This window comes from Microbulbifer sp. NBRC 101763 (assembly GCF_040371615.1).
Lineage (GTDB): Bacteria > Pseudomonadota > Gammaproteobacteria > Pseudomonadales > Cellvibrionaceae > Microbulbifer > Microbulbifer variabilis.
Map to the genome: position 1 here is coordinate 115,343 of NZ_BAABQV010000009.1, position 57,671 is coordinate 173,013.

The 57,671-nt window shown below is 52.5% G+C and carries 49 protein-coding genes and 1 pseudogene (2 of these 50 running past the window's edge); 20 read left to right on the forward strand and 30 right to left on the reverse strand.

What is annotated here, in order from left to right; genetic code table 11:
* From ABWV76_RS20280 to ppc, 4 genes are all read left to right on the forward strand, one after another.
* On the forward strand, positions 1-33 hold the end of the coding sequence (locus ABWV76_RS20280) for an aspartate/glutamate racemase family protein (RefSeq protein ID WP_353377096.1). The gene continues 663 nt to the left of window position 1, outside the view; only the last 33 of its 696 coding nucleotides appear in the window; its start codon lies beyond the left edge, outside the window; the stop codon is at positions 31-33.
* A gap of 380 nt (positions 34-413) precedes the next feature.
* The gene (locus ABWV76_RS20285) at positions 414-1,787 is read left to right on the forward strand and encodes a response regulator (protein ID WP_282951816.1); all 1,374 of its coding nucleotides are present in this window, start codon (positions 414-416) and stop codon (positions 1,785-1,787) included.
* Positions 1,788-1,922: 135 nt separating this feature from the next.
* Positions 1,923-2,276 (forward strand): DUF4870 family protein, encoded by a 354-nt coding sequence (locus tag ABWV76_RS20290; RefSeq protein ID WP_282951817.1) that lies wholly within the window; start codon positions 1,923-1,925, stop codon positions 2,274-2,276.
* A 425-nt stretch (positions 2,277-2,701) separates the two neighbouring features.
* Complete coding sequence (ppc, locus tag ABWV76_RS20295) at positions 2,702-5,362, forward strand: phosphoenolpyruvate carboxylase (protein WP_353377097.1); 2,661 nt, start codon at positions 2,702-2,704, stop codon at positions 5,360-5,362.
* Positions 5,363-5,472: 110 nt separating this feature from the next.
* On the opposite strand, the gene ABWV76_RS20300 is transcribed toward ppc, so the two are convergent.
* The 4 genes and pseudogenes from ABWV76_RS20300 to ABWV76_RS20315 all read right to left on the reverse strand — a co-directional run bounded on the left by ABWV76_RS20300 (position 5,473) and on the right by ABWV76_RS20315 (position 9,091).
* On the reverse strand, positions 5,473-6,720 hold the full coding sequence (locus tag ABWV76_RS20300) for a DUF945 family protein (protein ID WP_282951819.1): 1,248 nt from the start codon (positions 6,718-6,720) through the stop codon (positions 5,473-5,475).
* Positions 6,721-7,374: 654 nt separating this feature from the next.
* Positions 7,375-8,218: pseudogene (locus tag ABWV76_RS20305) on the reverse strand (AraC family transcriptional regulator).
* 80 nt (positions 8,219-8,298) lie between these two features.
* Entirely contained in the window at positions 8,299-8,601 is a 303-nt protein-coding gene (locus ABWV76_RS20310; protein ID WP_020411580.1) for a DUF1330 domain-containing protein, read from the reverse strand.
* Between the two features lie 58 nt (positions 8,602-8,659).
* Positions 8,660-9,091: a DUF4345 domain-containing protein gene (locus ABWV76_RS20315; RefSeq protein WP_353377098.1), complete on the reverse strand. Its 432-nt coding sequence runs from the start codon at positions 9,089-9,091 to the stop codon at positions 8,660-8,662.
* A 209-nt stretch (positions 9,092-9,300) separates the two neighbouring features.
* On the opposite strand from ABWV76_RS20315, the gene ABWV76_RS20320 reads away from it, so the two are divergent.
* The 3 genes from ABWV76_RS20320 (at position 9,301) to ABWV76_RS20330 (ending at position 13,058) form a co-directional block, all read left to right on the forward strand.
* Positions 9,301-10,215, forward strand: coding sequence for an SDR family NAD(P)-dependent oxidoreductase (locus ABWV76_RS20320; RefSeq protein ID WP_353377099.1), 915 nt, complete (start codon positions 9,301-9,303; stop codon positions 10,213-10,215).
* Between the two features lie 119 nt (positions 10,216-10,334).
* Positions 10,335-12,251 carry a multicopper oxidase family protein gene (locus ABWV76_RS20325; protein ID WP_353377100.1) on the forward strand — a complete coding sequence of 639 codons (1,917 nt, stop codon included), beginning with the start codon at positions 10,335-10,337 and terminating at the stop codon, positions 12,249-12,251.
* Between the two features lie 384 nt (positions 12,252-12,635).
* Positions 12,636-13,058, forward strand: a complete 423-nt coding sequence (locus tag ABWV76_RS20330; RefSeq protein WP_353377101.1) for a hypothetical protein — start codon at positions 12,636-12,638, stop codon at positions 13,056-13,058.
* 60 nt (positions 13,059-13,118) lie between these two features.
* Here ABWV76_RS20330 and ABWV76_RS20335 read toward each other — a convergent pair whose 3' ends face one another.
* The 7 genes from ABWV76_RS20335 to ABWV76_RS20365 all read right to left on the reverse strand — a co-directional run bounded on the left by ABWV76_RS20335 (position 13,119) and on the right by ABWV76_RS20365 (position 21,551).
* Positions 13,119-14,018 carry a hydroxymethylglutaryl-CoA lyase gene (locus tag ABWV76_RS20335; protein WP_020411585.1) on the reverse strand — a complete coding sequence of 300 codons (900 nt, stop codon included), beginning with the start codon at positions 14,016-14,018 and terminating at the stop codon, positions 13,119-13,121.
* On the reverse strand, positions 14,018-16,018 hold the full coding sequence (locus ABWV76_RS20340; RefSeq protein ID WP_026304902.1) for an acetyl/propionyl/methylcrotonyl-CoA carboxylase subunit alpha: 2,001 nt from the start codon (positions 16,016-16,018) through the stop codon (positions 14,018-14,020). Before ABWV76_RS20340 ends, ABWV76_RS20335 begins: the two co-directional genes overlap by 1 nt.
* Positions 16,019-16,022: 4 nt before the next feature.
* A complete protein-coding gene (locus ABWV76_RS20345) occupies positions 16,023-16,820 on the reverse strand; it encodes an enoyl-CoA hydratase/isomerase family protein (RefSeq protein ID WP_282953633.1) in 798 nt (265 codons plus the stop codon).
* A 72-nt stretch (positions 16,821-16,892) separates the two neighbouring features.
* A complete protein-coding gene (locus ABWV76_RS20350; RefSeq protein ID WP_282951826.1) occupies positions 16,893-18,500 on the reverse strand; it encodes a carboxyl transferase domain-containing protein in 1,608 nt (535 codons plus the stop codon).
* A gap of 118 nt (positions 18,501-18,618) precedes the next feature.
* Entirely contained in the window at positions 18,619-19,788 is a 1,170-nt protein-coding gene (locus tag ABWV76_RS20355; RefSeq protein WP_353377102.1) for an isovaleryl-CoA dehydrogenase, read from the reverse strand.
* A gap of 134 nt (positions 19,789-19,922) precedes the next feature.
* Positions 19,923-20,339, reverse strand: a complete 417-nt coding sequence (locus tag ABWV76_RS20360) for a MerR family transcriptional regulator (RefSeq protein ID WP_020411590.1) — start codon at positions 20,337-20,339, stop codon at positions 19,923-19,925.
* A 129-nt stretch (positions 20,340-20,468) separates the two neighbouring features.
* Positions 20,469-21,551, reverse strand: a complete 1,083-nt coding sequence (locus tag ABWV76_RS20365) for a hypothetical protein (RefSeq protein WP_040628081.1) — start codon at positions 21,549-21,551, stop codon at positions 20,469-20,471.
* A gap of 362 nt (positions 21,552-21,913) precedes the next feature.
* Between ABWV76_RS20365 and serB the strand changes: the two genes are divergently transcribed.
* Positions 21,914-23,029, forward strand: coding sequence for a phosphoserine phosphatase SerB (serB, locus tag ABWV76_RS20370; RefSeq protein ID WP_353377103.1), 1,116 nt, complete (start codon positions 21,914-21,916; stop codon positions 23,027-23,029).
* Positions 23,030-23,543: 514 nt separating this feature from the next.
* Here the strand turns inward: serB and ABWV76_RS20375 are convergent.
* A complete protein-coding gene (locus ABWV76_RS20375; protein WP_020411593.1) occupies positions 23,544-25,487 on the reverse strand; it encodes a M1 family metallopeptidase in 1,944 nt (647 codons plus the stop codon).
* Between the two features lie 311 nt (positions 25,488-25,798).
* On the opposite strand from ABWV76_RS20375, the gene ABWV76_RS20380 reads away from it, so the two are divergent.
* Positions 25,799-27,460: an alkaline phosphatase D family protein gene (locus ABWV76_RS20380; RefSeq protein WP_020411594.1), complete on the forward strand. Its 1,662-nt coding sequence runs from the start codon at positions 25,799-25,801 to the stop codon at positions 27,458-27,460.
* A gap of 82 nt (positions 27,461-27,542) precedes the next feature.
* On the opposite strand, the gene ABWV76_RS20385 is transcribed toward ABWV76_RS20380, so the two are convergent.
* Both ABWV76_RS20385 and epmB read right to left on the reverse strand, forming a co-directional pair.
* Positions 27,543-29,630, reverse strand: a complete 2,088-nt coding sequence (locus ABWV76_RS20385; protein ID WP_020411595.1) for an EAL domain-containing response regulator — start codon at positions 29,628-29,630, stop codon at positions 27,543-27,545.
* A gap of 342 nt (positions 29,631-29,972) precedes the next feature.
* A complete protein-coding gene (gene epmB, locus ABWV76_RS20390) occupies positions 29,973-31,013 on the reverse strand; it encodes an EF-P beta-lysylation protein EpmB (protein WP_020411596.1) in 1,041 nt (346 codons plus the stop codon).
* A gap of 676 nt (positions 31,014-31,689) precedes the next feature.
* Between epmB and ABWV76_RS20395 the strand changes: the two genes are divergently transcribed.
* From ABWV76_RS20395 to epmA, 4 genes are all read left to right on the forward strand, one after another.
* Positions 31,690-32,400 (forward strand): iron-containing redox enzyme family protein, encoded by a 711-nt coding sequence (locus tag ABWV76_RS20395; protein WP_020411598.1) that lies wholly within the window; start codon positions 31,690-31,692, stop codon positions 32,398-32,400.
* 167 nt (positions 32,401-32,567) lie between these two features.
* Positions 32,568-33,362, forward strand: coding sequence for an aldolase (locus ABWV76_RS20400; RefSeq protein WP_020411599.1), 795 nt, complete (start codon positions 32,568-32,570; stop codon positions 33,360-33,362).
* Between the two features lie 282 nt (positions 33,363-33,644).
* Complete coding sequence (efp, locus tag ABWV76_RS20405; protein ID WP_020411600.1) at positions 33,645-34,217, forward strand: elongation factor P; 573 nt, start codon at positions 33,645-33,647, stop codon at positions 34,215-34,217.
* 53 nt (positions 34,218-34,270) lie between these two features.
* Positions 34,271-35,224 carry an EF-P lysine aminoacylase EpmA gene (epmA, locus tag ABWV76_RS20410; protein ID WP_020411601.1) on the forward strand — a complete coding sequence of 318 codons (954 nt, stop codon included), beginning with the start codon at positions 34,271-34,273 and terminating at the stop codon, positions 35,222-35,224.
* 37 nt (positions 35,225-35,261) lie between these two features.
* On the opposite strand, the gene ABWV76_RS20415 is transcribed toward epmA, so the two are convergent.
* The 11 genes from ABWV76_RS20415 to ABWV76_RS20465 form a co-directional block, all read right to left on the reverse strand.
* The gene (locus tag ABWV76_RS20415) at positions 35,262-36,062 is read right to left on the reverse strand and encodes a GNAT family N-acetyltransferase (RefSeq protein ID WP_020411602.1); all 801 of its coding nucleotides are present in this window, start codon (positions 36,060-36,062) and stop codon (positions 35,262-35,264) included.
* An 81-nt stretch (positions 36,063-36,143) separates the two neighbouring features.
* Positions 36,144-36,971 carry a serine O-acetyltransferase gene (gene cysE, locus ABWV76_RS20420; protein WP_245556646.1) on the reverse strand — a complete coding sequence of 276 codons (828 nt, stop codon included), beginning with the start codon at positions 36,969-36,971 and terminating at the stop codon, positions 36,144-36,146.
* Position 36,972: 1 nt separating this feature from the next.
* On the reverse strand, positions 36,973-37,959 hold the full coding sequence (locus ABWV76_RS20425) for a serine/threonine protein kinase (RefSeq protein WP_020411604.1): 987 nt from the start codon (positions 37,957-37,959) through the stop codon (positions 36,973-36,975).
* Positions 37,960-38,119: 160 nt separating this feature from the next.
* On the reverse strand, positions 38,120-38,590 hold the full coding sequence (locus ABWV76_RS20430) for an ankyrin repeat domain-containing protein (RefSeq protein ID WP_353377104.1): 471 nt from the start codon (positions 38,588-38,590) through the stop codon (positions 38,120-38,122).
* Positions 38,591-38,644: 54 nt separating this feature from the next.
* Positions 38,645-40,144 carry a catalase gene (locus ABWV76_RS20435; protein WP_020411606.1) on the reverse strand — a complete coding sequence of 500 codons (1,500 nt, stop codon included), beginning with the start codon at positions 40,142-40,144 and terminating at the stop codon, positions 38,645-38,647.
* A 156-nt stretch (positions 40,145-40,300) separates the two neighbouring features.
* A complete protein-coding gene (locus ABWV76_RS20440) occupies positions 40,301-40,684 on the reverse strand; it encodes a DUF6632 domain-containing protein (protein ID WP_020411607.1) in 384 nt (127 codons plus the stop codon).
* A 40-nt stretch (positions 40,685-40,724) separates the two neighbouring features.
* On the reverse strand, positions 40,725-41,102 hold the full coding sequence (locus tag ABWV76_RS20445; RefSeq protein ID WP_020411608.1) for a VOC family protein: 378 nt from the start codon (positions 41,100-41,102) through the stop codon (positions 40,725-40,727).
* Between the two features lie 231 nt (positions 41,103-41,333).
* Positions 41,334-41,750: a RipA family octameric membrane protein gene (locus tag ABWV76_RS20450; protein ID WP_020411609.1), complete on the reverse strand. Its 417-nt coding sequence runs from the start codon at positions 41,748-41,750 to the stop codon at positions 41,334-41,336.
* A gap of 194 nt (positions 41,751-41,944) precedes the next feature.
* On the reverse strand, positions 41,945-43,882 hold the full coding sequence (acs, locus tag ABWV76_RS20455) for an acetate--CoA ligase (protein WP_020411610.1): 1,938 nt from the start codon (positions 43,880-43,882) through the stop codon (positions 41,945-41,947).
* A gap of 243 nt (positions 43,883-44,125) precedes the next feature.
* On the reverse strand, positions 44,126-44,491 hold the full coding sequence (locus ABWV76_RS20460; protein ID WP_282951838.1) for a cupin domain-containing protein: 366 nt from the start codon (positions 44,489-44,491) through the stop codon (positions 44,126-44,128).
* A 57-nt stretch (positions 44,492-44,548) separates the two neighbouring features.
* On the reverse strand, positions 44,549-45,034 hold the full coding sequence (locus ABWV76_RS20465; protein WP_353377105.1) for a 2-thiouracil desulfurase family protein: 486 nt from the start codon (positions 45,032-45,034) through the stop codon (positions 44,549-44,551).
* 180 nt (positions 45,035-45,214) lie between these two features.
* On the opposite strand from ABWV76_RS20465, the gene ABWV76_RS20470 reads away from it, so the two are divergent.
* Positions 45,215-46,132 carry a polysaccharide deacetylase family protein gene (locus tag ABWV76_RS20470; RefSeq protein WP_353377106.1) on the forward strand — a complete coding sequence of 306 codons (918 nt, stop codon included), beginning with the start codon at positions 45,215-45,217 and terminating at the stop codon, positions 46,130-46,132.
* Between the two features lie 44 nt (positions 46,133-46,176).
* Here the strand turns inward: ABWV76_RS20470 and panD are convergent, their stop codons facing one another.
* Positions 46,177-46,563 carry an aspartate 1-decarboxylase gene (panD, locus tag ABWV76_RS20475; RefSeq protein ID WP_020411614.1) on the reverse strand — a complete coding sequence of 129 codons (387 nt, stop codon included), beginning with the start codon at positions 46,561-46,563 and terminating at the stop codon, positions 46,177-46,179.
* Positions 46,564-46,577: 14 nt separating this feature from the next.
* Positions 46,578-47,426, reverse strand: coding sequence for a pantoate--beta-alanine ligase (gene panC / locus ABWV76_RS20480; protein WP_353377107.1), 849 nt, complete (start codon positions 47,424-47,426; stop codon positions 46,578-46,580).
* Between the two features lie 294 nt (positions 47,427-47,720).
* Here panC and ABWV76_RS20485 point away from each other — a divergent pair, with 294 nt between their 5' ends.
* From ABWV76_RS20485 to ABWV76_RS20510, 6 genes are all read left to right on the forward strand, one after another.
* On the forward strand, positions 47,721-48,422 hold the full coding sequence (locus ABWV76_RS20485) for a DUF6515 family protein (protein ID WP_020411616.1): 702 nt from the start codon (positions 47,721-47,723) through the stop codon (positions 48,420-48,422).
* Positions 48,423-48,663: 241 nt separating this feature from the next.
* Positions 48,664-50,586, forward strand: coding sequence for a biosynthetic arginine decarboxylase (speA, locus tag ABWV76_RS20490; RefSeq protein ID WP_353377108.1), 1,923 nt, complete (start codon positions 48,664-48,666; stop codon positions 50,584-50,586).
* A gap of 57 nt (positions 50,587-50,643) precedes the next feature.
* Positions 50,644-51,837 (forward strand): saccharopine dehydrogenase family protein, encoded by a 1,194-nt coding sequence (locus ABWV76_RS20495; protein WP_020411618.1) that lies wholly within the window; start codon positions 50,644-50,646, stop codon positions 51,835-51,837.
* Positions 51,838-51,911: 74 nt separating this feature from the next.
* Positions 51,912-53,105, forward strand: coding sequence for a carboxynorspermidine decarboxylase (gene nspC / locus ABWV76_RS20500; RefSeq protein WP_353377118.1), 1,194 nt, complete (start codon positions 51,912-51,914; stop codon positions 53,103-53,105).
* A 74-nt stretch (positions 53,106-53,179) separates the two neighbouring features.
* Positions 53,180-54,049: an agmatinase gene (speB, locus tag ABWV76_RS20505; RefSeq protein ID WP_020411620.1), complete on the forward strand. Its 870-nt coding sequence runs from the start codon at positions 53,180-53,182 to the stop codon at positions 54,047-54,049.
* A 108-nt stretch (positions 54,050-54,157) separates the two neighbouring features.
* Entirely contained in the window at positions 54,158-54,826 is a 669-nt protein-coding gene (locus ABWV76_RS20510; RefSeq protein ID WP_353377109.1) for a DUF6515 family protein, read from the forward strand.
* Here ABWV76_RS20510 and ABWV76_RS20515 read toward each other — a convergent pair.
* From ABWV76_RS20515 to rplI, 3 genes are all read right to left on the reverse strand, one after another.
* Positions 54,816-55,907 carry a winged helix-turn-helix domain-containing protein gene (locus ABWV76_RS20515; RefSeq protein WP_353377110.1) on the reverse strand — a complete coding sequence of 364 codons (1,092 nt, stop codon included), beginning with the start codon at positions 55,905-55,907 and terminating at the stop codon, positions 54,816-54,818. The two genes, ABWV76_RS20510 and ABWV76_RS20515, sit on opposite strands and share 11 nt — an antisense overlap.
* Before the next feature lie 54 nt (positions 55,908-55,961).
* Positions 55,962-57,404 carry a replicative DNA helicase gene (gene dnaB, locus ABWV76_RS20520; RefSeq protein WP_020411623.1) on the reverse strand — a complete coding sequence of 481 codons (1,443 nt, stop codon included), beginning with the start codon at positions 57,402-57,404 and terminating at the stop codon, positions 55,962-55,964.
* A 108-nt stretch (positions 57,405-57,512) separates the two neighbouring features.
* Positions 57,513-57,671: the 3' end of a 50S ribosomal protein L9 gene (rplI, locus tag ABWV76_RS20525; RefSeq protein WP_020411624.1), read on the reverse strand. 288 nt of this gene lie beyond the right edge of the window; the window shows 159 of its 447 coding nt (coding positions 289-447); the start codon falls outside the window, past its right edge; the stop codon is at positions 57,513-57,515.

Genomic DNA, 57,671 nt, shown 5'->3' on the forward strand with positions numbered 1-57,671 from the left:
CTACTGCAGGAGCGTTTACCCCAGGCCGCCTAATTGCCTCAGGGTGTTATTCACAGGGAATCGCGCCGTTTAGCCTGAGTTGTGAACTCGCCAAACCTCGTACGCGTCCTGTAAAAAAGTCTGTCCTCCCAGCCTTTGTAATAGGCTGCAATTCCTACCTATTAACCCCTACAAAAAAACCGCCAATGCCTGATTGGCGCGATATTACTTGGATAGTAGAGAAAGCATTCATACATATGACTGTTTTCTCCTCCTGCATAGGGCCTTCATCCAAAAAATATCTCTTGTGCCCTGTGCAATATTGCAGTATCAAACGGTCTGAAGTATTCGGGAGTATCTATAGAAACCCACCGTAAAAAACAGAATGCGGACTGCAGGATTTAGTCCGCCCCAACAAAAAAATGGTTACAAGGATGATAAAAACCATATCTTCTGGGAGGGTACCCTCTCGTCGTGTTTCATTACACGCCCTGCTGATCGGCTCAATAGTATGTGGCTCTGTGTTTATCTCCAGTATCGCACAGGCTTACGAGCTGCCCACTCTCGATCAACAGCTGCCAATTATCTGGCTCGTCTTAACGGTCATTGCGTTTTTGATAGTTTGTGCTTTTGCACTGAATAGACAGTTGAGTCTAAGCAAATTAAAACGGGAAACTGACCGACGCATTGATAGTCTGGGCGCGGAAAATACCAGTCTGTTTCAGCAAGTGCACAGCCGCAATAGCGAATTTAATGCTATGGGAAAGCAACTGGAAGAAACTCGCGAAAGCCTGGAACTTTTACGACAAGAAAAATCTGATCTACTCACTATCGCCCGTCACCAGTTACACCATCCACTAGATACTTTACTCGGCACCCTTAATTTACTGGCACGTAGTGAAGACAATAACATCAAGGCCCTGGTGGAAATCGGCAAGCGCCAACTTAATGCGGTACTTAAATCCCTGGATGACCTTCGCCAGGTTGGAAAAGTGGAAATGGTGGAACTGAAGTTGCCAAAGGAAGTTATTGGAAATAACGGTACTCGCCTTTCAGTGTTATTAGTAGAAAATAATAAACACGAATCCCTCCAGTCAGTCCTGGAATCCATGGGACACCATGTGCAACGGGAATGTAATGGTATTGACGGCAGTAGTGCCGCGCTGCAAAAAACATTTGATTTGATTCTCACGGACACTCATCTACCACTAATGGATGGTGTTGAAGCAGTACGTGAAATTCGCCGTGAACGCGGCGCTGAACTCCCAATTTTTGCCCTGCTGCAAAATACTAATACTGGAGACAAAGAGCGCTACCAGGCCCGCGGTTTTACCGGGGTGCTTACTCACCCTGTCGCCGACCGCCAAATAATGCAATTAATGAGCTGGGCCGGGCGACGCAGCCAGGACGCCAATATCCAACAAAAACCGCGGCCAGCAAAACTTCTCAATACCAACACTTTGTTTCGCCAGCGGGACACTCTCGATCACCTGACTTTCGCCGAACTCCTCAGTGATCGCAGTGCCACCTTGCCCAAACGGATAACCACCCTGACCAGTGCCCTGACTGGACGCCACTGGCGGGATGCGGAAAAACAGGCACAAAATATATCCAGAGCTGCATCAGAGGTTGGGCTAGACAGTGTCGCCGCACGCCTGCGCAGCCTCGCAGCCAATCTATCGATCGACAGCGAGCGGGAGCACTGCAGGCAACAGCGCACGGAGCTGCTGCAACTTATGCGTGAATCCGTTCGCCAACTAAAAGCCTGGCGTGAACGCAATGTACACACAGAGTGGGCCTTGAAATAAAAGGGGTAGCTCCATATCGTCAAAGGCGGCGACCACATCCGATTGTCGCAAATAACTGCCATTCCAACTCACCTAAGTTGAATTGAATCGCTCAGGCCACACTATATTTTACTGAACCCTTAAGAGAATAAAGTTATGTCTGAGCAGTACCCCGTGCGGTCCCAGGAAGCCCGAGAGCAAAGCGGACGCGACCTGGCCATCATGGTTTATTTAATCCAGGCCATCAGCCTGTTTACTGCTGTTCCAATGTTTATTGGTGTGCTGATCAACTACTTTAAACGCAGCGATGTGCGCGGCACCCTGGCAGAATCCCATTTTCGCTGGCAGATTCGTACCTTCTGGTTCTGGCTGCTGTGGACCATCGTAGGCATCTGCACCGTATGGATTTTTGGCCTTGGCTATATCGTTCTCGCCATTAACTGGATCTGGGTTTTCTACCGTGTCATCCGCGGCTGGCTGGTACTCGTAGATCGTCGCCCAGCCTACTGACTTTGCAAAAGTTAATAAATTCAAAATATGCGTTTTACCTGCGCAACATATTGCGCAGGTTTTACATTCTCTTTAATTTTTGTAAGCCTTCCTAAAGCCAATATTTTCCTTTTAATCACTACTGCTAAGAACACACACCCAGTGACAAAAGAAACAAAGATTCTGCTCGATTATTCGAAGTAAAATGTTTTTGCCTCTCTAAATTCACTAATTCCACTAGAAAAAGCCTCCTCCCCTAATTTGTGTAAATTTATGACAAATAACTACCAACCAGCTATTAATTAGTTGAATACTTACTAATTTAAATTTCTTATTGTTCGGATTATTCGCCCTGATTTTCAATATGGCTAGAAGTCCAATCCCCCAGCAGGTGAAATTATGCGAAGATAATCGCCTCGTTGCCTTTGCTAGGGAGAATAGGATTCGTGAGTCAGGATCAAAATACCCCACTGAGGGAAGATGTGCGTCTGCTTGGCGAGGAGCTGGGTTCGGTATTGCGTGAGCAGGCTGGCGAGCAGCTATTCGATACCGTCGAAACGATACGCCAGGCCGCTGTAGAGAGCCGCAGCACTGGAGAGATGCAGGTAGATCGCCTGCGTCATCTACTTGATCCCCTCGATGATGAGACCCTGCTCGAGGTAGCGCGCGCCTTTAGCCAATTCCTGAACTTGGCGAATATTGCTGAGCAACGCCATCGCGAACGCCTGCACCGGCAGCACCAGCGCTTCTCCGGCGACCCAGACACCGATCGCGGCCTACGCCAGGTGCTGGAGGAGCTGAAACGGGCCAAGATACCCTCGGATGAAATTCACAAGGTTTTGCAGAACCTGTCAGTAGAGCTGGTCCTTACCGCCCACCCTACAGAGGTTACCCGCCGCACCTTGATCCGCAAGTACGACCGAGTTGCTGACCTGCTCGCTAAGCTGGACCGGCCAGACCTCACTGTAGAGGAAAGCCAGGAGCTACGGCGACATTTACATGAACAGATTCTCTCTGCCTGGAACACCGATGAAATTCGGCGCGAAAGACCGACACCGGTCGACGAGGCCAGGTGGGGCTTCGCCACTATCGAACAATCTCTGTGGCAGGCAGTTCCCCAAAGCATGCGCGCCATTGAGAAAGAGCTTGATCTGGCGGAGTTACCGCCTCTGCCGGAAGACTGGGTGCCTATCCGCTTTGCCTCCTGGATGGGGGGCGATCGCGATGGCAACCCCAATGTCACTGCCTCGGTAACCCGTAGGGTGTTGCTACTTGCGCGCTGGATGGCTGCCGATCTCTACTTGCGGGATGTGGAAAATCTGCTTGCAGACTTATCGATGCACAAAGCCAGCGAAGAGTTATTAGCGCATACCGGACCCAGCCACGAGCCTTATCGCCTGGTGCTGCGCCAGATCCGCAACCGTTTGCGCAACACTCGCGCGCAGATAGAAGCGTGCATCAATAACCAACCGAAGCCCAAGGGCGAAACCTTCACCAGCGGACAACTGTCCGAACAACTGCGCCTAATCGACCGCTCCCTCCGCTCGATGGGCCTCTCCGCAATTGCCGATGCCCAGCTTAAAGATACCCTGCGCCGTCTCAATTGTTTCGGCATTACCTTGCTACGTCTCGACATTCGCCAGGAATCCACTCGCCATGCAGATGCTCTCGATGCCATCACTCGCTATCTCGGTATTGGCAACTACGCCACCTGGGATGAGAAGCGCAAACTGGAGTTCCTACTGGCAGAGCTGGACAACCGCCGGCCATTGATCAACGCAGATTTTTACCAAACAGATTTCTGCGATGAAGATGTGCGCGAAGTGCTGGAAACTTGCAAGGTAGTCGCTGAGCAGGGCACCGAAGGTCTCGGTGCCTATGTGATTTCCATGGCGAAAAAATCCTCCGATGTCCTGGCGGTAATGCTGCTGCAAAAAATTGCCGGCGTTCAACAACCAATGCGCGTAGTACCACTGTTTGAAACCCTCGACGATCTGAACAATGCTGCCACCACCATGAGCACCTTGCTCAATATTTCCCAATACAAGCAACGTGTGCTGGATGGCCAGGAGGTAATGATTGGTTATTCAGATTCCGCCAAGGATGCCGGCTTCCTCGGTGCCGCCTGGGCGCAATTTCGCACCCAGGAAGCACTCACCGATATCTTTCGCAACCACGGTATTCCACTGACTTTATTCCATGGTCGCGGAGGCTCCATTTCCCGTGGCGGTTCCCCCACGCGGATGGCTCTGCTCTCTCAGCCGCCAGGTTCTGTTGCCGGTCGCATCCGGGTTACCGAGCAGGGAGAAATGATCCGCTTTAAATACGGCCGTCCGGCAGTTGCTGCCTATAACCTGGAGCAGTACGTGGCTGCAACACTTGAGGCCACCCTAATGCCACCCGCGCAACCACGACCTGAGTGGCGCAACCAAATGGAGCGCCTTACGGATATCTCTGTCGATAGCTACCGGGAGGTTGTTCGCGACGACCCCGCGCTGGTCGCTTACTTACGCACCGTCACTCCCGAAACGGAGTTGAGCCGGCTCGCTCTGGGAAGCCGCCCTGCAAGACGAAAGCCCGGTGGCGGCGTGGAAACATTGCGTGCCATTCCCTGGGTATTCGCATGGACCCAGATTCGCTTAATGTTACCCGCTTGGCTGGGTACCGGTACCGCCTTGGAGCAGGCCTTAAAGCACGCTGACGAGGCCGATACTCTGCGCGATATGAACCACCAGTGGCCCTTTTTCCAAGGCGTGGTGGATATGCTGGAAATGGTATTGGCCAAGTCCGATACACGGGTCGCCTCCTGGTATGAGGAGCGACTGACCGACGATCAGGAATTGATTGCCCTTGGTGAGAACCTCCGAGAGCGCCTCAGCCACACAGTGAGTGCACTGCAGCGGCTCACCGGGCGGGAAAGTCTGTTGGATAATAATCCGGTAATGCGTTGGTCGATACGCGTACGTGACCCCTATACAGATCCACTTCACTTGCTCCAGGCAGAGCTGATGGCGCGTTTGCGGGAGAGGGAGGCCGACACGGTATTGGAAAGTGCCTTAATGGTTACCATCGCCGGAATTGCAGCCGGTATGCGCAATACTGGTTGAGGGTAGTGGGAAACCTGTTCCAAGATAAGTGCAGCACAGCTGTGTGATCAAATCGAGGCCACTCGATAGTATGCGGGGAGCGGACGGGCCGCTCCCCTATTTAGTTCCGATCAAAACCGCCCGGTAAGCGCCATGATAAATAGGTCCGGTGGCAAATCCTGGCCATTCACTTCCAACCGTCCCCGTTTTACTTCAAGGTGCATTTGCAGCTCACCATCTTTTTCCAGTAGCAGCCCATATTCTCGTAACATCATTGCTTGAGCTACTAATGGTGACTGCAATAGGGCTGACTCCGCCGCGCTCAATGTCATGGTGCCCACCAGTGGTTTCAACCATTGATTCAGTGGGCTGCCCCCACGGTGACGAGGTGGACGTTGTAACCCTTTCCAGTCAATATCCGCATCCACTAACACCGGACCATTATGTGACTCCACTACCAGTTGCTGTTGAAGACGCAAAGGTGGGCGCATCTCACGGGCCCAGTTGCGCTCAGGATTGGGCAACAACACACGCAGGTAGTGGCCCAAGTCTGCAGCGGTGATTTCGGGCAAGGTCATCTGTTGACGAGCGGAGATGATCGGAGTTGCAGACTCTACATTGGGCAACTGCAAATCACTTACAATTTTTAAAGTCTGTGCAGCAAGCATTTCCAAATCCAGGTCGAGAGTAATATTTCGCAGTTGTACAGGTCCCGAATCAGACTCAGCACGTAACAACGATAATTGCAGCTGCGCCTTACCACCGCGCCCGGGCTCTACTTGAAACTCACCCTTGAGGGGCTCAGTAAATAATACCTCCACCCCGTCCCGTATCTGTCGCAGGCTACCCAAATCAATAACGCCATCTAACATGGCTCCGCTATAATCCGTTTTTACTGTGATTTCACCGCCATCAAATTCCAGCTGGCCATAGGTACCGGTATTTTTGAAGGGCTCAAAACGCAGTGTGTTCAGTACGCGGTTATCAGCTGTTACAAGAGTTTCCAGTACCAATGGGCTATCCTGTAAACGGCCATATATGCCCTCAAGCCGTGCGCGTAATTCAGGGGTTAACTGCTCCAATTCCAAGCGTGTTTCACTATAGATAACCCCTAATCTCGGCCCTTGGGAAGTAAACAGTACAGGGCCATGGTGAATTTCAGTATGCAGCTCGGTAGTACCATTTTGCAGTCCAACCTCAGTATTAGTCTCAGCACCAAACCAGCCACGCTGGTAACTCGTGGAATTACCCCCTTGTAACCTACCGACCTGCTGTTTCCAGACCTCCTCCACCTTGGGGCCAATGAAACCCGGCGCCGCAAGGGCGGAAATCACCAATAAGACAAGCACAATAAGCAGGAGCCAACGTAATAGTTTCATAGGGATTGATCTAACAACAGGATTTACGCCGATGTTAGCAGATTATGCAGAAACTAGTACGATCGAAATACCAAGATAGAAACCAGCAAGGTTTATAGTTGCTACTCTTTAGAACCACTCTAAAAATAAACCACTGGGCATAGCGCCTTATCCACTTTGGCAACCATTATCTAGAGAAGCCAAGAAAACCAAGATATAGAGTAAGGGAGTTCTGCTTAAGAAATTAAAAATTATTCTTCTTTTTGAAGGGCAGAACAATTCTCACAATTTAAAGTAAAAGAGGCCATTCTCCTATAGCACCATAGTGATCAGCTTTGCCGTTTCCCATGTACGACTCGATGAAACGTTTTCCTTTATTGGCAATTTATCAATCAAAAAATCCGAAATAAGAAAGATAGCCATTGACTCAGTTGAGGAGCGTGGCTATTTTTTCCCTATCCTACAACCAGATTTCACCAGGAAAAATTCCAGAATTTATCTTTCCACCCAATAAGCTTGCCTTCTTTCGCGAACACCTGCAGAGAGTACTTCCCTCCAATATAAAATTTATTACATAAAAATTTCGATCGAAGAAGCAATCTGCAAAATCGGTATGGCACAGATCAAGTAGCCAAAAATGTTGAATAGTGATAAATCTGCGTTATTGTTAAACGATCATTGTCTCTCTTTAACGGGGATATGGAGGTACATTTCGGCTGTCGGGCTGGCAACCTGATACCTGGGCGGATAGAGCTCAAAGTCTGGTTTCTCGATATAGTCATAATTAGACTTTGGCAGCCAGCTCCCCCAGATATACTTCAATGTCTGCTCCAGGGTGGTAATAGATCCGCGGTGAACAAATTTTGCCCGGTAGTTCCCGCGCCACCATTCCCTCGGGTACCTGAGTCAGGTCGGCAACCGGCGCACAGCAGACATACTTAAACTGAATTTCATCACCCGCTTCCTCATAACACTCATAGATGCCAAACGATTCATCGTTGATACGATTGGGGATTTTATCCCTGTAAGGTCGAAATGCAGACCAGAGCTTTGGCAAGCTGAGATTTTCATGATCGTATTCCTGCGCTATCCCCACCAATTGCATCGCTGGGCGCGAAATAATTTGTGGCTCCATGGACAGCTCATTTTTCAAGAAGTGCAGCATATGGGGGCTAAATTGATCTTTATATAGCAACCGGAAAGGGTCCTGCTGCTTTCGATACTGCGCCGGGGTTACATTAAATAAAGCTTTAAACGCGCGAGTAAACGCTTCTTGGGAATCAAATTGGCACTCCATGGCAAGCTCAAGAATACCAATATCTTCACTCAACAACCTCTTTGCAGCGACGGTCAATCGGCGCTTACGCAAATACTCTTTCGGTGAGTCCCCCACTAATGCCTTAAAAATACGGCTGAAGTGGTAGGTGGAGTAATGAGAGGCAGCGGCAATTTCGTGAACAGAAATTTTGTCGTATAGATGCTGCTCTACGAAGTTGATACTTTTAAAAAATCGCTGCATGAGAGGCTCCTTTACTGCCTATTTACGTTGGGACGGTGAGATTTTTGAGGAATACCTTCCCGGTTTAGCATGCCTTTAAATCAAATTCGTTCACTAGTGATAAAAAAGCGTAAATGGGCAAATGCCTTGTCCCTCAAAGGAATGATCGCCTGGTAGGCTGGATCATTGAAGAATGCATAGATCGCCTCCCGATCCGGAAAAGATACCACAACAAATGCCTTTGGTGACCGACCTCCGTCCAGGGCTTCTTCCACATCATAAGAGGCGATAGGCACCCCCCCATACTGTTGCATTAATTGCGGAGCCAAACCTATATACTGCTGAAGAGCCTGCGATTCCTGTAGGTTTGGTGAAGACTCTATATGTAAAAATACTGGTAACAAAGCAATAACCTCTTAAGCATAAAAAATTTTAAGTTGCTTGACTAAGAGCTTCTAATGACTAACTTTGAGAGGCCACTCGCCTATGCCAAAAAACCAGAAGTGGAACTATCGCAAGCTCAATAATTGTAGGCGGTAAGACCTGGTCATCCACCAATCCAAATTCCAGAATATTGCTTAAGCGACCCAGACCGCCAATGAAGAGGGATAAAGCCACGAAGTAAAACAATGCTTTATGTTTTTCGATATTGCTCAGGAAATACAGTAGAACCAACCCCTGGGCAAAGAAAACACCAAAGGCAAATCGATATTGATTATCCCCAAATCCTCTCAAGGGGCTATCCGGGCCGAAAAGCATAGCACCACCACTCAGGGCAGCACTGCCATTCAGCCCCCCAAATGCACTGATCCCGCCAGGAACAAAACAGATCACTGCCAGTGCTACCACTAACAATTGGAAAATTTTTCTTTCTATAGAACTCGCCTGATTCACAGTGTCACCTTAGTTTGCCGTATTTGAAGAGATGACCTAATCATATTGGTCGGTAAGGCCCAATTTTTGATATTTCTTGCGGTCTTGGTATCCCATGAGGACAGCAAGAAATATCAAAACCCGAGGCGCTTAACCGCTTATCTTTCCCTCCAACAGCCGGGTATATCCATATCCGGGCACCAGTTCCCAATATCCACAGAGACAGAAAGATGATTAAGAGTGTATTGATTACCGGAGCGAATGCAGGCTTAGGCAGGGAGTGCGCCAAGCAACTGGCGGAGTACCAGCAGATTAACAAGATCTATCTCGGCTGCCGCAATCTGCAGAGAGTCAAAGAAGCCCAGGCCGAGCTGATGTCGGAAACAGGCAGGAATATCTTCGAAGTATTGCTGATCGATGTCGCAGATCAACAATCCGTGAAAGAGGCGGTTCAAACCTTAGACTCCCCAATTGATGCACTGGTTATGAATGCTGGCGGCACTGGAGGTAAAGAGTTTTATAAGAAAACCCCTGAGGGAGTCACACAAATTTTCGCCGTCAACCTGCTCGGGCATGCACTACTGACTAACGAGTTGCTGAAAGCCAATAAATTAACCCAGGCTGCTATCTACGCCGGCTCCGAGGCCGCCCGCGGCGTAAAAGAGATGGGTATGAAGCAACCAGACCTGAAAAGCGCCTCTGTGGAGGAATTTATGCAGATCTGTGAAGGAGAGCTCTATGCCAGTACCAAAGACGCTACGGTGCCCTATGGTCCGATAAAGTATATGGGCGCCCTATGGATGTCTTCCATGGCACGGGAATTCCCCCATATCCGCTTCGTAACCATGAGTCCGGGGGCTACTGTAGGCACAGAGGGCTTCAATACACTGTCGTTATTCAAGCAATATATGATGAAGGGCATGATGCGGATTATGCTGCTATTGGGCAAAGCCCACAAAGTCGAAATAGGCGCCAAGCGCTATATCGATGCCCTGCTGGATACAACATCCTTCCGCACAGGTATTTTTTACGGCAGTGAACGCGGATTGACAGGACCTCTAGGTGAACAGCGGAAGCTTTTCCCGGACCTGGACAACCCTACCTATCAGGACAATGCCAAAACGGCGATCAATCGCTTTATCTAGTGAAGGGTCGCATCAGGTAAGGGCCCTGTGCGCCTTTGTCTGCACTTAAGGTCTCTCCGATCTGACAGTACTCCCTTACCTATACTTGGCTGTTAAATACGAACCACCATGAGCAGCCAATGCTTCGGATATTCTTCTGCCTATTGTTATCACTTCCTGTTTCCCTAATTGCTAGCGAGGAAAAAATTTCCGTCGTCAAGGCACCTCCCCTGACCCTCCTGGATCCAACAACTGTGGATAAATTCGTTAACGAGCTGCCAATACCTGTAGAGATCCGACCCAAGAGCTCAGCTCCACTCAAACTGCCAGCAAGGCCCACCCAGGTTTGGATGGGGCTACGGGATAAGGAAGGCAAACGTTTAATGACAAAGGCCTGGGGTTTTGAGTATGCAGGTCGCATCCACTCTCCCGGCCCTACTATTCGCGCCCGGGAAGGCCAACCGGTATTTGTACACTGGGCCAATGAGCTACCGGGGCCGCATCTATTTCCGGTGGATCGATCCATTCACCTCGCCGATGTAAAAGATCCCAAAGCTGTACCCATGGTTATTCATCTTCACGGCGGGCATACAGAATGGAAAAGTGACGGCAATCCCCTCGCTTGGTACACACGAAATTATCACGAGACGGGCCCGTTATTTGAAAAAAAGATTTACGAATACGACAACTCCCAGGATGCCACCACTATCTGGTATCACGATCACACCCTGGGAATGACCCGACTTAATGTTTATGCAGGATTATTCGGTTTTTACTTGGTCGGCGACGACAATGAAGATCGCCTGATACAGGAAAAACTACTTCCCACAGAAGAGCGTACCTTGGTTGCCGCTATTACAGACAGCCTGTTTAGCTCAGATGGGCAGCTCTATTTTCCTGGTTGGAGGGACCAGCCTCCATCACCGGTTTCCCACAAGGCAGTGAAGGCCAATTGGCCCAACCCTTCTCACCTGGACGAATTTTTTGGCAATTTTATGTTGGTAAACGGCATGGCTTGGCCCAAAGTCAACGTCACACCGCACGTTTATCGACTGCGATTACTCAATGCGTCCGATACACGCACACTGATACTCAGGATCGACGAAGGTACCCCCTTTGTGCAGGTCGGCAGCGACGGTGGCTTTCTCGATCTCCCTGTGCAACTGAACGAGCTGGTATTGGCGCCCGCAGAGCGAGCAGATGTTTTAGTGGATTTCAGTGGTTATGAAGGACACAAACTGACACTGCGAAATTTTGGACCGGATATCCCTTTTAAGGGATTTGTAGAGGCCAATGATCCAAAGAGTTCAATTCCACTGGTATACAACCCTGATGGTAAACGTGTATTAAGTGATGGGCGCGGTGGCACCACACCAGCTACCGACCCCGATACCACTGGCCAAGTTTTGCAATTCCATATTGCTTCGGCGCCTGCAAAAGCCTCTCCCGATAAACAGAAAGCAGCGGTCAAAGATATGATTGGAGATTTAAAGCTAACCTTGAATACTCCCCTGCGCCCTCCACTTAATAGGCTTAGTCAAGCGAACTACACACGACAGCTTGCCACCTACCGCCTGGACGACCCCTATGGCCGTAATCTGCTGATGTTAGGTCCAGTAAAAGAAGGCTCCCTATTTTTCGAGGACCCTACCACGGAAATTATCCAGCACAACGCCGTAGAGATCTGGGAGATATACAACCCTACAGTATCGGCTCATCCAATCCATATTCATCTGGTGGAATTCCAAGTGCTGGATCGTCAGCCTTTTAAAGGCAAACTTATCCCCAAGCCGCAGAAATTTATGCATACCGATAAGGTATTTCAGGGGGCACGACTGGAAGTAACATCTCTACAGGGGAAACCCCTTCCACCACAACCAGAAGAAAGCGGCCCTAAAGATACGGTCATTGCCCTTCCCGGCCAAGTAACACGGGTAATAGCTCGCTTTGACCGTGAGGGCCTCTATGTATGGCACTGTCATCTACTCTCCCATGAAGATTACGATATGATGCGACCGTTTAAGGTATTGGCGCCTAAACCGGAAAATAATCACTAAACAGATAACCTTTAATCTCAACTCAAGACCGGAGTATTGATTGGCTATCATTATTCAACAACTCAAATTTAATAAGACAATAAGAAGCAAATACAGCAATTTCTAGCTATAGGCTTAAAACAACCAACCAACAAAAACTTACTGAAATAGAAACAAAAAAGCTTACCACCTGCGACAATTAACCCTATATAGAAAACCAAAAAACCCAGGTTAAAAATTATTATCCACACCTACTCTTTCCTTTTTTAGGCGCAGCACGGGAGCTTCTGGTAATAACTATCACTTGCAAATATGGCGGTTAATTCCAATTAAACGAGGGGTACAAAATAATAATAAATCGATTTCAATCTTTCTTAATTAACCATAAAATGGCCGGGCTAAAAATTGACAGATGATTTTCATTACACTTTAAGTGAGTTAAGAGTTTTTAATTATATTATGAAAATGAAAAATTTATTCTCCGGACTACTACTAGCGCTACTAGCCAGCACCAGTTTTGCATCAAGTACAATTGAGCCTAATAAAACTATCGAAGGCATTACTACCTATAAATACTATGCAGTTATTAAATTCTCACCAAATGCTAGCGGCAACGAATTAGGGGAAGGCTGCCCATCAGCTTCCAGCAACCATGTAGTCATAGAATTCGACCGCAATGATGGAACAAATAATAATGACACGAAAGAGCAATTCTCATCACTTTTGTCTGCATATTTTGCAAAATCTAATACTGTAGGTTTTGGAGTAGAGGATTGCAGGGAAGGTAACGGAAATAATTACCCACTAATTTATCGGGTAAATATCTGATCTTCGCTAATAAGTGAATCCATAGTATCTGGGCGGTGTTCCAACCGCCCTAGAAATTTCTCAGCAAGGCACCAAAGCCTTGGCCACACGGGAGTTGGTCTCCCGCCCCAGCTGTTCAGAAATAAAGTTCCCAGCCTCTGCCAGCAACTGCAAATCCACGCCGGTTTCAATACCCATGCCATTGAGCATATAGAGTACATCCTCACTGGCAACATTACCGGAAGCGCCGCGGGCATAGGGGCAGCCGCCCAGGCCAGCTACGGCGGAATCTACTACTGCGACACCCATTTGTAAGGCCGCGTAGATATTGGCCAAGGCCTGGCCGTAGGTATCGTGGAAATGCACCGCAAGTTTTTCCACAGGTACACGGGCCATCACCTGTTTCAGCATACGCTTGGCGGCTTCCGGGGTGCCGACACCGATGGTGTCGCCCAAGGAAATTTCGTAGCAACCCATTTCCAATAGAGCGGCACTGACTTCTGCCACTTTGGCCGGATCAATATCGCCTTCATAGGGGCAACCAAGTACGCAGGATACGTATCCGCGCACGGGTATACCGCCTTGCTTGGCTTTTTCCACCAGTGGACGGAAGCGCTCAAGACTCTCAGCAATACTGCAATTAATATTTTTCTGGGTGAAGGCTTCTGAGGCCGCGCCGAATACGGCGACCTCATCCGCTTTGGCTTCCACTGCGCGCTCATAGCCTTTTAAGTTTGGCGTGAGGGCGCTGTAGATAACACCGTCTTTGCGCTGGATACCCGCCAGCACTTCCTCGCTGGCGGCCATTTGCGGTACCCACTTGGGGCTGACAAAGCTGCCGGCTTCAATAACCGACAGCCCGCTGGCACTGAGCTTGTCCACCAGCGCGATACGGGTCTCCACAGAGATAGGCTGCTTTTCATTTTGCAACCCATCGCGGGGGCCCACTTCGACGATTTTGACTTGCTTGGGCAAAGTCATTACTGTTCCTCCCCGGCAAAATCCACCAGCAGGCTACCGCCATCCACTAATTCACCTTCGGCGCAGAAGAACTGCTGCACAGTGCCGGCTGCTGGAGCCCGCAGGGTGTGTTCCATTTTCATGGCTTCCATGACCAGTAGCGGCTGGTCTTTTTCTACTGTAGAGCCGGGCTCAACCAGCAGCGAAATTATGGTGCCGTTCATGGGGGCATCGAGGCCGTGGGCCTGGTCATTGCTCTCACCGATATCTGGTGGCAGCAACTTGAATTCCACCTGGGTGCCATCGATAAATACAGCACCACCATCGCGGGTATCCACGGCGGAGAAACTCATGCGACGGCCATCCACCAGCATCAAGTCGCGTCCCGGCAGCAGGCGAATGTCACCGCTGTTATGTTCCTCAGGCAAGGCATCGCAAGTCCAGCGCAGGCTATCGCCCTCTGCAACAAAGCGAATTTGAGCGTGCTGGCCACGGTAGTCCACCGTCTGGGTGCGACTGCCGGCCAGAGCATTGCGCCAGTTATCGCCATTATGCCAGGGAGAGAAAGGATCCCGCTGGGGTGCGCTGTTGCGCAGATCGCGCTCTTCACGCTGCTGCAAATAACCGGCAATAGCAGCGCATTTCAGCGGCGTCAGTGTCTGCTCCTGGTGCAGTACTTCCGCTTCGTAATCCTCGATAAAGTGGGTCGAAATACAACCGCTGGCAAATGCCTGGTGATTGATCACTCTGCGCAGGAATTCGATATTGTGGCGCACACCGGCAATCTGATAATCACGCAATGCGCGATCCAGTTTGGCCAGGGCTTCTTTGCGGGTGCGGCCGTGGCAGATCAATTTGGCGATCATCGGGTCGTAATGCACACTGATTTCATCGCCGGTCTGCACGCCGGTGTCCACCCGCACGCCCTCGCCTTCCGCCGGGGGCTGGTGGCGCACCAACACGCCAGTTGCCGGCAGGAAATCATTATCCGGGTCTTCGGCGTAGATGCGCACTTCCATGGCGTGGCCATTGATCTGCAGCTCATCCTGGCCCATGGGCAGGGTATCGCCAGCGGCAACTGACAGCTGCCAGGCCACCAGGTCCTGGGCAGTGATCATTTCCGTAACCGGGTGCTCCACCTGCAGGCGGGTATTCATTTCCATAAAGTAGAAGGCACCGCTGGCATCCAGCAGGAATTCCACCGTGCCGGCACCCACGTAACCAATCGCGTGGGCCGCACGCAGAGCCGCTTCACCCATGCGGGCGCGCAGCTCCGGAGTCATGCCCGGTGCGGGAGCTTCCTCCACTACTTTTTGGTGGCGGCGCTGCACCGAGCAATCCCGCTCAAACAGATAGACACCGTTGCCCTGCTGATCGCAGAACACCTGAATTTCCACATGGCGGGGACTCACCACATAGCGCTCCAGCAGCATGATGTCGTCGCCAAAGGCATTCATGGCCTCACGCTTGGCAGCGCCCAGTGCTTCGTGGAATTCACCGGCACTGTCGACACGGCGCATGCCCTTACCACCACCGCCGGCAGCGGCTTTCAGCAATACCGGGTAACCGATGCGGTTGGCGTGACCTTCCAGCAGCTCTTCATTTTGGTTGGTGCCGTGGTAACCGGGCACCAGGGGCACATTGGCCTCTTCCATAATACGTTTGGCGGCGGACTTGGAGCCCATCGCCTCAATCGCGCCGGTGGGCGGGCCGACAAAAATAATGCCGGCGCTATCGCAGGCGCGGCAAAACTCGGCATTTTCCGACAGGAAGCCGTAACCCGGATGGATGGCATCCGCGCCTGTCTGCTTCGCAGCACCCAATACCTTGTCAATATCCAGGTAGGAATCCCTGGCCGGCGCCGGACCCAGGTGTACCGCTTCGTCCGCCATCTGCACATGCAGGGCGTCGGCATCCGCATCGGAATAGACGGCAACGGTGGCCACCCCCAGGCGGCGGGCGGTCTTTATAATACGGCAGGCGATTTCGCCGCGATTAGCTATTAACAGTTTGCGAATCATAAAATTATCCTTCGCCACCATTCATCCACTTGGGTGCGCGCTTTTCCAAAAACGCACTCAACCCTTCCTGTCCTTCCGGCGATACACGCACGGCAGCGATCAGCGCGCTGGTCTGGCCCTGCAATTCATCGTTGATAACCCGGTTGGACATGGACATGGCCAGTTGCTTGGCCATGGCGACCGCTTTGGGGCCATTATCGGCGATGGCATTCACTAATTTCTGCACATGCAGGTCCAGGTCGCCCTCGGCGCAGACTTCGGATACCAAGCCCATTTGTTCCGCGCGCTCGGCGGAGAAGCGCTCCGCCGTAACAAAGTAACGGCGCGCGTGGCGGGTGCCGATCGCATTGATGACATAGGGGCTGATGGTGGCGGGCAGCAGCCCGATTTTGACTTCAGACAAACAGAAGCTGGCGCGCTCAGAGGCCACGGCCATATCGCAGCAGCTCACCAGGCCCACGGCCCCGCCAAATGCAGCGCCCTGTACCCGCGCGATAGTAGGCGCAGGGAAGGTATCGAGCTTGTACAGCATGGCGGCAAGCGCAGCGGCGTCTCGGCGGTTTTCCTCTTCTGAGTAGGTCGCCATGCGCTTCATCCAGTTGAGGTCGGCTCCGGCAGAAAAGCTCTTGCCATTGGAAGCCAGTACCAACACACGTACAGCGGGGTTTTGCGCCAGGGTGTCAAAGGTGGTGGCCAGCTCGTGGATCAGTTCATCATCAAAAGCGTTGTGGATTTCCGGCCGGTTCAGGGTGACCGTGGCCACGCCCTCGCTATCCACTTCGCACAGCAATTTATCGCTCATTGTTATTCCTCGATTGGGGCGTCTCTCAAAAGCGGCACCGGAACATTTCATTGGCGCCGCAACCACGGTTCCTTACATACGGAACACGCCGAACCTGGTCTCTTCCGGCTCCTTGTGGCTCGCCGCCGCCAGGCACAGACCGAGCACGCGGCGGGTATCCGCCGGATCGATAACGCCGTCATCCCACAAGCGCGCGGAGGCGTAGTAGGGGTGCCCCTGGTGTTCGTAGTTATCCACAATCGGCTGTTTAAACTGGCGCTCTTCCTCTTCGCTCCAGGATTCACCCCGGGCGGCCATCTGGTCGCGCTTCACCTGGGCCAATACGCCAGCAGCCTGTTCACCCCCCATAACCGAGATGCGCGCATTGGGCCACATAAACAGGAAGTTGGGATCGTAGGCGCGGCCACACATACCGTAGTTACCGGCGCCGAAAGAGCCGCCGATGAGGATGGTAATTTTGGGCACCTTGGCGGTAGCGACAGCGGTCACCATCTTGGCGCCGTGTTTGGCGATGCCGCCCGCCTCGTACTGTTTGCCCACCATGAAACCAGTGATATTTTGCAGGAAAACCAATGGAATCTTGCGCTGCGCACACAGCTCAATAAAGTGCGCGCCCTTCTGTGCACTCTCCGCAAACAGGATGCCGTTGTTGGCAACAATTCCCACCGGATAGCCCTGGATACGGGCAAAACCAGTTACCAGAGTGGTGCCGTACAACGCTTTAAATTCATCGAACTCCGATCCGTCCACAACCCGCGCGATAATCTCGCGCACGTCAAAAGGCTGGCGCGAATCCTTGGGCACCACACCGTAAATATCTTCCGGTGGATAAATCGGCTCCACTGGCTTTTGGATATCCAGGCCGGGATTTTTGATGCGATTCAGGCGCGCTACAGAGCGCCGCGCCAACTGCAGCGCATGTACGTCGTTATTGGCGTAGTGATCAGAAACCCCGGAAGTGCGACAGTGCACCTCGGCACCGCCGAGCTCCTCAGCGGAAACTTCTTCACCGGTGGCCGCTTTCACCAGGGGCGGGCCCGCCAGGAAGATGGTGGCCTGCTCTTTCACCATAATGGATTCGTCTGCCATGGCCGGCACATAGGCTCCACCGGCGGTGCAGCTACCCATAACCACCGCGATCTGCGGAATATTCTGTGCAGAGAGATTGGCCTGGTTAAAGAAGATGCGACCGAAGTGCTCACGGTCTGGGAAAACGTCGTCCTGGCGCGGCAAATTGGCACCACCGGAATCCACCAGGTAAATGCACGGCAGATTGTTCTGCTCGGCGATGGTCTGCGCGCGCAGGTGTTTTTTTACTGTGAGGGGATAATAGGTTCCACCTTTTACAGTGGCATCGTTGGCCACTATCACACAGGGCTGACCGGAGACGGTGCCGATGCCGGTAATAATACCCGCAGCCGGAACATCCTCACCGTAAACCTCGTGAGCGGCCAGCTGGGAAAATTCCATAAAAGGGCTACCCGGATCGAGCAGCGCATCGATACGGTCCCGTGGCAATAATTTTCCTCGCGCCAGGTGTTTTTCCCTTGCGCGCTCGCCGCCGCCCTGGGCGATGGCTTCCACTTTCTCGCGCAGGTCTGCCACCAGCGCCTGCATCTGCTCGCGGTTTTCGCCAAAGGCGGTATCGCGCGTGTTTATTTTGCTCTGCAACTGATTCATAAAGTCCGATTCACTTTCCCGGAGAAAAGACCTCCACAGGGCGCAGCTTATTGCCGCAGTGCCCGGCTGGAGACAGCTGCCGCCGGCAGGCGCCGGCGGCGAGAAGAAATGCCCAGCCTTAGCGGGTCTCTTTAAACAGCTCGCGACCAATCAGCATACGGCGCACTTCAGAAGTGCCCGCGCCGATTTCGTAGAGCTTGGCATCGCGCAGCAGACGACCGGTAGCGTACTCGTTGATGTAGCCATTGCCACCCAGTGTCTGGATAGCCTGCAGGGCCATCTGTGTTGCGCGCTCCGCAGTAAACAGGATTACAGCGGCGGCGTCCTTGCGCGAGTCCTCACCGCGATCACAAGCCCGGGCCACAGCGTACAGGTAAGAGCGGCTGGCATTCAGGTCAGCGTACATATCGGCGATCTTGCCCTGCATCAACTGGAATTCACCGATGGCCTTGCCGAACTGCTTGCGCTCGTGAATATAGGGAACCACCACATCCAGGCAGGCCTGCATAATACCGACAGGGCCTCCGGAGAGAATGGTGCGCTCGTAGTCGAGACCGCTCATCAATACGCGTACACCGCCATTCAGTTCACCGAGGATATTTTCTTCCGGCACTTCACAGTCTTCGAACACCAGCTCACAGGTGTTGGAACCGCGCATGCCCAGCTTGTCGAGCTTTTGCGCCTGGGAGAAGCCGGCAAAACCGCGCTCAACGATAAATGCAGTGATACCACCGGAGCTGATGCCCGGCTCAGTGCGCGCGTAGATCACATAGGTATCGGCATCGGGACCGTTGGTGATCCACATTTTATTGCCGTTCAAAATAAAGCGATCACCGCGCTTCTCGGCGCGCAGTTGCAGACTTACCACGTCGGAACCGGAGTTGGGTTCACTCATGGCCAAGGCGCCCACATGTTCACCGGAACACAGCTTGGGCAGGTATTTGAGCTTCTGCTCGCGGGTACCATTTTTACGGATCTGGTTTACGCACAGGTTGGAGTGGGCACCGTAGGACAAGCCCACAGAAGCAGAGGCGCGGGAAATCTCTTCCATGGCCACAGCGTGTGCCAGGTAACCCATATTGGAACCGCCGAACTCCTCTTCCACGGTCATGCCCAGCAGACCCAGCTCGCCAAACTTCTTCCACATATCCGCTGGGAACAGGTTGTCTTCATCGATCTGCGCCGCGCGTGGGGCCAGCTCCGCCTGGCAGAACTTGTAAACCATGTCACGGAGCATATCGATCTCTTCACCGAGACCGAAATTCAGAGTTGGGTAGGAGGTATTCATAATGACTCCACGTTAAATTTGCGAGTTTTAATTAAATTGGCCGCGCCTGCGACTGCCGTTACATCAGGCGCCCCCGTAAAACCTCTGGAGGTCACCGGCAATCGCACACTTGCCGAAATTTTCAGGATTTTGGTTTAGGGGTTGTCCTCTCTGCGGCTCTTCACCAGGGCCGCTTGTGCACGGACCTCGGCTTCGTCCAGCTCCCCCATCAGGCTTTCTATATCTCTCAGCTGCTGCTGCAACAGTGCACGCTTCTGGGCAATGCGCTCCAGCAGGCGCTGCAACTGCTCCACATTGCCATGAGCGGGATCGTACATATCGATAATCTCGCGGCTCTCATCCAGGGAGAACCCCAAGCGCTTACCGCGCAAAATCAGCTTCAGCCGTACCCGCTCCTCAGGGCTATAAACACGGGTCTGGCCGCGCCGCTCAGGTTTGAGCAGTCCCTTGTCCTCATAGAAACGGATGGCGCGGGTAGTGATATCAAATTCACGGGCCAACTCCGAAATACTGTAACTATGGGGCTCTACGATACTGGCTTTGGCTTTCATAAGTACTTCCTCGAGACGCAACCAAGCCTAACAAGAGTTTACGTTAACGTAAACGTAAGGCAGGTGCCAAAAAATAACTACGGAGAGCAAACGGGTCATTTACTCGCCGCTGTGACCAGCGGTAGGTATTCAGGCGCCCAATAGTTGTTGCAACTGGTTGTTAAGCAACTTTTGATACGAGGGCGTCAGCCCCGTAACTTCCAGGTTCCAGCCAGCGCCATGGTGCTCGATGCGTCCGGCCAGGGAGGTTTCCTCCAGCAGCTCCGGATGCAGGAACAATCCACGGGATTGATTTAGCAGCTGCTCGGCGGAGAAGTCCGGCGAGCCAGGCTCGCAGGGCACCACAGCCAGGGCCAGCTTCAGACCAGTGGCTCGGCTGACACTCTGCATCTCCCGCAACAATAGACCACAGCAGACCGCGCGAAAGGCTGCATCAGTGCCGGAAAACCCCAGGCCAACCTGAGGCCCGGCGCTACTCAGAGGGTGGGCACCGTAAATTCGGCGCAGTAGCTGCATGCGCCCATCCAGTTCCCGCTGTATTCCCTCAAGCGCACTGCGGCTCAGTTGGTTGGTCAACTGAGCCCAATTCAGGGGGCGCAGGTAAAGGCCTATAGAGTCCCCTTTTTCTTCAGGAATATTCACCGATGCGTGAGACTCTTCAGAAGGCAGACTGCGCGGTGCGGAGAAGCCTCCTGCCATCAGTGCCGCCACTGCACTAAAAGGCAAAGCAAAGACCAGGGTCAGCAACAAACTGGCCCAAGGAAAAGTAACACCCGCACCGGGAGCCAGGGCCACGGTAACATTGCCAGCGATACTATCGTGTAACACAACTGGCACACTGATGGTCTCACCATTTTTTAAATCGCCCACTTCTGCCAGACTATTGGACTCCACATCTTCAATAGAGATACCAATGACGGCAGGCAACTCTAGTAATTGCCGGGCCAGTAGCTGCATGCTGATTCGATCATCAGCAACGATACGCTCCAGGCTCTGCCCTGCGAGAAAACTGGCGGCAGCCTGCGCCGAGGCCCGGTCTTTTTCCACAGCATCAGCATGTCGCTGCCCATAGTAATGGCCAAGAGCAGCGCTGCAGAATACGGCCAGAATCACCCAAATCGCTACGGCCAGCAGGCGCTGGCGAATACGTTTAGATAGGCGTGCAAATTGTTCGGGCAACTTGCGCAACAGAGAAATAATCGATACAGACATATTAAGCGGCTGAAATACCTTGCCTTGTTTTTTTATTACCTTGCGTTTCTTTTTCCTTTCGTCTTTATAAATCATCCTGACTGATAAAGACGTCGCCCAAAAAACACTGGCAAAGGTGCATGGACCCACTGGTGTTTTTAGGCTCACGACGGCCTGCGGCCGCGGCGTATTTTATCCTCACAAAAAGCCAATAAGGCCCAGTGTAATTTCCTGTGCCGTTGGTCGATCCGGCAACAAAATAGTTCCACGGGTTTTTTTATTTTGTAACAAATAAGCGGGCCCAGGCTGCGGCGCTGATTTTAACGAAGATTCCCGCTAGAGCTATAATGCGTCGCTTATTGATTAAATTGGGGAGCTGCGCCATGGGCGACGAGACAAAAGCACAAGAATTTCATCTGCCCCTGGCACAAGTTATCCAGTCGCCCCTGGACAGCCCTGTGCGCTACCTCACCTATAGCGGCAACTATGCGCGACTGGGGCTTGAATACAGAGGTGCAGACCCTTTTCCGGACGCCACCAGTTGTGAGCTGAGCTTGCCCAGTGCTAAGCCTTCAGTCGTACAGTCCCCTTGGTGTTTAACCCTTCTGAGCCCAGCCGCCACCCTGACACAGCTACAACGCGTACTAAAGCTTTGTACCGAACAACAATGGCAAATCAACACTATCGACACTCTCGCCCACCGGCATGAGTGCACGGTAATTCGCCTCCAGCTCAGTGCTGAGTTGGAATTTTCCCCTGCGCGTTTCGCTTGCCTGCAACTGGCCGAGGAAATCGGAGCCGACCTGGTTTTACAGGATGGGGCCAGCCAGAGAGTACCGACACTGGCAGGCTTCGACATGGATTCCACTCTAATTGATGCGGAGGTGATCGACGAGCTGGCCAAGGTTACCGGTATCGGCGATCAGGTAGCAGCCATCACCGCAGCCGCGATGCGTGGCGAGCTGGATTTCCGGGATAGTTTCAAAAAACGTATGGCGCTACTCAAGGGCTTCTCCGAACAGCGCCTGGCAGAAATTGCCCAACAATTGCCCCTAAAGAAAGGGGCACAGAAACTGTTGTACTGCCTGCGTGAGCTTGAGTGCAAAACCGTCATTCTGTCCGGGGGCTTTACTTACTTCGCCAACTTCCTGCAGAGGGAACGACTTGCCGTAGATTTGATATACGCCAATGATTTGGAATTTGCCGAGGGTGCACTCACCGGTGAAGTGATAGAACCTATCGTGGACGGAACGCGCAAGCGGTTGTTGCTGGAGGAAACAGCAAGGAATATGGGGCTGTCGCTGGAACAAGTGATTGCAGTCGGGGACGGGGCCAATGATATCCCCATGTTGAACCTGGGTGCCCTGGGTATCGCGATTCACCCAAAGCCTAAGGTACTCCTGGAGGCACCACAGGCGATCACCCTATTCGGTCTTGATGCGGCACTATACCTATTCGGCCTTAACGACCGCCAGATTGCCGAGCTGGGGCAACCCTGAAGCTGCCCCAGGAAAAGTCAGGTCATTGCATGTGGGAAGGGAAATGAATTCGGCCGGTTATCAGAACAGGCGCTCGGCTCATACTCACAGCCAACGGCCAAAAAACTGAGAAAAGCCAGCATTAAAATCCGTCTGTACACAGGTACCTCCCTTTGCCTTAATGGATTTTTATTCGAGCAGCAGGGTACGCAAAGGGTTCCGCTTTGAACAGCAGTTTAATGATTTTTATGCCAGAAAATTGACGTGAAAATCTTCTTTTTGTACCAATTCGTTCAGCTTTGCTACACAAGAGATTACACAGGCATTTTTTAGTATTGCCCGCCGCTCAAACGGTACCCAAAAGCCACTTTAGCGGATTTATTTTGTTAATCTTTGGAAAGAGTAAAAATGGGAAGATGCAGATAAAAAACCAGGGAAAACTTGTTGGTAGCCAGTGTTGCACTGGCCCCAATCGGTATAAAGGGCGGCGATTTCGGTGCACAGCACCAAAATCGCACAAGCGACGAAGGTCGATCTAGCCCTCTTTCTTACCGTAAATTACCAGGCTGTTCACTTTCACCGTCAGCGGGTGATACCCCACCTTGGCGCGCTCGAAAATGCGTGCGGCCACATCCTGTTTCCCAGACTCAACCATATTGCGATACAGCGGGCGCAGGAACTTGTTGCGGCCGATGCTGGTGAGGAAGCTCTCCAAACGATCGAAGGCCGGCTCATAGTCATTGCGCACAGCAATCATCAGCCAGCTGAAGGCCACTTCGTTATTGCGGGATTTGGTCAGGCCAAAGGCGCTGTCCAGTTCTTTCAACTGCGCTTCCGTCAGCTTCTCAGGCATACCGTCGAGGAAATACTTCCACTGATGGAAGGTCCAGCCTTTGGTATCGATATCCTTCGCCGCCAATTTGCCGTCCAACCATTGCTGACGCACCGGGTCCAACTTGCTGAAGGCATCGGACTGCGGGTGCGGTGCACCTTCGGGAATACCCGGCTCGAAGATCCACTGGTGAATCCGCTCGCGATCCAGTTTATCGGCGTGCTCAACCAGCAGGGTCTTGTCGAGGTACTTAACGAAGTCCTCAGTGGTGATGCTCTGGAAGGAGAAGTGGTTGAAGTACTCCATCAGGAAGCGGTCAAACGCTTCGCGGCCTACTTTCTGCTCCAGCTCATACAGGAACAGTGAACCTTTCTCGTAGGGAATATTGGAGAACACTTCATCGGGATCACGGCCGCGCAGGTCGATCGCCATAATCTCATCGCGGGGCTCTTTGTCCGCGAGGTCCGCTTGCAGATCGTCATAACCCAGGGCCATTTCCATCTGGTAACGCTCGTCACCATAGACAAACTGCATGATGCGGTTGGTCAGGTAAGTAGTGAAGCCCTCGTTCAGCCATAAGTCGCGCCAGCTGGCATTGGTCACCAGATTGCCGGACCAGGAATGGGCCAATTCGTGGGCGATCAGGGCCACCAGGCTTTTGTCACCGGCGATTACGGTTGGAGTGATAAAGCTCAGACGCGGGTTTTCCATACCGCCAAAGGGGAAGCTGGGCGGCAGGATCAGCAGGTCATAGCGGTCCCAATGGTAGGGGCCGTAAACCTTCTCGGTCACCTCCAGCATGGATTCGGTATCGGCGAACTCCGCCGCTGCAGATTCCAACATGGAGGGTTCGGCGTAGACACCAGTGCGCTTGCCCATGGGTTTGAATTGCAGGTCGCCAACCGCCAGGGCGATCAGGTAGGAGGGAATGCGCTGGGGCATTTCGAACTCGTAAACGCCATCTTTGGCCGCCTGCGGGTCATTGTTCGCACTCATCACCGCGCGCAGTTCTTTCGGGGTACGAACGGTCGCCTTGTAAGTGATACGAACTTTCGGGGAGTCCTGCAGCGGAATAAAGCTACGCGCATGGATCGCCTGGGCCTGAGTGAACAAGAACGGGTGCTTCTTGCCCGCCGTCTGTTGAGGCTCAAGCCACTGTACGCCAGAGGCGCCAGGCACTGTGCGATAGCGGATGGTGATGCTGTTGGCATCTTCCGGCAACTCAATATTCAGCGGGGTGCCCAGGTGACCGTCTTTCTCGCCCATGGAGAATTTCACCGGCGCACCATTGGCTGCTACAGAAACCACTTCCAGCTCGCGGGTGTCGAGCACCATCGGCAGGTTCTTGTCGTTGAGGCGCTTGAAGTCCAGCTGGGCTTCGCCCTCGAGAACCTTGCGGGAGAAGTCTACAGTCAGGTCCAGATCCAGGTGCTGTACCTGGTAGTCATTACTGTTGGCAAAGGAGTGGTAATCCACACCGGATTCAGGCGCCTTCTCAGCGGCACTTTTCTTTTCAATCACGGCGGCTGCTTTTACCGACGCGCTTGCACTCTCAGCTTCGACTTTAGACGGCTCGGTCTTTGAGCACCCGCCGGCTACGGCGAGGCCGCCGACAATCAGGCTGGTGCAAAGTAAGCGGGGCAACATGGATCTACTCCCAGGGTGTTCTGTTTTTAATCGCGACACAGCATACCCGAGAGTGCACAGATGCGGAATGATAGGGAGTTAATCGGCGGCGGTAACAGCCCTAAGGTCATCCCCCAAAGCATCCTCAAGCCGACAGTCATACTTTTTAATGCCTTCAAAATAGACAAAAGTCTCACTTTAGCTCGCTGCGGACGAATTTACCGACTAATTGAGCTGCTTCAGAAAAAATCTGACTGGAAATTAACAAAGCGTTCACCTTTCGAAGACAGACTGCGTGTCCTTTATAACAAGCACATAAAAAGGAGAGCACTATGTCTTTGTCCCGGAGGCGATTTCTGCAATTTTCCAGCGCCGGCCTGGCATCCCTGCCACTTCTTAAGGCCTACGGCTCCGGCCAGCAGCCTTTCCAGCACGGCGTTGCCAGCGGTGATCCCCTGGCCGATCGCGTGATTCTCTGGACCAGGATTACCCCATCGGAAGACCCTTTATTCCAGTCCATGGTGCCCTATAGCTGGCAAATCGCCCTGGACCCGGAAATGGCGCTGGTAGTGAACAGCGGCAACGGCATGACCGGCCCCGAAGTGGACTACACCATCAAGGTGGATGCCAGTGGCCTGCAGCCTGGGACAACTTACTACTACCGTTTTTATTCCAACAGCATGGACTCTCCTGTAGGGCGAACCAGGACCCTGCCTGTAGGTCATGTGGACCGCCTGCGTTTTGCAGTAACCAGCTGCTCCAACTATCCAATGGGCTTTTTCAACGTCTACCGTGAAATCGCTCAACGTCCCGATTTGGATGTGGTACTGCACCTGGGTGACTACATCTATGAATACGGCCCCGGCGGCTTTGGCACCGGCACCGGGCTTGGACGCGAACCTATCCCCGCGAAGGAAATGGTGGGTATCCAGGATTATCGCCTGCGCTACGCCCAGTATCGTTCCGACCCCGACTTGCAGGAAGTCCATCGCCAACACCCGTTTATTTGTGTTTGGGACGATCACGAAACCACAAACAATGCCTGGGCCGGTGGGGCAGAAAACCACGATCCCCAAGATGGCGAAGGTGACTGGTATGTGCGTCGCTCAGTGGCAAATAAGGCCTACTTCGAGTGGATGCCCATCCGCGACAACGGCATTCTGGACGTATTTGGGGATAGAGCCATTTATCGCAGTTTCCGTTACGGAAACCTGATGGACCTGATGATGCTGGATACCCGCATCGCCGCAAGGGATGAACAGGCCAACTGGTTTGACCAGAAAACAGCCGACAATCCAGAGCGCAGCTTACTCGGCCGACAGCAGGAAGAATGGTTGTACCGCGGCCTCACCCAATCTCAATCGGACGGTGTACGCTGGCGGGTACTCGGACAACAGGTGATGATGGCGCAGCTCACCCTGGCCAAGGATTTCTCCATTAACATGGATCAGTGGGATGGTTATACCGCCTCCCGTACTCGGTTATTCGATCACATTGCCAACAACAACATCGAAAACTTCTTTGTGCTCACCGGAGATATTCACAGTTCCTGGGCCTGGGACTTGGCCAGCAACCCATTCAGCATTCTCGAATACGGACGCCTTACCGGTCGCGGTGCTCTCGGGGGAGAGTTTGTAACTCCCGGCGTAACCTCCAGCTTCCTCGATAAGTCACATCTAACTGACGTAGCCGCGATCGCCATGGACGGATTAATTCCGCACTTAAAGTGGGTCAATGTCACCCAGCGCGGCTATTTGCTGATGGATGTTTCCCACTCCCGTGCCAAGGCCCACTGGTACCATGTGGATACCGTCACCAGTAAGAGCTACAACGCTAGCCTGGCGAGGATGTACAAGCAGAAGGCCGGCCAAAACCACGTACAACGCGCTTGGAGCGAGAGCACAGCCCCGGAGAATGCACCGGCGCCTGCGCCTGAGTATGGCGCCCTGGCCCGCAATGCTATCGCTGCCCTGCGCAACCGCTACAACGTATGACCTCACAGAGCTAGGTCCTGTAAAAAAAAGCGCGTAACCCGATGGGAAACGCGCTTTTCTTACAGATATAGGCTTGCGGAAATTAATCCAGACTAAAGTCGAAACTCATTTCCTCCGCCGGAGCCTGCACATAGTAGCCCTGGATATAATCGGTACCGGTTTGCCACAGGGTGGGTAACATGCTGGCCTGCTCGATATGAGGCACAATCACCTTGGTCTCTGCCTCACCCAAACGCTGTACCAGCCCGGCTAAAGATTCGCTGCTCTCTCCCTCGTCCTGAACTTCACGCACAAACGACGGATCTACCTTGGCCATATCCACCTTTACATGCTCCAGAGCTTTGAAGGGGTTCAAGCCGGTACCGAAGTGGCACACAGCCACACGGCAACCGAGCTGCTGCACCTGGGTAGTGAAATCACGCGCTGCGTGCAGGTTGCTGGTGATGTCCTCCTGGCGCAACTGGAAAATCACCGTGCTTGGCGGAACTTTGGCAGCCTTGAAAGCCACCCCCAGCCAGGCAGGCAAACTCGTATCGAGCAGGGAAGCTGTGGTCATATGCAGCATCAGCGATACATCCTTACCCTTAGCGCGAGCCGCAGCGGCAGCCTTAATCGCGGTGAGAATCACCCAGCGGTCCATCTTGGCGGAAAGACCAGCGTCGCCCAATTCCTGCAGGAACGCCAGTGGTGCCAGTTCTTCCTTGTCATCGAGCATACGCACCAGCACTTCATACATTTGCTCCCCGGTGCCCTGCAGGCTCAGGATCGGCTGGAATAAAAGCTTTAGGTTTCCCGCCTCCAGGGCCTGTACCACCCGAGCGCGGTGGTAAGTATCAGCATCAGCGCCACTTTCGGTATCCGGCTCATACAGGACGAAATTGCCACCCTGCCTCTCCTCTCCCAGAGCTTGCTTATGAGCCACCTGCGCCTGCTCGAGCACCTGCTGTGAACCACTGGAGGCCTCGCTTAGCAGGGAAATTCCAATAGAGGCAGTAACCTGCTGGGTTTTGCCTGCAGCGTCAAAAATGGTATCGGAAATTTTCTTCAGGATATCGCGCGCGCGCTGCTCAATACTGTCCGGCGTGGTATCCGGGCTCAACAGGCAGAAGCTGTCATCACTATAATGCGCCAGGGTATCACCGCTTCGCTGGCATCCCTGTAGCAGTTCAGCCATGGCTTTCTGCAGTGCGTCTGCACCTGCAACGCCTACGGTCTTTTGCACCTCCTCGGCAAAGCGATCCACCCGGATAAACATCAGGCCACCGGTGCGATGGGAGTCCGCTGCAGATTTAATCGTGGAGTCGAGTAACGATAAAAAGTGCTGTCGATTAAACAGGCCAGTTAGCGGGTCGCGGTTTTTAATATCACTGAGTTGGGCTTCCAATTGCTCAGTGTCGCCCTTGCGCATGGCGATGCGCACTTGCAGGCAGCGCTCCTCTTCGTAAGTAGTACTGAGTACCTCCGCGCGAGTGGGTAACGGATCACCTGCAACGGTTCGAGCAGTAAACTTCCACTCCTTAGCTTCCACTTCATTGTTATCGATCGCACAGCGCTTGAGAAAATCCCGTGCGCCTCCCTGCTCATTTTCAGCCAGCATGTCGATCAGTGGCTGGTACTCAACATCCTCACCACTTTCATAGCCAAAGCGCTCGGCGAAAGAGTCATTGGCATAAACGATTAGCCCATCGGATACATAGGCTATTGCATCCTTGGAACTGTCCAGAAGCTCTTTGGCACGACCGAGAGTTGCGTGGTAACGACGATCATGCAGGCGTGCCTGGCGACGGTTATCCAAGGCGAGCATCTCTCGCTGAATCACCAGCAGAAGGTGCTGGTCCTCATCTACTGTCACCACATCCCGTGCACCCTGTTTTAACCCCTCCACAATTGGCTGGGAACCACTGCGTTCGGTCAACAGGATAACCGGTACATCTTTTTGCAGCTTACTGATGGTGCGTAGCGCCACTGCCGGCGGAATCTGGGTGCTACCCTCTGCGGCGATCACAAGGTCCCAGGTTTTATCCTGTACCAAGCGAGTAAAGACCGCTTCACTGGCAACATGCTGAGCCCGGTTGGGTCGACCCGCGTTGTGCAGCATGCTGACCAAGCGCTGCGCCTCGGAGGGCATATCGTGAATCAGGAGAAGTCGGATAGTGTCGTTGCTACTCATTTTTTGCTCTATTTATTCAGGGCAGCGTACCGCTACCGCATGCGGTAAGTTTAGGGGCCTCCTGTAGTGGCATACAAGGCCACATCGGGGTGGTACGCGTGACTCAAGTCACACAAATCTCCCTGTCGTAAATGCACGCCTTAGAATTATCATCTGCTAATTAGCAATCACTAATTGGCTCTGGAAACCTTATCTCTTTCAACCTACAGCCTAAGACGAGCCCAGAGCTCGGCGGCAACTATATAGATAGGCGAGTCGGTACATTTAGCCTAGATCAATTTAACGCTATTTTTACAGCACTTTAATCCTGGTACTTTATAGAGGAATAACCTTCTGTATTTTCTAGTTGCTTTCAGATAACTCTATGGGTGTTTTGGAGGGTACACCGGGGATTTCCCGCACCAATTTCGGTACCAAGTATCCAGGCAATCGATGACGTAGTTCTTCAATTATTTGCAACGCCCTGCTATCACTCACTTCAAAATGCGCCGCACCCTTGACCCTATCTAACTGGTGCAGGTAATAAGGCAACACGCCCGCGTCAAACAGTGTTTCGCTAAGGCCTTCCAGGGCTGCACAACTATCATTGATACCACGCAACAGTACCGCTTGATTCAGCAATGTGACTCCAGCAGCGCGAAGACAAGAAAGTGCGTTACGTACCTCATCATCAATTTCGTTGGCGTGATTACAGTGCAGAACCAATACCGGCTTCAGGCGTGAGCCAGTAAACCAGGACAGCATTTCGTCGGTGATACGGCTCGGCGCCACTATTGGTAAGCGGGTGTGAATGCGCAGTTTATCCAGATGTGCTATCTGCACCAGCTCATTACTTAGCCAAGAGAGCTGGCGATCATTGATCACCAAAGGATCACCACCGCTTAAAATCACTTCTCGCAACTCCGTATGTGCACGCACATAATCCAGAGCCGCCGACCACTGCTTTCGATTCAGGTGGTTCTCACTGTAGGGAAATTCGCGGCGAAAACAGTAACGACAATTCACCGCACATTGCCCTGCAGTAATTAGCAGCAGGCGACCGTGATACTTATGCACCACTCCGGGCAGAGGGTTTGCCTCAGCCTCCTGAAGAGGGTCTGCACTAAACCCCACCACTGTTTCCAACTCTGCAGCACCGGGTAAAACCTGCAGAAGTAATGGATCTTTCGGGTCAGCAGGTCGCATACGCTTGATAAATGGACGCGGCACGCGCAAGGAAAACTGGCTACTAGCATTCAGGGCTTCGGGTAATTGGGCTGGATCCAATTGCAACAACCGGATTAGCTCGGCAGGATCAGTGACCACATCAGATAAATCATCCTGCCAGCGGCGGGACTCACGAGTGCCGATCAGTTTGCTGTCGATAGGTGATGGATTCGCCATAGGGTTACGCAGGCATTAGGGAAAACACTAGAGGTGAGGCAATTGTACCAGAAGCGGACTACAGCCCGGGCAACTCTGCGATGCATGCCCGAATAAGCCTGGCTCGAAGCCAAATATCATCAAAGCAAGAGGATCAGAACCATATAGTCACGCGCACTGCAAACCAACAAATATCGATCCAGGCCGAAAAGCTCGACCTGAACCCTATGAAGCAAGCCCAACGCAAGAGTTTATCCGTATATTTTCCAACTATTGTCTATTCAACTTCATCACAAAAACAGTAAAAAAAAATTGAAGAATAAACTAGCGCCAAACGGCTTGTGAAAACAGTAGTAGCAATACGGTTCGCCCCAGCAGGTCCCTATGGGCTTGGCCTGGAAGCGAAGCGGCAACTTCACCGCCCGAGAGAACAAAGAATTATCCTTGAATAAAGAAACACGCTTAGTAAAAAAATAACTATCAAATTGAAAATATTACTTTTCGTACAAATTTCTTTAGGAAATTCTTCATAATTCCCCCATTCCCAACAGGGTTAATACGGTGTTAATTTAACCAAAGACAAAGCAATAATAACCTTGTCTTTCTTGAATTCAGTGCACTCGAATTTCAATAAAAATTAAATCGGGGTAATAACCTAGCCCTGCAGAAAAATGGAATTACAAAAAGGAAAAATTCGATGGAAATGCAGCTCGAATTACTTGAGGCAAATAAAGATTTACTGATTGAGCAGACCCGCGCTCATCCTTTCCTCAAGCGCTGCCGCGATGGCTCTGTAACCATAGAAGAGCTGAAAATTTTCCTGGTACAACAGGGAATTTACAGTAGTTACTTCGTGCGTTACCTGTGTGCGATGATGGCAAATCTCCCCAGTAATAAAGAGGTTCACGAACTGGCAGAAAACCTGATGGAGGAGCTTGGCCTGGAGCCGGACAGCCCCAAGCCACATGCAGAAATTTACCGTGAAACCCTCGAGCATTTTGGCTTGAGCCTGGAAAATGCGGAAATGCTGCCGGGCACTCAATATTTGATAGACACTATGTTCCAGCACTGTCGCGACCTGCGTGCAAGCTCCGGTCTGGGCGCACTGTGTCTGGGAGCCGAAGCCTTGGTACCGGATCTGTACAGCGATATTGTTGCCGGCTTCCGCTCCTGTGGTATCGCTGACAAACATCTCACCTTCTTCTTGCTGCACATTGAATGTGATGATGGTCATGCAGAAACCATTCGTGACATTATGATCGAGATCGGCAGTCAGGATGCCTCGCAACTCGACGTTATGCTGGATGCAGGCCGCCGCCTGGTACAAGCCCGCCAGCAGTTTTTTGACTCGATCGAAACTGCCTACCACGCCATGACCCCAGAGCAAGTCCAGGCAATCCCTGCCTAAGCCGTGTGTGCCCAGCAACTAAAAAGTAGCTGGGCACTGCACAAGGATGTGAAGGCAATAGCACTAACCCCACACCTGTTGCGATAAATTCAAAATGGGATTTTTCTAGAGGCATTCTGCAAGACAGTGCCCCTCGAAATCCTATGCTATCAGCATTGGAGTACAACATGGCTGAAACACTATCCATGCAAAAACGCGAGCTTATTGAGCGCGCTAGCAAATCCATGAAACTACACTTGGACATGCCCCAATGGTCCCTGCGGGAGAAGCTTGCACTTACCTGCCGCATTTTATTTACTCATGGGCACGATTCCGGTTTGGCAGGGCAAATTACAGCCCGCGCAGAAACCCCGGGCAATTACTATACCCAGCGCCTTGGCTTAGGCTTTGATGAAATTACCGCATCCAACCTGCTCGAAGTCAACGAAGACCTTGATGTCCTGTCCGGTGAAGGGATGGCTAACCCCGCTAACCGTTTTCATACTTGGATTTACCGAGCAAGGCCGGATGTAAAGTGTATTGTGCATTCCCACCCAATTCATATTTCCGCACTGTCCATGCTGGAGCGTCCACTGAAAATTTCCCATATGGACGCCTGCATGTTGTATGAGGATATCGCTTTCCTCAAAGAGTGGCCCGGCGTACCGGTAGGAAACAACGAAGGCGAAATTATTGCTGAGGCAATAGGGGACAAACGTGCCATTCTCCTTGCCCACCATGGTCTGATCATCGCATGTCGCTCGGTGGAGGAAGCCTGCTCCATGGCCCTGCAATGCGAGCGTGCCGCCCAGCTGCAGATGCTGGCGGAATCTGCAGGTACCATTCAGGACATAGCGCCGGAGTTGGGCCGCGAGGCTCACGATTGGATACTGCAGGAAAAGCGCAGCCAGGCAACCTTTGCCTATTACGCCAGGCGCCTGCTGCGGGACATTGATAACACCAGCGATAACCCCCTGAGCTGATACACACTCCTGTCACCCTCTTCAGTCCGCAAGCCTTGCGGTTCGCGGACTGCTTCAAATCTACCACTAGGCCCAGCCGTAGCGCTTCGTTCAAGGCGCCCCCCTCCTGTATAATCTCGCCCCATCTTTTCAGGGCTGCCGGTGAATTCTTTGCGCCGGAGCCGAACGAGTCGCTCGCAGCTATCAGATTTGGCGGCAGCCAACAGAGCTACCCGGCCTGAACGGGAAGAAAAACTCGTTAAAAATCATATAGATAAACGACTTATAAGGGCTCTATTTGCTATGGCTAGTTACTCCACCAACGAATTTAAGGGCGGCCTCAAGGTAATGCTGGACGGCGACCCCTGCTCTATCGTGGAAAACGAGTTCGTAAAACCTGGCAAGGGCCAGGCATTTAACCGCGTAAAACTGCGCAACCTGAAGACCGGACGAGTTTGGGAACGTACCTTCCGCTCCGGCGAGAGCCTGGAAAGCGCGGATGTAATGGATCGCGAAATGGAATACCTCTACAACGATGGAGAGTTCTACCATTTCATGGAGCCAGAAACTTTCGAACAGCACCAGGCCAGTACAGATGCCGTGGGGGATGCAGCTAAGTGGCTCAAGGAACAGGATATTTGCACTGTGACCCTTTACAACGGTGTACCGCTGGCAGTAACCCCCCCCAATCATGTGATCCTTGAAATCACTGACACCGACCCTGGCCTGCGCGGTGATACCGCCCAGGGTGGCACCAAGCCCGCTACCCTGGCTACCGGCGCCGTAGTTAAGGTGCCCCTGTTCCTGGAGATTGGCGAAACCATCAAAGTGGACACGCGCACCGGCGAATATCTGGGCCGCGCCAAAGAAGACTGATTTTTCCTTCCCTGTGGGCGGCCACCCGGCCGCCCGCTGCCTGAGCCACTTCAATGACTACTGACCTATGGCGCCCCAGCGCCACCATTAAAGCCCTGCGCCAACGCGCCTCGCTTCTAGCAAAGATCCGCCACTTTTTTACCCAACGCCAGATTTTGGAGGCGGACGTACCGGTGCTATCACGCCGCGCTACCAGCGATCCACACATCGAATCTATCAGTGCCCTGTGTATTGGCTCTCCCGCCTACCTCGCCACCAGCCCGGAGTTCGGCTTAAAACGGCTGCTGGCCGCAGGCATTGGCGACTGCTACTACTTGGGCAAAGCCTTTCGTCAGGGCGAGGCAGGTAGCCGCCACAATCCGGAATTTACCATGCTGGAGTGGTACCGCTGCGGTTGGGATGACCACCGCCTGATGGATGAGGTAGCAGACTTACTCCGCAAGGTACTGGGTATTTCCCAGGTGCAATCCCTCAGTTATCGCGCGCTTTTTCAGCGTGAACTACAACTGGACCCCCACAGCGCCAGCGACAGAGAGTTGATCGCCTGTGTCGAACGGGAAGTGGAGTTGTCCTTTACCCCTGTCGAGCGTGCCGAATGCCTCGATCTACTGATGAGTCATCGCCTGGAGCCCGCCATGGGCGAGGGTATTACCCTGCTCTTCGACTTCCCCGCTGACCAGGCCGCACTCGCCAAAGTGATTCCAGACGAACAGGGCATTCCGGTCGCGCGTCGCTTTGAGGCCTATGTCGGAGGGCTGGAATTGGCAAACGGCTACTGGGAGTTGACCGACAGCACCGAACAGCTACGTCGTTTCGAGGCAGACTTGGCCTACCGAAGGGCCCATAACCGCATTGCAAACCCCTTTGAAGAACGCCTGGTTTCTGCCATGCAAGAGGGCATGCCCGAATGTGCAGGTGTGGCTTTAGGGGTGGACCGCCTGTTGATGCTGGCAGGAGGCTATGACTCTATCGAGGATGTCATCGCCTTCCCCATAGAGCGCGCCTAAATTCTACTGATACCTACTCACTAACGTGTACAGTAAGTTAGGGAGAGTAAACATAGCGGGCTACTTCGCCCACAGCAAAAAAACCACAATCCAGAGGCAATTGCTGTTTATTCGCCGGCGCAAGTGCCACCAGGCTGCGATGGTGGCTGGCCTGGGCCTGCTGAAGCAAGTGACGAAAGAGTGCACGGCCGATTCCACGGCTCCGGTATGCCTCTAACGTAACGAGGTCATAAAGACCCAATGCATCGGCGGAGGCAAACAGGCAACCCGCCGCCACTGGGGTACCCTCCAAGCGCGCGAGAACAAACTTGAGCCGCGCACGTTTCTGTTCAGGTATATCTACCAACGCCCGATAAAACTTTTTCAGCTGCGCCCCTTCCTGGACGCTGCCACACCCAGCCGCCTGTACTTCTGCATAGCTGGCGAGATCCTCTTTTTTTACGGGGGATATCACCAATTTTTCATTTTCATCTGCCCCTGCCGCAGCATCCGGGCTGAGGCGCTGGATCTCTGCCGCCATAGCCACTTGCGACTGCCTGCGCTGCAAACCCATTTCTGCCAAGGCGCTGTCATCCTGAGGCTTGGAGGCACTGTGCCAAAGGGTAAAAGGACTGTGACGCTCAGCAAAATAATCCAGCGCAAACCGTTGCAGTATACGCGGTGGCATTACCGAATTTGAGACCACCTGGTTAAGACGACCCGACAGTAGACCACTATCGCTGCGCACTATTCCGGTGATTTCCTTGGTGTGATTTGGATTGAGTAAGCCCGCACAATAGCTGGCGTGGTTCTCGAGGTTTCGACAGACGAGGTTTTTGGCGCTGAGACTGTATTTCATGGGTACAAGGATAGTTCCATTTATCCGTTTCCCTTGGGAAGAAGTTACCCCGTTGTTTCAATACAAACGGAGTAACAATCGCTACTTTTCCACTTGTGAAAGGGCGCATTGATCCATGGACATAGCCGGCTGGGCACAAGTTGCCGGCCCCTGAACCTTGGCAGGTACCCCAGCCACCAGTGTCTTTTCCGGGACCGGTTTTAGTACCACACTGCCGGAGGCCACCTGGGCACATTCACCCACTTCAATATTGCCAAGTACTTTGCTACCAGCGCCAATCAGGACGCCACAGCGGATTTTCGGATGGCGATCGCCACTCTCTTTACCAGTACCACCCAGGGTCACCGACTGCATAATGGAGACATTATTCTCCACCACTGCGGTTTCACCGATAACAATACCGGTCGCGTGATCCAATAATATCCCCTCTCCCACCTTAGCTGCGGGGTGAATATCCACACTGAACACTACAGATACCCGATGTTGTAGAAATAATGCCAGTGAGCGGCGCTGCTGTTTCCACAACCAATGTGCCACCCGGTATACCTGCAGCGCGTGGAAGCCCTTGAAATATAAAAAGGGCTCAAAAAGGGAGTTACAGGCAGAGTCACGCAAGTAAATAGCATTCAGGTCTGCGCGGGCAGCGTGACCAATACTTGGGTCCGCCTCCAGGGCCTCATCGATCACTTCGCGGATCAACAATGCTGGTGCTACAGCGTTATCCAGTTTATTGGCCAGGTGAAAGCTAAGCGCCGCCTCCAGAGAGCTGTGATTGAGAATAGTGGCATGCAGAAAGCTGGCGAGAATGGGCTCCTGCTCTACTTGCTGCGCTACTTCAGTACGAATTCTTTCCCATAACAGGTCCGTCTTTGCCTCTGCGCAGGTGACATTCATTGCGGGTTTTTCCATGTTAGACCGCTCCCAGTGTCAGTGGAGGTTCCAGCAGCGCTGACTGCTGCTCGCGTAATGCCAGTATATGTTCAGCCCAATAGCGGGCCGTATTGAACCAGGGGAAAGCCTGGGGAAATGCCGGGTCCTGCCAGCGACGTGCCAGCCAGGCAGCGTGATGCATCTGGCGAAGGCAACGCAACGGTTCCACCAGCTGTAACTGCTGGGGATCAAAACGATAGAAGGTTTCATAACCTTCGAGAACCGTGTCCAGGTATGCAGTTTGCTCAGCGCGGTTGCCGGAGATCAACATCCAAATATCCTGGATAGCCGGCCCCATCAGGCAATCATCCAAGTCAACAAACCAGGGGGTGTCATCGCGCCACAGGAAGTTGCCGCTGTGGCAGTCACCGTGCAGGCGCAACAGATCCCAGTCACGCTCAAAAAGTGGGGCCACCTGCTCAATGATATGACCCGTAACGGAGGCATAGGCCTCCCGGTTCTCCAAGGGCAGGAAATCACCACCGAGAATAAATTCTCGGCTGTCGATGGCAAAGTGCTGAAGGGTCAGGGACGGGCGATGGCTAAACGGCTTAGCACTACCTACAGCATGGATGCGTCCAAGCATGGTCCCCACCTGCTCCAGGTGATCAAAATTATCCATTTCCAACTGGCGCCCACCGCGACGGGGAAACAACGCAAAGCGGAAACCTTGGGATTCCAGCAAGGTGCGTCCGTCAAATTGCAGGGGCGCCACTACGGGAATTTCCTCTTCTGCCAATTCCAGGGTGAACTGGTGCTCCTCCAATATCTGCTGATCGCTCCAGCGATCCGGGCGATAAAACTTGGCGATCAGTGGTTCCGTACCCTCAATACCCACCTGGTAAACGCGATTTTCATAGCTGTTTAAAGGGAAAATACGCGCATCAGAGACAAGCCCACTACTCTCAACGCAGTCAATCACCACGTCCGGCGTGAGGGCTTCGTAGGGATGGTGATTCTGGGCCATAGCGGGTACCAACTGGATTGCAGCTGGCTATGCTAACGCGGTGGCAGGGGCGGGGACAAACACTGAATTAGATTGTTATGCCTGGCTGTGGCCTCAGTAGAAAAATAAGTGCAGTGTTGCCGTTCGGCACTCTGACGTACCAGCCGTGCTCTATGCAATTTTAACCGCCATTTTCCCGCTGTTGCTGCAATAGCTGAACTACGCGGTCGCGGCCAAACACCTTGGCAAAATCCTCTGCAGAGTGCCCAGCTTTATTGGCTTGCTGTGGATCACAATCCTGCTTAAGTAAAGTGCGGGCAAGGGCAAATTCACCGCGGAAAACCGCCGCCATCAGAGCAGTATTCCCACGCCGATCCTGTACACAGGCGTCAGCGCTCTTTCGCAATAGGTAGTTCACCGCCTGCGCATTGCCGTTATAAGTAGCAATCATAAGGGCCGTATAGCCTTTGGAATTGCGAACATCCAGAGGAAAACCCGCTTCGGAAAATTCACGCAATACTTCAGTATCACCGACCCTGGCCGCAGCAAAATAATACCGGGAGAGTTCGGCAAAACCAGAGCCGGCATTTCCTGGCTCTTCGGCCTGAACACCCAGGGCAAGTAAGAGCAGCGTGGATAATATTGATCTCATAGTTGCATCTCTCAAATATTGCGGGTGACAAAGCCACCCGCTCTCCAGTTAAATTTACTGAACCAGTTTCCTGACTCGAACCAAATCTCCACCAACAGCTTTGGTCAGGCGTTGTCCGTAATCATTGTCGGCTTGGTAGAAGTAGCTCAGCATAATGTGCTTGGTATTGTCATCGCGCACTTTACCCAGATCGCCAGCCAGGTTTTCGATCAGATTCTGGCGTTCTTCCGGGCTCAGACTGCGATAGAAGGCACCCGCCTGAGCAAAAGGCAGCTTCTTCTCAATCGCCTTTTGCTGGGTGCGACCACTTAGAGGTTTACTGCTGTAAAGGCCTTTCGGGTCCTCATTGCGCACATCGATGCGGCTCGGCTGGTAATTCACAGTAGAAGCCTGTTGACCGTAATTGCCTGCTCCATCCTGATTCCAGTTGGTTACCACCACGCGGGGGCGGTTGATCGGCAACTGCTGGTGGTTGGCGCCCAGGCGATACATTTGAGTATCAGAGTAGGAAAACACACGCCCCTGTAACAAGCGGTCTTCAGATGGCTCAATACCGGGAACAATATTGGCTGGCGCAAACGCGGATTGTTCGGTTTCCTGGAAGAAATTAGTGGGCACACGGTTGAGCGTCATAGTGCCGACTTTGGTTTCTTTCACGTCCAACCACATTTTGGTGGCATCTAACGGATTGTAATTAAAACTGTTCAGCTGCGAGGGCTTCAGCACTTTAATATACAAGTCCCACTGGGGATATTCGCCCTTTTCAATCGCCGCATACATATCGCGGGTAGCATGACTGAAGTCCTTGCTCTGAATTTCCGCTGCCTCTTCCGCAGTCAGGTTTTTAATACCCTGACGGGTTTTCCAATGAAATTTCACATAATTCACATCACCCTTGTCATTAACAAGCTTATAGGCGTGAACGCCCCAGCCATCCATCTGACGCAAATTGGCTGGTGTACCGTAATCGGAATAGACCCAACTCAACATATGGGTGGATTCCGGCACGTGGCTAAAAAAATCAAAGAAGCGATTGGGGTCCTGCTGATTAGTCACCGGGGAGGGCTTCAGCGAATGAACCATATCCGGGAATTTAATCGCATCACGGATAAAAAATACCGGCAGGTTATTCCCTACCAAATCCCAGTTACCTTCTTCTGTATAAAATTTGGTGGCAAATCCACGCGGATCGCGCAGGGTTTCCGGTGAACCCTTAGAGTGAATTACAGTAGAAAAGCGCACAAACACGGGAGTTTTGCTACCGGGCTCAAAGACCGCAGCGCGCGTTAAGTGGCTGATATCCGCTATAGGCACAAATTCACCGTGAACTCCGGTTCCTCGCGCATGCACCACTCTCTCAGGGATACGTTCTCGCGCGAAGCGTTGCAATTTCTGAATTAAGTGCACATCCTGTAATAGGTTACCGCCATTCTCTCCTGCAGTCTGGGAGTTCTGGTTATCACCCACCGGCGCACCATTATCGCGGGTAAGTGTCTCAGCATTGGCGCCTCCTATGAGGCCAATAGTTAATGCAAATAAGGGAAGGTATTTCATCGCTGGGTTTGCCCCTGTAGTTGTTTCTATCACAGGGGAAAAGCTTATAGGGGCGAACAATAAGCTGGAAATTGGACCTTATTATCGTTCTTATAGCGGGGATTAATTGAGAGAGAAAGTTGAATTACCCCAGAGATAATGCCCTCAATTATCCTGTTATTTTTTCACATGCTTGGGCATCAGATACCAAAGGATTACAGCAACCAAATAAAGCGCAGGTATATCTCCCATCAGGTTTTCTCGCTCTGTAACATCAACAAGGGCCTGAATTAACATAATGGTTGCATGCACCAGACTCGACCAAATAGTAAACCAAATTAAGCTGGCATTAGCCGCCGGGTTTTTGGCCGCGCGAATTAGAAATACTCCCAGGGTGGCATATACACCCATTATCATCTGCTCATATTCCGGTTGTCGAGGAGTCCAGCCCCATCCCGCAGGCCATATCCACATCATCATTGGAAAAATAGCCAGAATAAAAATCAAGCCAACAACAACCAGCGCAATAGACAGATACTTGGCGCGAGCATTATCATCCATAAAGCTCTCCAGCAGTTATCAGTTAAGTTAAGCTCTTCAGCTAGCCCTGCAGGTCGCCTGGAAGATGGCAGACCACTTCCAGGTTATTGCCATCGGGATCTAAAACGTAGGCCGCATAGTAGTCTGGGTGATACTGCTCATAGACGTCGGGCACACCATTATCGGTGCCTCCGGCCTGGAGCGCGGCCCGGTAGAAATCACGCACCACCTCGCGCTCTTCCGCGCGAAATGCGATATGTAATTGTCCGCTGGCAGGTCCGCTACTATAGATCCAGAACTCAGGTTTATCCGCCCAGCCAAAACCGGCAGAATTATCAAACTCCATCACCAGCTCATATCCCAGAGGAGTGAGGGACTGGCGGTAAAAGTCACTGCTACGCGCAAGGTCCTGAACTGGAATTTTGATATGGTCCAACATGCATAAGCTTCCAAAGTAAAGCAGTGGCAATATCGACAACCTGCAAGATAGTCCAGCGGATTGAAGTGTGCCCTTTTTGGGGAAAATCATGTCGGCTTTTACAGCCTATGAGACTGTCTTTAAGCGAACAAAAAACTCAGTAGAGAATGCCATTGCGTATACAAATCTCAAATGACATATCTAATTTGGCCAGGAAAACTGGCCAGAAAAATTTAGTATTCACGTCATCATCTAAGGGGTGACATACCAATGATGTAATCCATAGGCCGCCACCCCAAAACCAAAGATAAGCTGGCCAACTAGTAGCACACGAAATGCAAACGTATATCGAGCGAGATCCCCCCTGCGTATTGCGTCATTGGAAAAGATCCTGGCTTCCTCTGGAAAATTCTGCTCCAACGTTTTAAGAGCCGGCACAGCAAGTTTAAGTAGTTGACGGCTTCGGATATCCATTAGCCAGAATACAGTTACCAGGATTACCACAAATCCGCCCAGCAGAGCCAGGATAAGCGGATGAAAGTTTTTCTCTACCGCGGTGAAGATGCCCCCCTCGACAAACATGGTTAATACCACAAAGAAATTAAATACCTTGAGTCGCTGATCTGCGGCAAAACGGTAGTGCTCGCAAAGATACTGTCCCTGCTCCAAACGGATTCTCCTTTACTGCATTGAGCAACTGGGCTTACCCCAATCTGCTAAAAGCTTGTCGTTATGTTCAAGCCTTGTCAGCTATAAAATGGCTGTTTTTACTGCCAGTAAAAAAGCCGGGCTAAACCCGGCTTTTGCATTATGCCTCAGCGCGCTATGGCGACTAATCAAAGCATTGATGTGGTAAGTCTCTATTAGCGATTTTCGCGATGCTCTACCAGCTCGTCAACTACTGAAGGGTCCGCGAGTGTGGAGGTATCTCCCAAGTTATCCAGCTCATTACAAGCAATCTTACGCAAAATACGACGCATAATTTTGCCCGAGCGGGTTTTTGGTAATCCAGGTGCCCACTGGATGAAATCGGGCTTGGCAATAGGACCTATTTCTTTGGAACAGAGATCTATCAGCTCCTGATGCAGCGCATCAGAGGGAAGGCACCCTGACTTCAAAGTAACAAAAGCATAAATGCCCTGCCCCTTAATATCGTGGGGATAGCCAACGACTGCCGCTTCCGCCGTATCATTGTGCAATACCAGGGCACTCTCAATTTCCGCAGTGCCCAGGCGGTGGCCGGACACATTCAATACATCATCTATGCGGCCTGTAATCCAGTAGTAGCCATCCTCATCCCTGCGCGCCCCATCGCCGGTGAAGTAATAACCGGGATACATGGAGAAATAGGTATCGATCATGCGCTGGCGATCTCCGTAAACTCCACGAATTATTGAGGGCCAGCTTCTCTTGATCACCAAAGAACCCTCACCTACACCATGAATTTCCCTGCCGTTCCCATCTAAAAGCGCCGGCTGGACACCAAAGAATGGCTTGCTAGCGGAGCCGGGTTTAAGTGCCAGAGCTCCAGGCAGAGGGGTGATCATATGGGCACCAGTTTCAGTCTGCCACCAGGTGTCCACAATTGGGCAGCGCTCATCGCCAACTACCTTGTAGTACCACTCCCAGGCCTCCGGATTAATCGGCTCACCAACGGTACCCAGCAGACGTAATGAGCTTCGATCCGTACCTGTTACAAATTTATCACCGGCTCCCATCAGCGCGCGAATTGCTGTCGGCGCCGTGTAAAAGCTATTTACTTTGTGTTTATCTACAACCTGCCAGAACCGGGATGCATCGGGGTAAGTGGGTACTCCCTCAAACATTAAACTCGTAGCGCCAGCGCACAGGGGTCCATAGACGATATAGCTGTGTCCTGTGATCCAACCAACATCAGCAGTACACCAAAAAACCTCGCCCTCTTTGTAATCGAATACATATTTGAAAGTCATAGTGGCCATCAATAGATAGCCAGCAGTGTTGTGTAAAACTCCCTTGGGCTTTCCAGTAGATCCGGAGGTATACAAAATAAAGAGAGGGTCCTCTGCGCCGATAACTTCTGGCGGACAGTCACTTTCCATTTCGACCACGGACTCGGCATACCAGATATCCCGCTTACTGTCCCAGTCCACCGCTGTGCCCGTATGTTTAACCACTATCGCCGTATGCACATTGGGGCAGTCTGCCAATGCTTTATCCACATTGGCTTTCAGGGGCACTCGCTTGCCGCCGCGGACCGCTTCATCAGCAGTAATCACCAGGTGACAATCGGAATCGAGGATGCGATCTTTCAGGGATACCGGGGAGAAGCCACCAAACACGACCGAGTGCACCGCACCGATACGGGCACAGGCGAGCATAGCGTAGGCTGCCTCGGGGATCATCGGCATATAGATACAAACCCGATCCCCTTTTTTAACCCCTCGGGACTTCAGTAGGTTGGCCAGCCGACACACATTTTCGTATAGGCTTTGATAGCTGATTGCCTTGCTGTCCGCGGGATCATCCCCTTCCCAAAGAATCGCTGTCTGCTCGCCACGGTTGGCCAGATGTCGGTCAATACAGTTCACGGTTACGTTTAACTGACCATCAGAGAACCAGGCGGCGTGGCCTTTGTGCAGATCCTCCTCAAGAACTTGCGTAAACGGCTTGTCCCACTGCAAAAAGTCCTTGGCCTGTTGCGCCCAAAATGCCTCTGGGCTCTCCACCGATTGGCGGTACATTCTTTCGTAGTCTTCAGCGCTAATAAGCGCGTTGGCAGCAAAACTGGGGGGAACCGGGCGGGTATGCACTTCAGACATCATCCTCTCCTTTATTATTAGCGCAGCAAGGCCAGCTTAGAGAAACCTGAAATTATTAGAGCTTTATTCTTGCCACTTTATAACATAGCCACTGCGAAATAATCTCCACATCTCACAGCCCAGTGTATTGGTAGGCGATAATTCTATGCAGGCCCTGTAAGATAAAGCCACAACAAAAAAGAGGATAATGGAATAAAATCGGTTAATAAATCGCCTGTTTATTGCAGAAAATGCAGATACCGATTAAATCCAGATATCATTTTCAGCAGTTAACTCTCCACAGGCATCACCGGTATTAACAACCCCTTTGGGCTCAATCAGCAGGACTTCACATTCCTGTTCAGCCTTAGGTTTATGCTCCACACCTTTAGGCACTACTGTCATCTCACCGGGCCCCAGAGAAATGACTCTATCACGAAATTCAATCTCCATATTGCCCGAAATTACAATAAATACTTCATCGGTATCGGGATGATCATGCCAGGTAAACTCCCCTTGGATTTTCACCAGTTTTAACTGGTAATCATTCATCTGGGCAATTACCTTAGGGGACCAGTGTTCCGAGAAAAGACTCAGCTTTTCTTTAAAATTGACAACTTCAGAACTCACTTTTTGATGCGTAGTTATCATTGGTCTAAATTTATTTATGCTCAAAACTCAATTTGGTCAAGAAGAACCGATAAGTTCTCTGAGAATACCCACAGTATGCTGGCTAAATACCTGTATTCCCGATTTTTCAAGAAGCGCAGATACGACACCAACACCGACTATTTTCTTTCCTGAAAAACTGCCATCGTAAATATAACCGCTGCCGCAAGACGGGCTATTTTCAGTAAGCACTGCATAACGAATATTATGTCGACGACATAATTTGAGGGCCAGTTTAGCCCCCAACAAAAACTGGTCGGTTAAATCTTTTTTTTCGCTTCCTATAACTCTGGCTGCACCCGCTAAAATGTCTGCTCCATTACCACCGCTGATCTCCGCCGGCGCTCTCGGAATAGGCAGTCCGGCCGCAACTTCCGGACACAGAGGAACTATCTCCTGGGTTTCCACAAGCCAATCAAAATCACTGTTGTAGACCTCAACATCAGTACCGTTGTAACGCACGGCACACCCCAGGAGGCAGGAACTAACTAGTATTTGGGTCATATACACCTGCGACCAAAGAAGACACAATAGGGAATCCAGTTCAATGGTCAGTGTACTTTAGATTACACGGTGAGGATAAGTTGCCTGGCAAGCAGATTGAGACAGAAAGCCTGATTAGCAAGACAGGTCAAACCGGTCCTAGCGAACTGCCCATACATAAACTCATTAGAGACAGAAATCATGCAGCGTTCAATCTTATTGTTGATAATCTGCCTGTTAACAACCCCTGTGGCTAACGCCAAGCAACTGGCAATTACATTCGATGATGCCCCTCGTAAAGCCGATGGCTACTTTGATGGACCAACCCGAGCCAAAATGTTAATTGATAGCCTGAAAGAGCATCAGATTGGCAAAGTGACCTTTTTTTCCAATACCCGGTTCCTGGACAAGGAAGGCTTGGAGCGAATGCGCCTATACGACAGAGCCGGACATATTATTGGCAATCACACTCACAGCCATCCAAACTTTCTAAATACAGAGCTACCCACCTACCAGAAGGAGTTTCTACAGGCACACCAGTTACTCCAGCAATTTGACAATTTTAAGCCTTATTTTCGCTTCCCCTACCTGCGCGAAGGGGAGACTGTCGAAAAACGGGATGGCATGCGAAACCTGTTGCAGGAACATAATTATCTCAATGCCTATATCACCTTAAATAATTACGACTGGTATATCGAAGAGCTTTTCCAAACGGCAGTGAAAGATGGGAATCCGGTTGATTTGGAGAGACTCTCCAACTTTTATGTCGACGTCCTTATGGCAAGTATTAATTACTACGATGATATGGCAATTAAAAATCTCGGACGTTCACCCAAACACGTAATATTGCTGCATGAAATGGATATCACAGCACTGTTTATTGGTGATCTGGCTCAGCGACTAAGGCTGGAGGGGTGGGAAATAATTTCTTTGGAAGAGGCCTATCAGGACCCCATCGCTGATTACCAACTCGGTCAACCAATTAAATACAACCCCGGCAGAATTGGCGAAATCGCTCTAGCTAAAGGACAAAAGAAAAACCTCTGGCATTACACCCTGGATGAGTCCTACCTGGAAAAGAGGTTTAAACAGGAAGTGTTATTAATGTCTGGTCAATAAGCGGCAGAGATGCTACAGGGCACAACGCCCTGTAGCGAGAAGAATCAGGCTTCCGCTAACTGAACCGGAATAGTATTAGTGCTGCGCTCAACCTTGTTTTTCTCATCCAGGTAGACCAGCTTGGGCTTATGGCTATCAGCCTGTTCCTCGGTCATCTGCGCATAGGAAGCGATAATAATACGATCGCCCACCTGGACACGGCGAGCTGCAGCCCCATTCATAGAGATGATTCCTGAGCCGCGCTCGGCCAGGATTACATAGGTATGAAAACGCTCACCATTACTCACATTATAAATATCGATTTTCTCGAATTCGCGCAGACCGGCCAGCTCCACCAGCTCTCCATCAATTGCGCAGGAGCCGTCATACCAGAGTTCAGCCTGGGTCACCGCGGCCATATGCAGTTTGCACTTCAACATTTCGATTTGCATAGTTGGATGCCCCTTTAAAGTTCCAGGGAAACGTTGTCGATCAGGCGTGCAGCGCTGGTATACATCGCTCCCAGAATCGTAATTTGTTTGTCGTCATCTGCCGCCGGCTGTAAATCCTTGCTATAGCAGATGGAGAAATAATCTACGCGAAAACCGCTATCTTCTATACGCTTGCGCGCCTCTTCTTCAAGGGCGGCAAAGTCCCGACGCCCCGCAATGATCTCGTCTTTTGTCCAGTTCAGCGACTGGTTCAACACAGAAACCTTGGGCCTCTCATCCACCGTGATATAACCATTGCGGGAACTCATCGCCAGGCCATCCACCTCCCGGTGCACCGGGGCCGCAACAATTTCCACTGGCATGCACAGGTCTTCCACCATACGGCGAATCACCGCCAATTGTTGGAAATCCTTGATGCCAAATACGGCCTTATCCGGCTGTACAATATTGAAAAGCTTGGCCACTACCGTCGTCACCCCTTCGAAGTGGCCGGGACGGCTGGCACCACAAAGTACATCGGTCATAGCCGGGCAAACCACACGGGTCTGCTGATCCATGCCATTGGGGTAGATTTCGTTCTCATCAGGATGAAACAGGAAATCACACCCGGCTTCGCGCAACCTGGCCATATCCCGCTCCATGGTACGCGGATACTTGTCCCAATCCTCGTTCAGGCCAAATTGCAGGCGGTTAACGAAGATAGACACCACTACCAGATCGCAATGTTGCTGGGCAATCCTGACCAGTTCTATATGGGCATCGTGAAGGTTGCCCATCGTAGGCACGAACCCAACGGTCTTGCCGTCCCTGCGGGCTTTGGCCAGCGTCTCGCGCAGGCTCGCTACGTGGTGGAAGACTTGCATCTCTCTACCGCTCACTGTGAATCAGCGCGGCATAATACTCGCTGCGACCGGGTGTCTCAACAGAGCAAAAATCGCCACTATCTATAGGTTTCCGACGAGTGTACCGCTCAACTCCCCAGATTGGAGAAAACATTGACAATTGGATTATCAGTCACCCCCATCAGCTGCCTTTCTTTTGACTAGGTCTGCCTACAGTTCAGGAAGTGTTCAGACCCGCCAAGGCAAACTGCCCGCCAAGATACACAAAAGACCTCAAACGACATAACAGAGCCACTCGTGCTCGGGAGTGCTGCCATGAGACACCTTGCTACCGCCATCGCTACTGCGGGCTTGCTGCTGATAGCAACCCCAGCGCTGTCCGAAGTCAACCAGGGATACCAGCGTGCAATAGACCACGACCATCATGGGCAAGGGAGAGCTCAACGTGAGCAGCGTCATTTTGAGCGCAGCCATAAAAAGCATCACGATAAGCACTACGATCGCCAGCAGGAAAAAAAGCGTCGCAGGCAGGAGCGCAAGAAAGAGCAGCGCAGACAACAGCGCAGGGAAGAACGCAAACATCGCCGCGAAATTCGCCATGCTTACAATGATGGCTACAACAAAGGCTACAAGAAAGGCCACAGAAAAGGCCATCGGCATGGGCATCGCGCGGCTCATAGGCCCCTTTACCGCCACGGTTATCGCGGTCATCGCCCCCACCACCGTCCGACGCACTATGGTTATGGCTATCGCTGGCGCCACCTGCCTCGCAACTTCGTCAGTATTAGCATCGGTGCAGCCGGCTTCTATTACAGCGAGGGTATTTTTTACCGCCCGGCATCCCACGGCTATGTGGTAACCCATGCGCCCCATGGAGCCATAGTACACAGTTTGCCAGCCTCAGCACTCACCGTGATTGTCGGCGGCTACAACTACTACGTCGCTTACGATACCTACTATCTGTGGGACGATGTACGACGCGGTTACCGTGTAGTGCCACGACCCGGCCTGCTATAGCCCAATACCACCCCCCCACTCCTGCGGCCCTCGGGCCGCTTTTTTATTCCCCCTACTTCCATACCCCTCAAATCCGATCAAAAATCCAGCATTGTCACAGCACGCAAATACCTCTCAAATTGACTGAGCAATCATTTGGTTTTGCCGTATCAAAAATTAGCGTTTTTTTATCTATAGTTATTGCTTTCCAGCCCTGCTGGGCCCAAGATTCGCGCCCGCCAAAGGTCAACAGAAAGGCGCCATGAAACAGCAACAAGTAAAAGATTGGACTTGCGAAGATTCGGCCGAACTCTACGGCATCCGCAACTGGGGCGCCGGCTATTTCGATCTAAATGAAAACGGTGAAATTTCAGTTCAGGTAGAGGGCCAAAACGGAGAGTCCTACAGTGTTTCCCTGATGGAGATTGCCCGCGGCGCCACCGAACGCGGCCTGGGCATGCCGCTGTTATTGCGTATCGAAAACCTGCTCGATGCTCAGATCGCCCGCATCAACGAATCCTTTGCTCGCGCTATCGACAACTGTGGCTACAGCAACGTATTCCGTGGAGTCTTCCCCATCAAAGTGAACCAGCAATGTCAGGTGATCGAGGAGATCGCCACTGCTGGCAGTCACTTTAACCACGGTCTGGAGGCCGGCAGCAAGGCGGAGCTAATTGCGGCGCTATCTATTCTGGATAACACCGAATCCCTGATTGTCTGCAACGGCTACAAGGACGAGGAATTTATTAACCTCGGCCTGCAGGCACAGCGCCTGGGTATACAGGTTTTCTTTGTAGTGGAAACCCCCTCCGAAGTAGAGACCATTATTCGTTGTGCGGAACGCGAGCAGGTACGACCCAATATCGGCGCGCGGGTGAAACTCGCCTCCAAAGTGGGGGGCTATTGGAATGCCACCAGCGGCGACCGCAGTATCTTCGGGTTGGGCAGTAACGACCTGATTGCCATGGTCGACCAATTGCGCAATCACGATATGCTGGATTGTCTCAAGCTACTGCATTACCACCTGGGCTCACAGGTACCGAATATCCGAGATATTCGCACCGGTGTGCTGGAAGCCTGCCGCTACTATGCCGACCTTGTGGAGGAAGGAGCCCCCATGGGTTACCTGGACCTGGGCGGCGGCCTGGCAGTGGACTACGACGGCACGAAAACCAACTACACACACTCCAAGAACTATTCCCTGGATGAGTACTGTGTGGATGTTGTGGAAGCCATTATGGGCACCCTCGACAGTGAGGGCGTGGCACACCCGGTGATTATTACCGAGTCCGGTCGCGCCACTGTGGCATACTCCTCAGTGTTGCTGTTCGATATCCTCGATACCACCCGTTTTGAACCGGTGGAGCTCGAACATACCAAGATCAGTGACGGCGATCACCAGATGCTACTCAACCTGCAGGATGCGGTGCGCAATATCACTCCAAAAAACCTGCAGGAAAGCTACAACGATGCCCTCTATTACCGCGATGAATTGCGCTCCCTTTACCTGCATGGCCAGGTGAGCCTGCGCGAACGCGCCAATGCGGAAAACCTGTTCCTGCAGGGCGCCCAGGAAATTCGCAAACTGCTCGATGAGGCTGAGGAAATCCCAGCGGATCTACAGGCCCTACCAGAAGTTCTGTCGGATATTTACTACGCGAATATGAGCGTATTTCAATCGGTGCCGGATATCTGGGCCATCGACCAGGTGTTCCCTCTTCTGCCGGTCCACCGCTTGAACGAAGCACCGACACGTTCAGCCATCATTGCCGATATCACTTGTGACTGCGACGGCAAGATCGACCGTTTTATTGGCCGCGAAAAAGAACAGAAAACTCTGCCACTGCACGAGCTAAAAGAAGGTGAGGACTATATCCTCGGAACCTTCCTGATCGGCGCCTATCAGGAAACCCTTGGCGACCTGCACAACCTGTTTGGCGATACTAACGTAGTGAGCGTGCGAATCCAGGACGATGGCAGTATCGACTTCAGCCACGAGATTCACGGCGATAGTATTTCAGACGTACTGAGTTACGTAGAATACCAGCCCAAAGTGCTGTTCGAGCGCTTCCGTCGCCTGGCGGAGCGTGCGGTAAAACAGGGGTTGATTACCGCCGCGCAGCGCAAGCAGATCCTACAGACCTATACCGCTAGCATGAGCGGTTACACCTATTTTGAAAAATAAGGCCCTGCGCCTTTGAGAAGATAGCGGCAAGAAAAGCTGCAGATTGAGGAGACCTTTATGGCCAACGTACTGATCATCGGCGCCGGCGGCGTCGGCCAGGTTGTTGCGCACAAATGCGCCCAGGTTGCGGATGTATTTGAGAATATCACCCTGGCCAGTCGCACCAAGAGCAAGTGTGACAAGATTGCAGCCATGCTGCCGCGCAAAATCGATACTGCCGAAGTAGATGCAGACAACGTACCTGAGCTGGTCAAATTGATCGAGAAAGTGAAGCCGGACATGGTGATCAATGTGGCCCTGCCTTACCAGGATCTGCACATCATGGATGCCTGCCTGGAAACCGGCGTGCACTACCTGGACACCGCCAACTACGAGCCGCCGGAAGAGGCCAAGTTTGAATACAAATGGCAGTGGGCCTATCAGGAGAAGTTCGAGAAGGCCGGCCTGATGGCACTGCTGGGCAGCGGTTTCGATCCCGGTGTAACCAGTGTATTTACCGCCTACGCCAAGAAGCACCATTTCGATCGTATCCAAACCCTGGATATTCTCGACTGTAATGCCGGCGACCATGGCCTGCCGTTCGCTACTAATTTCAATCCGGAAATCAATATCCGCGAGATTACCGCCAACGGTCGCTACTGGGAGAACGGCCAGTGGGTTACCACCAAACCAATGGAAGAGAAACGTATCTTCAACTTCCCAGAAGGTATCGGTGACAAAGACATCTACCTGCTGTATCACGAAGAGCTTGAGTCCCTGTCCAAGCACTTCCCCGAAATCGAGCGCGCGCGCTTCTGGATGACCTTTGGGGAAAGCTACCTGAAGCACCTGGAAGTACTGCAAAACGTCGGCATGACCAGCATCGAGCCAGTGCAATTCCAGGGCCAGGAAATTGTGCCTATCCAGTTCCTCAAAGCCATGCTGCCTGATCCCGCCAGCCTGGGACCGCTGACCAAAGGCAAGACCTGCATAGGCAACATTATCCGGGGCACCAAAGACGGCAAAGAAAAGATCTACTACGTCTACAACACCTGCGACCATCAGGATTGCTACAAAGAAGTGCAGTCCCAGGCGATATCCTACACCACAGGCGTACCCGCTATGATCGGTGCCAAAATGATGATGGAGGGCAAGTGGATGAAGCCGGGTGTATGGAATATGGAGCAGTTGGACCCAGACCCCTTTATGGACGACTTGAATAAGTACGGCCTACCCTGGCAGGAAACCTGGTTGGATAAACCCTTCCAGTAATTGTGCACTTTTCCGCATACTCCTAGGGATGGGCGCCAGTGCCCATCCCGTCGCATCAGGATATAACGCCACCCATGGACCTCACTCCCCGCGTAGATTATTTCGGTCACTTTGATCCCCACCGCGTACCCTCCCCCTGTTTTGTCGTCGATGAAACTGCCTTGCGCGATAATCTGGCAGTACTCGCCGATGTACAGAAGCGCAGCGGAGCCAAGGTACTCGCCGCTCTCAAGGCCTTTTCCATGTTCAGCACAGGGCCGATCGTGGCTGAGTACCTATCTGGCACCTGCGCCAGTGGGTTGTATGAGGCCAGGCTCGGCTTTGAAGAATACGGTGGTCGTGACCAGGGCAAAGAAGTACATGTATTCAGTGCCGGCTACAAAGATGAAGAGCTGCATGAAATACTGCAGTTTGCCCACCATGTAATCTTCAATTCCTTCTCCCAGTGGAAGCGCTATCGGGAGCTGTGCCTGGAAATGCAAAAGCAGCGCCCGGAATTGCGCTTCGGTTTGCGTATCAACCCTGAGCACTCGGAGGGCCACACCGATCTCTACGACCCCTGTGCTCCCTGCTCACGCCTGGGCATAGTGCGCTCCCTGTTCGAAGACGAATCCCTAGAAGGTATCAGCGGTCTGCACTTCCACACCTTATGCGAGCAGGATTTCAAACCACTGGAGCGCACCATCGCCGCGGTGGAGGAAAAGTTTGGCGATCTGCTTCCACAGATGGAGTGGATTAATTTCGGCGGCGGCCACCATATCACCCGCCGCGATTATCAGGTGGATGAGTTGGTTGAAGCCGTGCGCAGCTTTTCCAACAAGTACGATGTGCAGGTTTACCTTGAGCCGGGTGAGGCCATCTCACTATTTGCCGGCATTCTGGTAGCAGAAGTGGTGGATACCGCCTGGAATGGCCAGAATCTGGCCATTCTTGATGCCTCCGCAACCTGCCATATGCCGGATGTCCTGGAAATGCCATACCGCCCTGAAATTACCGGTGCTGCACGCCCCGGTGAGCTGCCCCACACCTATCGCCTGGGTGGACAGAGCTGCCTGGCCGGAGACAGTATCGGTGAGTACAGTTTTCACGATCCACTCCGGGTCGGAGAGCGCCTGGTGTTCGAGGAAATGGCTTACTACACCATGGTGAAAACCAACACATTCAATGGTATTCCCCTACCTGCCATAGCCCTGTGGAACTCGGAAACCGACGAGCTGAAAATGATCAAAAGCTTTGACTACGACGATTTCAAGGGACGGCTCTCTTAAGCGTCTGCCGATCGAGATTAAGATGCGGTGGGTCTCACAGAGACCCGACCCAGCCGCCTGAGGAACGAAATTTAATGTCAGAAAAAAATTATCCCATTTTTCTCGGCTCCGAAATTGAGCAGCCGAAACCGGAAGATGCGCTCTTTCATATCATCCCTATACCCTATGAAGAAACCGTCTCTTACGGCGGTGGTACCGGTAAGGGCCCAGCCTCCATCCTCGAGGCCTCCTGGCAGCTGGAGACTTTCGATAACTTCTCCAATCCATGTGATCTGGGCATCTACACCCGCCCACCCGTATCGGTTTCCGGTCCTGCAGAGCAGGTGATGGATAATATCGCCACAGTCACCAAGGAGGTGCGGGCACTGGGAAAAATGCCGGTAGGCATCGGCGGCGAGCATTCAGTGACCTGGGGCATTATCAAAGGCCTGCTGGATGCCGGAGAAACTGACTTTGGCGTAGTGCAAATTGATGCCCACGCCGACTTGCGCGATCGCTATGAGGGCCATAAACATAGCCATGCCAGTGTTATGCGCCTGGTGGTAGAGGCCGGTGTACCCCTGTTCCAGCTGGGAATTCGTGCCTACTGCGAAGAGGAGATGCAGGCGCGCAAGGACTACAACGTGGGGTACCTGGACGCTCACCAGCTGGTACCCAACAACATACAGGAATTCCAGTTACCGGACAATTTCCCCAAAAAAGTCTTCTTTACTCTGGATGTAGATGGTATGGATCCATCGGTCTTCCCATCCACCGGCACTCCGGTCCCCGGCGGCCTCGGCTGGTATCAAACCCTCAACTTGTTCGAGTCTGTGGCACAGCAAAGAGAGATAATTGGCTTCGATCTGCTTGAATTCGCGCCGATCGAGGGCTTTCATGCCTACGACTTCGCCGCTGCACAGCTAATGTACAAACTGATGGGTATCATCCAGCGCAACCGCTGACCAAGGCTCCACTCCGGCGCTTTGACAATTCTTAACCAATTATCCTGTCTTTACTGTCAGAATAAGGGTTAGTATGTCGATGTGAGTAATCACTTCGCTGGAGAGACTGTGAACAAGTTGAATTTAGTTCTTGGCGCCAGTGCCTTCATTGCGCTGGCGGCTTTTGCATTTAGCCCCTCTGCAGATGCACGCGGCTATGAGCGCGGGGGCGATCACCACCATCACCGAGGTGGTGGCTACTATCGCGGCCCCCGTGTTTCCGTTGGGTTTATCGCTCCCATATTACCCAGGGGCCATGTTCGCGTTGCCGTAGGCGGGCACCCTTATTACTACCACGGTGGACACTTCTATCGCCATGGCCCAAGGGGTTATGTCGTCGTTAATGCGCCTCTGGGTGCTTCAGTTGTAACACTGCCAAGTAGAGCCGTGCAGGTTCAAGTGGGGGGGGCGACCTACTACCGATATGCTGATGCCTATTACCAGTGGGTTCCTGCCAGCCGTACTTATGTGGTGGTAGCACCACCGGCTCCCGTCGCTGTAGTACCGGTTCCAGCGCCAGTAGTAGCCGTCCCAACAGTGGCTCCCGCTCCAGCCACAGTTCCCGCCACCCCAAATCCAGGCCCCGACGGTTTTCAGCCTGGCCAGGTAGTGGAAACTCTACCTACAGGTTATGCAGCTGAGATCATCAATGGCATTCAGTACTACCGCTATGGCGGTAACTATTTTATGCCTACCCAGCGCGATGGTCGCGAAGTCTACGTAGTCGTCAAGCTGTAAGCGCTGTTTCGCTTTCCAGCCCGTGAAAGCGGGCAAACTGCCCCAGAGCCCGGTGGTAACTCGCCTCGAGAGACACGCCGGGCTTTTCTTTCCAGTGCTGACTCTCTACCCGCAACAACCCCGCGTCCCGGTCAGCCTTCAGATCAACGAGCCCCACAAATCTGTCTCCGTATAAAATCGGCAGGCAGAAATAGCCGTAACGGCGCTTAGCCGCCGGTACATAGCACTCCAGCTGGTATTCAAAACCAAACAGGCGGCGCAAGCGCTTGCGCTGCAATATCAAAGGGTCAAAAGGCGATAAAAGTCGCACCTTGCGCGATGGTCGCCCCAGGCTCTGCTCCAACTGTTCGGTCAGCACCAGCTCTTTACCATGGGGGGTCAGCTCTCCAGTCGCCAACATGCTATCTGCTGCCAGCTGAATAAGAGGTTTATCTTCCCGGCGCAGGTAGGCAATTTCCTCGATGCGGCCAATACCTTGGCAGCCAAGAAAAGTGCGCACCAGATGGCTGCCATATTCCAGCTTCGAAGCGGCTTGGGTCAGTGTATTTGCCGGCAGTATCCGCTCCGAAAGATCGAAGACTTTTTGAAAGCCCTCACGGTGGCTGACCATCAATTCACCTTCGTGAAACAGCTGCTCAAGGGCTTTCTTTTCATCGGACCACTCCCACCACCCGCTTTTGGTGCGCACAAAATCACTGGCCCGCAAAGCGCCTTCATCACGCACTCGATCCAGCACATAGCGACATAACTTGGCGTTTTTCTCAAACCAGTGGCGCTGGCCCGCGCGAATACGATCCATACGCACCCGCGCATAGGGGTAGTGGGCCATTGGCAGATAGGCGGCGGCGTGGGACCAGTATTCGAAAATTTCGCGACGCTGCTCCGCTTCAGCCAGGTGTGATTCGCGGTAACGGGGCAAGCGAATGTAAAGCTGGTGATGGTGGGCCCTGGTAATTCGCTGGATAGCATCAAGCTGTAAAGCGCCCAGGTGTTGCAATAGCCGTGAAAGTCCCCCATTCCAGGGGCTGTGGATAAACTGTTTCTGCAGCACCAAGGCGCGAATCTTTTGCTCGGATAACAATATATGACCCCCTTGGATCCCGATGCTCGGCAGCCCCAAACTTAGCGGAAGGGATTACTCGCCCTGGTAGTATTCCGCCGCCAAGTTATCGAAGCGAGTATATTTACCGACAAAGGCCGCGCGGCAGGTACCAATCTCACCGTTACGCTGCTTGCCGATAATCAGCTCAGCCATGCCTTTGTCCGGGCTGTCCTCGTTGTAGTACTCGTCTCGGTAGATAAACAGGATTACGTCTGCGTCCTGCTCAATCGCCCCAGATTCCCGTAGGTCTGAGTTCATCGGTCGCTTGTTGGGGCGCTGTTCCACCCCCCGATTGAGCTGCGACAGAGCAATCACGGGGCATTCATATTCCTTTGCCAATGCCTTGAGAGAGCGGGAAATCTCAGAGATCTCCTGGGTACGCCCCTCGGTAGTGCCCTTCACCTGCATCAGCTGCAGGTAGTCCACCATAATCATGGCGGGCATACTCTTGGCCTCTGCATCCTCACGGCTCAGCTTGGGATTCTCACGCATTAATTTATTGATGTGATCGCGCACGGTGCGCTTGGTGCGCGCGCGTACCTCACTGGGACTGAGCGCCGGGGTATCGTCAATATACAGCGCCTTGCCCTTCATCTTCTGCACAGCGCTGGAGAGCTTGGGCCAATCCTCTTCCTGCAGCTTGCCGTTCCTGATTCTCCCTTGGTCGATACGGCCAATGGAGGACAACATCCGCATCACCAGGCTATCCGAGGGCATCTCCATACTGAAAATCAGCGTTGGGCGCTCCTGCAGCAACATGGCGCTCTCAATGAAATTCAACGCCAACGCGGTCTTGCCCATGGAAGGACGCGCCGCGAGAATAACCAGCTCTCCCGGTTGCCAGCCGGAGGTGCGCTGGTCCAGTTCGGTGAGACCGGTGCTGAGGCCGGTGATATCGCCCTCGGTCTTGAATAGCTCGTCGATACGCTCGACAGTCTTCTTCAGCAGGGTATCTACACCGACGAAGCCGCCCTCTTTGGCACGCCCCTCGGCAATTTCCGCTACCCGGCGCTCGGCCATCTGCAACAGATCGGCAGAGGCGAGGCCACCGGGGTTAAAACTGGTGCGGCTGATCTCACCGGCAGCGGCGATCAGCTGGCGCAGCATGGAGCGCTCTCGCACTATCTTGGCGTAGGCGACGATGTTTGCTGCGGAGGGAGTATTCTCGGCCAATTCCGCCAGGTAGACAGGGCCACCTACTTCACCGAGCAGATCGCGGCTGGTGAGGCCTTCAGCGAGAGTGACGATATCCAGGGGCTGCTCGCCATCACTCAGCTCGCGCATGACCGCAAAAATCTTGCGGTGGCTGGCACTGAAAAAGTCCTCTTCACTCAGCTGTTCGGCAACGGCATCGATACGGCCCGGGTCCAGCATCAGACCACCCAGCACTGACTGTTCCGCCTCTACCGAATGCGGTAGCGGTGAACTCTCCTCACTGTGGATCTCTTCTTCAGGATTGGCGTATTCGTCGATCATTGGACTTTACTGTATTCCAGAAACAAAACAGGCGCTGACCCGACAGGGAGCAGCGCCCGATTGTAGCGCGGCCGGCGCTCAAGGCACCAACCACTCGTCAGCAAAACCTTACTCGGCTTCGATAACGACTTTAACTGCAGCAATTACGTCAGAGTGCAGCTGTACGTCTACATCGTACTCACCCACTTCGCGCAGAGCGCCTTCCGGCAGCTTCACTTCAGCTTTAGCTACTTCAACGCCACCAGCGGTGATCGCTTCAGCGATATC

Excerpts from the sequence above, each read along its gene's own strand:
- ABWV76_RS20285 (WP_282951816.1), top strand. The coding sequence starts at position 414 with ATGATAAAAACCATATCTTCTGGGAGGGTACCCTCTCGTCGTGTTTCA.
- ABWV76_RS20290 (WP_282951817.1), top strand. The coding sequence starts at position 1,923 with ATGTCTGAGCAGTACCCCGTGCGGTCCCAGGAAGCCCGAGAGCAAAGC.
- ABWV76_RS20300 (WP_282951819.1), bottom strand. The coding sequence starts at position 6,720 with ATGAAACTATTACGTTGGCTCCTGCTTATTGTGCTTGTCTTATTGGTG.
- ABWV76_RS20320 (WP_353377099.1), top strand. The coding sequence starts at position 9,301 with ATGATTAAGAGTGTATTGATTACCGGAGCGAATGCAGGCTTAGGCAGG.
- ABWV76_RS20325 (WP_353377100.1), top strand. The coding sequence starts at position 10,335 with ATGCTTCGGATATTCTTCTGCCTATTGTTATCACTTCCTGTTTCCCTA.
- ABWV76_RS20335 (WP_020411585.1), bottom strand. The coding sequence starts at position 14,018 with ATGACTTTGCCCAAGCAAGTCAAAATCGTCGAAGTGGGCCCCCGCGAT.
- ABWV76_RS20340 (WP_026304902.1), bottom strand. The coding sequence starts at position 16,018 with ATGATTCGCAAACTGTTAATAGCTAATCGCGGCGAAATCGCCTGCCGT.
- ABWV76_RS20345 (WP_282953633.1), bottom strand. The coding sequence starts at position 16,820 with ATGAGCGATAAATTGCTGTGCGAAGTGGATAGCGAGGGCGTGGCCACG.
- ABWV76_RS20350 (WP_282951826.1), bottom strand. The coding sequence starts at position 18,500 with ATGAATCAGTTGCAGAGCAAAATAAACACGCGCGATACCGCCTTTGGC.
- ABWV76_RS20355 (WP_353377102.1), bottom strand. The coding sequence starts at position 19,788 with ATGAATACCTCCTACCCAACTCTGAATTTCGGTCTCGGTGAAGAGATC.
- ABWV76_RS20360 (WP_020411590.1), bottom strand. The coding sequence starts at position 20,339 with ATGAAAGCCAAAGCCAGTATCGTAGAGCCCCATAGTTACAGTATTTCG.
- ABWV76_RS20365 (WP_040628081.1), bottom strand. The coding sequence starts at position 21,551 with ATGTCTGTATCGATTATTTCTCTGTTGCGCAAGTTGCCCGAACAATTT.
- serB (WP_353377103.1), top strand. The coding sequence starts at position 21,914 with ATGGGCGACGAGACAAAAGCACAAGAATTTCATCTGCCCCTGGCACAA.
- ABWV76_RS20375 (WP_020411593.1), bottom strand. The coding sequence starts at position 25,487 with ATGTTGCCCCGCTTACTTTGCACCAGCCTGATTGTCGGCGGCCTCGCC.
- ABWV76_RS20380 (WP_020411594.1), top strand. The coding sequence starts at position 25,799 with ATGTCTTTGTCCCGGAGGCGATTTCTGCAATTTTCCAGCGCCGGCCTG.
- ABWV76_RS20385 (WP_020411595.1), bottom strand. The coding sequence starts at position 29,630 with ATGAGTAGCAACGACACTATCCGACTTCTCCTGATTCACGATATGCCC.
- epmB (WP_020411596.1), bottom strand. The coding sequence starts at position 31,013 with ATGGCGAATCCATCACCTATCGACAGCAAACTGATCGGCACTCGTGAG.
- ABWV76_RS20395 (WP_020411598.1), top strand. The coding sequence starts at position 31,690 with ATGGAAATGCAGCTCGAATTACTTGAGGCAAATAAAGATTTACTGATT.
- ABWV76_RS20400 (WP_020411599.1), top strand. The coding sequence starts at position 32,568 with ATGGCTGAAACACTATCCATGCAAAAACGCGAGCTTATTGAGCGCGCT.
- efp (WP_020411600.1), top strand. The coding sequence starts at position 33,645 with ATGGCTAGTTACTCCACCAACGAATTTAAGGGCGGCCTCAAGGTAATG.
- epmA (WP_020411601.1), top strand. The coding sequence starts at position 34,271 with ATGACTACTGACCTATGGCGCCCCAGCGCCACCATTAAAGCCCTGCGC.
- ABWV76_RS20415 (WP_020411602.1), bottom strand. The coding sequence starts at position 36,062 with ATGAAATACAGTCTCAGCGCCAAAAACCTCGTCTGTCGAAACCTCGAG.
- cysE (WP_245556646.1), bottom strand. The coding sequence starts at position 36,971 with ATGGAAAAACCCGCAATGAATGTCACCTGCGCAGAGGCAAAGACGGAC.
- ABWV76_RS20425 (WP_020411604.1), bottom strand. The coding sequence starts at position 37,959 with ATGGCCCAGAATCACCATCCCTACGAAGCCCTCACGCCGGACGTGGTG.
- ABWV76_RS20430 (WP_353377104.1), bottom strand. The coding sequence starts at position 38,590 with ATGAGATCAATATTATCCACGCTGCTCTTACTTGCCCTGGGTGTTCAG.
- ABWV76_RS20435 (WP_020411606.1), bottom strand. The coding sequence starts at position 40,144 with ATGAAATACCTTCCCTTATTTGCATTAACTATTGGCCTCATAGGAGGC.
- ABWV76_RS20440 (WP_020411607.1), bottom strand. The coding sequence starts at position 40,684 with ATGGATGATAATGCTCGCGCCAAGTATCTGTCTATTGCGCTGGTTGTT.
- ABWV76_RS20445 (WP_020411608.1), bottom strand. The coding sequence starts at position 41,102 with ATGTTGGACCATATCAAAATTCCAGTTCAGGACCTTGCGCGTAGCAGT.
- acs (WP_020411610.1), bottom strand. The coding sequence starts at position 43,882 with ATGTCTGAAGTGCATACCCGCCCGGTTCCCCCCAGTTTTGCTGCCAAC.
- ABWV76_RS20465 (WP_353377105.1), bottom strand. The coding sequence starts at position 45,034 with ATGACCCAAATACTAGTTAGTTCCTGCCTCCTGGGGTGTGCCGTGCGT.
- ABWV76_RS20470 (WP_353377106.1), top strand. The coding sequence starts at position 45,215 with ATGCAGCGTTCAATCTTATTGTTGATAATCTGCCTGTTAACAACCCCT.
- panD (WP_020411614.1), bottom strand. The coding sequence starts at position 46,563 with ATGCAAATCGAAATGTTGAAGTGCAAACTGCATATGGCCGCGGTGACC.
- panC (WP_353377107.1), bottom strand. The coding sequence starts at position 47,426 with ATGCAAGTCTTCCACCACGTAGCGAGCCTGCGCGAGACGCTGGCCAAA.
- ABWV76_RS20485 (WP_020411616.1), top strand. The coding sequence starts at position 47,721 with ATGAGACACCTTGCTACCGCCATCGCTACTGCGGGCTTGCTGCTGATA.
- speA (WP_353377108.1), top strand. The coding sequence starts at position 48,664 with ATGAAACAGCAACAAGTAAAAGATTGGACTTGCGAAGATTCGGCCGAA.
- ABWV76_RS20495 (WP_020411618.1), top strand. The coding sequence starts at position 50,644 with ATGGCCAACGTACTGATCATCGGCGCCGGCGGCGTCGGCCAGGTTGTT.
- nspC (WP_353377118.1), top strand. The coding sequence starts at position 51,912 with ATGGACCTCACTCCCCGCGTAGATTATTTCGGTCACTTTGATCCCCAC.
- speB (WP_020411620.1), top strand. The coding sequence starts at position 53,180 with ATGTCAGAAAAAAATTATCCCATTTTTCTCGGCTCCGAAATTGAGCAG.
- dnaB (WP_020411623.1), bottom strand. The coding sequence starts at position 57,404 with ATGATCGACGAATACGCCAATCCTGAAGAAGAGATCCACAGTGAGGAG.